Raw genomic sequence first — 53,861 nt, 5'->3', positions numbered from 1 at the left:
CCCGCGTCAAGGAGGAGCGCACCCGGGGCGTGCACGTCCAGCGCAAGGTGGTCAACATCTCCTCCATCGCCGGGCTCAGCGGGAACGCCGGGCAGGCCAACTACGGCGCGGCCAAGGCCGGCGTCGTCGGGCTGACCAGGACCCTGGCCAAGGAATGGGGGCGGTACGGGGTGAACGTCAACGCTGTCGCCTTCGGTCTCATCCGCACCCGGCTCACCGAGGCGACGGCCGGCGGCGACGCCACCATCGACGTCCAGGGCCGGGAGATCAAGGTGGGCGTGAACCCCGACCTGTTGTCCGCCATGGAACGCATGATCCCGCTCGGACGGGCCGGCACCCCGCAGGAGGCCGCCGGCGCGGTCTACCTGCTGTGCACGCCCGAGTCCGACTACATCAGCGGCGAAGTGATCGTCTGCGGGGGCGGGTACCGCTGACGTACCGGCCTACGATGCGCAGGTGGCTTCGACCGAGGGGAAGACGATGAAGGCGCGGACCGCGGCGGCGCCGGCCCGGGGCAGCCGTCCCCGCAACCGCAAGGCGCAGATCGTCTCCATCGCCGCCGAGCTCTTCCATCGCCAGGGCTACCACGCCGTGACGATGGAAGAGATCGCGAGCGCGGTCGGCATCACGGCGGGTGCCCTCTATCGGCACTTCCGCAACAAGCAGGAACTGCTGGCGCGCACCGTCCTCGACGGGCTCCTGGCGTTCGAGACCCTCGTCGACAACCACACCGCCGGTGACGTCGACGGCCTCCTGCGCGCCATGGCCGCCCTGACGCTGGACCGGCGCGACCTCGGCGTGCTGTGGCAGCGGGAGTCCCGCAATCTCCCGGTGCCCGAGCGCGACCAGCTCCGCCGCCGCTTTCGCTCCATCGCGGCCCGTACGGCGACGACCCTCGTCGCTGCCCGTCCCGGCCTCTCCCCCGCCGACGCCGACCTGCTGGTGTGGGCGATCTTCGCCACGTTCGCCAGCCCGTCCCACCACTCGGTGACCCTGCCGCGCGCCCGTTTCGAAGACCTGCTGCACGCGATGGGCAGCACCCTCACCGAAGTCGCCCTGCCTCAGGCGCCGGGCCCGTCAGCCGGCGCGACCCCGTCCGATCAACCGCGCCCGGGGCTGGCTCGCGCCTCCCGCCGGGAAGTCCTCATGGACGCGGCCGCCCGGCTGTTCAACGAGCGCGGCTACCAGGCCGTGAGCATGGAGGACATCGGCGCTGCCGCGGGCATCAGCGGCGCGGGCATCTACAACCACGTCACCGCCAAGTCCGACCTCCTGGTGGCCGCGCTCACCCGCGCCGCCGACGCCCTGCAGCTCGACGCCTCCCGCGCCTTCGCCACCGCCACCAGCCCTCGGGACGCTCTCGACCTGCTGCTGCGCTCCTACATCGACCTGACGGTCAGCCACAGCCACCTCACCGGCACGTTGATCACCGAGGTGATCCACCTTCCCGCCGAGCAACGCCACACGATCCGGCGCCTCCAGTACGACTACGTCAGCGAGTGGGTGCACCTGCTCACCGCCGAGCGACCCGAGCTGATCGAAGCTGAGGCCCGGGTCGTCGTGCACGCGGTCTTCACCACCATCAACGACATCGCCCGGATCGACCATCTGCGCGAACGGGGTGATCTGTCTGGCGATCTTCTTGCCGCCTGCCAGGCTCTCCTGCTCGCACGCCCCGGGTGAGATCAGCGGCCGGGTTCTGCGTCGAGCCGGCTCAGTGGCGCTCCGCGAGCTTGGCGAGAACGTCCAGTTCGAAGAGCCACGGCGGTGCCTCCGGCGTTGACGTACTCAAGCCACACGGGGACGCTCATGACGCAAGGGTCGCGCCTTGTTCGTGGGTGATGCAGGCGATGCGTCACGTGCCTTGTCCTCGCCGCCGGCATGGCGCGGCCGGCGCACGTTCGACAAACGTGCTTCTCAGGGCTTTCGCTGTTCCCTTTGATCTATTATCGTCGATTAACGATGAGCGAGGAAACGGGGCCGCTGCCGCGCGCGGAGGCCGAAGAGTACGCGAGCTGGTTCAAGGCACTGGCAGACGCGTCGCGGATCCAGATCGTGTCGCTCCTGGCCCGGCGGCGCGCGCCGATGAGCGTGGGCGAGATCGTGGCCGCCTCAGGGGTGGGCCAGTCCACCGTCTCGCACCATCTGAAGATTCTGGCCGAGGTGCGGTTCGTGCTGGTGGAGCGGCGGGGCACCGCCGGCCTGTACCGGATCAACGAGGTCTGCGTGAGCTGTTTCCCGACCGCCGCCGACGTGGTCATGGGCAACTCCGCCCCGACCCCGCCCACCTGCGAGTAGAGGAGCGATGCCATGGCGCAAGAGGAGATCATCAGGCGCTATTCCGCGCTGGCCCGCGACGCCGCGGCCGGCCGGACGGTCGCCGACTGCGGCCCGGAAGCCTTCGACCAGGGCCGATTCGGCGCCGCCGGCTACGACGACCTCGGTCTGCTGCCCGAAGCGGCGGTACGGGCGAGTCTGGGCTGCGGCAACCCGGTGGCCGTCGCCGAGTTGCGGCCCGGTGAGACCGTGCTCGACCTGGGCTCGGGCGGCGGCATCGACGTGCTGCTGTCCGCCCGTCGCGTCGGCGAGCACGGCAAGGCCTACGGGCTGGACGCCAGCGCCGACATGCTGGCCCTGGCCCGCCGCAACGCCGAGCAGGCGGGCGCGCGCAACGTGGAGTTCCTGCACGGCACGATCGAGCGGGTGCCGCTGCCGGACCGGTCGGTGGACGTGGTCATCTCCAACTGCGTCATCAACCTGTCCAGCGACAAGGCCGCGGTGCTGGCCGAGGCGTTCCGGGTGCTGCGGCCGGGTGGCCGGTTCGGTGTCAGCGACGTCGTGACGGACGGCGAACCGGACCCCGATCGGCGGGCGGCCGTCGAAGAGCGGATCGGCTGTGCGGCCGGGGCGCTGCCGGTGGCGGAGTACCGGCGGCTGCTGGCCGCATCGGGGTTCATGGACCTGCACATCACGTTGACCGCCGGCCACGGCGACGGCGTGCACTCGGCGATCGTCCAGGCCGCCAAGCCCGCCGCCCCGCCGGGGACGGAGATCAGGCCCATGCGCGACGACGACGCCGACCAGGTGCTGGCCATCTACCAGGCAGGGCTGGACACCGGCCAGGCCAGTTTCGAGACCACCGCCCCGAGCTGGGAGGGCTTCACCGCGGCCAGGCTCCCCCACCTGCGCTACGTGGCCTTCGACACCGGCACCGGCCAGGTGCTCGGCTGGGTGGCCGCCTCCGCGGTCTCGGCCCGGCCCGTGTACGCCGGGGTGATCGAGCACAGCGTCTACGTCCACCCGGGATGCCAGGCCCAGGGCATCGGCCGGGCGCTGCTGTCGGCGTTCATCGCCGCCGGCGAGGACGCCGGAATCTGGACGATCCAGTCCGGCATCTTCGCCGAGAACGCCGCCAGCCTGGCCCTGCACCAGGCGCTCGGCTTCCGGGTGGTCGGCACCCGGGAACGCATCGGCCGCCACCACGGCGTCTGGCGGAACGTCCTGCTGATTGAGCGCCGCAGCCCCGCAACCAAGAACAGACGGCCGTAGAACCGTTTCGCGGTCTCCAGGTGCGGACTGTCGAGTTCGATCCAGCACGGCGAGCCTGGCACGAACCGGGTGGTGAGCATGCGTACTCCCTCACGACAAGCGAGGGCGATCCACCCTGGTGCAGCCGATGTCGTGGACGACGGGTTGTCCCCGTCACACGCGCCCCTGACTCTTGTCTTGACATGGCGACAATCCCCGAGGTGTGCTGGATGTAAGGCCTATATCGCCGCATGTCAGTGAGGCGATGAGGATCTCGACGGGGGCGTCATGGCGACTTATGCGTATCGCTGTCTGGAGTGCGGGCCGTTCGAGGTGCGCCTGCCGATAGGGACCGCTGAGGCGGTTGCCGACTGCCCGGCGTGCCGGTCTCCGGCTCGTCGCGTCTTCACCGCGCCGAGCCTCGCCCGGCAGTCCCCGGCGATGTCCGCCGCGCTGGCCCGGGACGAACAGAGTCAGGAAGCACCCGAGGTGGTCACGCACGTGACTCCCGAGCGGCGGCGGACACCGCAGCACCCGGCGCTGTCGCGCCTGCCTCGGCCTTGAGCAGGCATGACGATCGATCCGAACGTTGCGTACGCCTGGACTCGTGGCGTTCCTGAACACACCGCCCGTCCGGGGCGTGAGGAGGTGTGTGGGGATGGGAGCCGTCGGACTCCTGTACGTGGGCGCAGTGCTCTTCCTCAATGGTCTGATGCTCCTGGGAAAGGTCGAGCCGCGCGCAGCCGGGATCTTCAATCTCTTCGTCGGAGCCTTGCAGGTGGTCACACCGACCCTGCTGATCGTCTTCAGCCCCGGCGATCCGGCCGTGCTCCTGAACGCGTCGGGACTCTACCTCTTCGGGTTCACCTATCTCTATGTGGGGATCAATCTGCTGGGCGGATTCGACACCACAGGTGTCGGCTATTTCTCGCTCTTCGTGGCCATCATGGCGCTCGGATACTCCTACGCCAACTTCCGGCTCCTCGGTGATCCGGGCTTCGGAGTCATCTGGCTCTACTGGTCCTTCCTGTGGACGCTCTTCTTCGTCCTGCTCGGCTTGAAACGCACGCAGATCACCAGGTACACGGGCTGGGTCGCGGCTATCCAGGGATGGGTCACGGCGGCGATCCCGGCATTCATGATCCTCACCGGATCCTGGCGCACCACAGCCCTCTTCGCGATCGTTCTCGCCGTGTTCGGCCTGGTGGTGTTCGCCGTGCTGTGGCCGCTGACGAGACACGGGGAACCGGCCGGCGAAACTTCGGAGGCGCAGGGGACCACCGGCACGCATCGCTTCCACCGGACCTGACCGAGCTCGAAGAGAGGTGAGGCGACACGCTGACCGCGAAGGAGTCATCGACAAAGGAGGGGAAGCTGTCATGCCGAAAGTCGTATTCAGCGTCGACCAGTCGAAGCCGATGAAGGACCAGGCGACCCCAGGCCACAACCGCTGGCACCCGGATATTCCCGTGGTGGAAATGGTACGTCCCGGTGAGGAGTTCCGGGTCGAGTGCCGCGAATGGACGGACGCCCAGATCGGCAACAACGATTCGGCGAACGACGTGCGCGATGTCGACCTGAGCTTCGCGCACATGCTGAGCGGGCCCATCGGGGTCGAAGGAGCCGAGCCCGGAGACCTCCTCATCGTCGACATCCTCGACCTCGGCCCGGTGCCGCAGCAGGTCGGGGACGCACCAGGACAGGGCTGGGGCTACACCGGCATCTTCGCCAAGCGGAACGGCGGCGGATTCCTGACCGACTACTTCCCCGACTCGTACAAGGCGATCTGGGACTTCCACGGTCAGGTCGCGACATCCCGCCACCTGCCGGGAGTCCGGTTCACCGGGATCACCCACCCTGGACTCTTCGGCACCGCGCCGTCGGCCGAGTTGCTCAGCTCCTGGAACCGCCGGGAGCAGGCGCTCATCGACACCGACGCGGGACGCGTTCCGCCGCTCGGCCTGCCGCCGTTGCCCGAGCACACGCTCGCCGGCACCGCCAACGGCGACCTGGCACAGCGGATCGCCGCCGAGGGAGCACGCACCGTGCCGGCGCGGGAGAACGGCGGTAACCACGACATCAAGAACTTCACCCGCGGCGCCCGGGTCTTCTACCCGGTCCACGTCCGTGACGCCAAACTCTCCGGAGGCGACCTGCACTTCAGCCAGGGCGACGGGGAAATCACCTTCTGCGGCGCCATCGAGATGGGCGGCTACATCGATTTCCACGTCGACCTCATCAAGGGAGGCATGGAGAAGTACGGTGTCACCACCAATCCGCTGTTCATGCCGGGAAACGTGGAGCCGAGATACTCCGAGTTTCTCTCGTTCATCGGGATCTCGGTGGACCACGACACCGACACCAACTACTACCTTGACGCGACGGTGGCCTACCGCAGGGCCTGCCTCAACGCCGTCGAGTATCTCAAGAGGTGGGGTTACAGCGGCGAACAGGCCTATCTGCTCCTCGGCTCGGCGCCGATCGAAGGGCGTGTCAGCGGGATCGTCGACATTCCCAACGCCTGCTGCTCGCTCTACCTGCCCACCGAGATCTTCGACTTCGACGTACGTCCGAACATGGAAGGGCCCGTCAAGCAGGACCGGGGCAAGTGCGCCGTGACGAGTTGAGCGGGGGACATCACCGAGACCACGACGGCGGGGCCGACCGGGCCTCGCCGCTCGTCGCTTGGACCCCGAGAGGTCGGCGATCAGGTCGGTGCTGTGGCTGAATGCCAGGATGCGAGGCGAGCTTCACCTCACGGCGTGCCGCCGATAGCGCATGCACGGCACGGAGGACGACCGCAGGTGCACTGCGTGATGGCATCGAGGACACCGTGGTCGTGGTAGAGGCACTGGTCGTAGCAGGTGTGACGGGGAATGAACCCCGCCTGGATCTCGTCCGGCCACGGGTCTTCGCCTTCACGGCAGCGTACGAACTGCTCCGGGTGCGTCGCGTGCAGTCCCTCCAGGCGGGTCCGAGCCTGGGTCTCCAGCGTGCGGGCCTCCGCCACCAGGGTCTTCAGCTGGGAGGCGAGGTCAGAGTACCGGTCGTCGCCGGTTCGTACGTGGGCCGCCCGCAGCGCCATCATGGCGTTGCCCAGGAAGCGGCCGGCGTCCTGGAGGTCCGTGGAGTGGTGCAGCTGCATACCTGTCACGCCCCGAACCCACACGGCGTCGTTGTTCATTGATCAACCTTTCGAAGGTGCGAGCGCTCCTGTTCCGGAGTTGTACGAGGCTGCCAACGAGGGTAACTGGAATTGCGGGCGAATTGCCGCATTTGTGAGGTTAGCCGTGGGTGGTGGAAGTGACTTTGAAATAGCTTTGCCAGAATTTGGCCCCAGTGGCCATCCCATCCAAGGTGGCTTGCACGCCGGTGTGCGGGTGTTCAGGAGTCGCCGACCACCACGACCACAGCCCTTGCTGTGTCCCCGGCCGCGCAGCCGTAGACCAGGCTCGATCCGTACGGGTTCATCCGGTCCAGCGGGAATCCGGTCGTTCACGGCGAACGGGTTGTGCGTGATCACCACGCCGATGCCAGAGATGTCCAGAAAGGCGTCGCGCAGGGCGGCGCGGGCGGCCGAAACCGGCGCCTTGGGCATCCGCACGCTGATGTGTCGCCTCTGGTGACGGACGTGATCGATCGCTCCGCTTGCCAGCCGGTGGTTTCGGGATGTCTCAGTCAAGGGCGGGAAGCGAGGGAACAGGGGCGAGGCCGAGATAACGGCCTGCCGCGCTCAGAGCCGTGCGAACATCATCGGCGACCTGCTGAATGGCGGAGTCCCTGGAGACTTCAGGGGAGTGACCGAAGCCGATCCAGACCTCGGCTGTGGTGCGGCCACGAGAGATCCGCTCGCTGTAGACGCCCGGCACGAGTTCCCCGAAGACGAGCAGTTCCTGCAGGCCGGCCTGACGCCACCAGGCGAGCCAGTCCGGGGCCTCGTTGACAGCTTGGACAAGGTGTCCGGCGACATCGGCGTAGGCGCTGTCGTGCGGCAGACTCTGGTCGGTGGTGCTCCAGAACACCTGGAGCCAGTGCTTGCCGGGGCGGGAGAAGTCCACAACGAACGGGGCCGCCGGCTCCTGAGGTTCACCGAACAGGGCCTTGCGGTAGGGCTCCAGATGCTCCAGGAACACCGGCCAGTCCGCGGCCCGGACCTCGCGGAGATAGTTGTCGTCGGCACGGGTGGCCACATTGAACGCCACGGCGGCCAGGCGACGCAGGTCGTCGGAGACGGTGAAGGGGTTGCGGTCCAGCCAGTGATGAGCGGCCTCATCGGGAGCGATTCCCGAGATGCGGGCCGCGATCAGACAGGCGATCGCCAGGGCGGCCTCCACTTGGCCCTCCTCGGCATAGTCCTCGCTGTCGCGGACGAACGCGTCGAGCACCTCGATCATCGCCGCCGCGATGTCATCGCCTTCTTCCAATTCCGCGATGGCGTCGGCGGCCTCGTCGCTGTCGAAGGGGCCTTCGAAGAAGGGCGTCGGGTCATCCATGCTGCGGCTCCTTAGCGAAGAGGCGATCAGGGTATGGGCAGGGGTCACGGTCATGTCGGGCGAAGTGGTGTACGTAAGCCGATCCTCAACCGTGGAGATAGGGCTCCCAGGTCATGGTTTTGTCGGCCCCGCGCGAACGGGGATGGTCCCAGGTGGGCGACGACCAGGCGGGCGTGCTCGCCTGGTCGTCGCCGCACGCGTGACAGGTCCCGCCCGAGGGCGGGGATCCCGCACGTGATCTGCGCCTTCGCGTGCTTGTCGATCAGTGAGCCGTTTTCATCCCTGTGCGGCGGGCGGGACCCAGCACACAGCAGGGCCGTCGTCCCCTGCCCCCGTTCCGAGGGCGACATAGGAAATCGATGATGCCATGCGACCTTGAATGTCCTCTTGGCGAACCTCTGACAGACGATCAACAAAGTCGCGACTCAGATCCTGCTTACTCGGGGCACCCAGGGCAGGTCACGGCCTACGGCGAGTGCCCGTCTTCTGTCGGCCGCACCTCGCTCAGGACAGAAGAGGGACAGGGATGGGTTGATGAAGCCCGGAGAGAAGGCCGCCATATCCGGCTCCTTTACGAGTTCGGTCCGGATTTCCAGGCCTTCACGCCGGGGGCCGGCTGGGAAGACCTCAAGATCGGCCTTGGCTCCATCCGGCTGTTCGAGGGCTGCGCGATGGTGAGCGACATCGGCTGGATCCGCGAATCGAGTCGGCTCATGGGCTTTCTGATGCCGTGTCCGGTGTGTGTCTTCGGTAACCAGGAGCGCGACGAGGCACTGCGCTGGCTGAGTTCGCTGCCTGAAGGTCCCGGTGTCTCCCACCGTCTCGTACCCGAGTCCGGGGTCATCGTGGTCGAGGTCAAGGAGCCCTTGCGAACCCAGGACTTCGATGCGCTGGCGTTGACAGCCGACGGCTGGCTCGAAACACACGCTGGATTGGCGGGCGTCGTCGTCCACGCTCGCAAGTTCCCCGGTTGGGAGAACATCGCGAGCCTGCTTCGACATGTGCGCTTTGTTCGCGACCATCATCGGAAGATCAGAAAGGTTGCCCTGGCATCCGACAGCGAGCTCGCCGGCTTGGCGCCTCACCTTGCGAACCACTTCGTCCAAGCCGAAGTGCGGCCCTTCCGATACGACGAACTCGATGACGCCATCGCGTGGGCGGCGAGCCCTCCCGAGCAGCGCGCGACCCGGCCGGACTGATGCGGTGGCCGTGGCCTTCCAGGATTCTGTTGTGCATACCCATCCGAGGCGGTGACACCATCGATCCGGAGCGGGCCACCGCGGTGGCCGGCATACAGAGAGCCGGGCATCGCGCCGAGCAGGAACGAGGACACCGCGCTCAGGTCGTGAGCGGTGGCGGGGGCCGGCACGTTGATGAGTCCCCCACCGATCCGGTCTGGCCGCGATTGCCCCGCAGATTGTTCAGGCAGCGGCATCACCCGGTTCCCGGGCGAGTGGCCTGAGGTGACGGTCAGTCACGGGGCAGAGCGAACGGGCCGGGAAGCCGAAAGAAGCACCCGTGGTGATGGACCATGGTCTCGCCAAAGAATAAAGATCACAGCCATATGGGTGCATGGAGCATGCATACGGGTTCGGCCCTGCTCGGGCTGAATAGGTGTGCGGTGGCACTGCAGGTCATGCTGGAGTGCAGCGACCGTGACGCCCGTGACGACATTCCGTTCGGAAACATCCGAACAAACCGATATGCTTGGCTCGTGAGTGTCGATGAGTTCGTGGAGGATGCCGGGCTCTTCTACGAGCGGCTCGGGCTGAGCCGCACGTCAGGCCGGGCGATGGGCTGGCTGCTGACCGCCGGCACCTCCGGCGCCGACGCGCCGGAGCTGGCCGAGGCGCTGGCCGTGGCCAAGAGCAGCATGAGCGTCGCGCTGCGGCAACTGGAGCAGGCAGGGCTGGTCGAGCGGTTCCGGGTACGCGGCGAGCGGCGCGATCGCTATCGGCTGGCCGAGGACGTCTTCGCCCGAGCTTTCCGCGCGAAGATGGCCGAGTTCGAGAGCTTCCGCGCCCTGGCCGAGCAGGGACTGCGGGCGGTTGGCGACGATCCGGCGCGCAGGCGGCGGCTGGAACTCATGCGCGACATGTACGCGTTCATGATGGACCGCTTCCCCCGCCTGCTGGAGGAGTGGGACGAGCTGAAGGACCAGCGATGAGACCCTTACTGATCACCATGGGCAGCCGCGGGGACGTCCAGCCGTACCTCGCCCTGGCCCGCGGGCTGATGGCCGCCGGTCACCGGCCGCTCCTGGCCGCGCCCCGGCGGTTCGGGCCGCTCGCCGCCGCCCACGAGGTGGAGTTCGCACCGTTGACCGACGAGATGCTCACGCTGCAGGACACCGTACGAGGACAGGGCGTGCGCGCCGCGATCACCGCCGCCGGCGCGGTCAAGCCGATGCTCCGCCGCCTGCTCGACGACCAGGCCGCGCTCACCGCAGGCCCGGCCGACGTGGTCGTCTACCACCCCAAATCCCTTGGCGGACCGTACGTCGCGGAGAAGCTCGGCGTCCCCGCCCTCGCCGGACTGCTGCTCCCGCTCTACCTTCCCACCGCCGCCTTCCCCTCTCCCATCCTTCCCGTACGCGTGCCGCGCGCACTCAACCGGGCGAGCTGGCGCATCTCCTCCGCCGTCGAGGCGCCCTATCGGGGCACGGTACGGGAATGGCGGGCCGGGCCGCTCGGTCTGCGCGGCCGGTGCCGGCCGGTGGCCGACCTGGTCAGGGCCGGCGGCGTGCTGCACGCCTGGAGCCCTTATCTGCTCCCTGCCCCCGCCGACTGGCCCGCCGACGCCCAGCCCACCGGGTTCTGGACGCTGCCCACTCCCGGCGGCTGGACGCCGCCCGAACGGCTGGCCCGGTTCCTGGAAGACGGCGACCCGCCCGTGTACGTCGGCTTCGGCAGCTCATACAGCGGCGACGCGGAGAGGCTGACCGCGACGGTGCTGGAGGCCGTCCGGCTGACCGGGCGCCGCGCGGTCCTGGCCACCGGTTGGGGCGCCCTGCGACAGGGCTCGGAGCCGGACGGCGTTCTGATGATCGACGAAGCTCCGCACGATTGGCTGCTGCCCCGTGTGGCCGCCGCGGTGCACCATGGCGGGATCGGCACGGTGGCCGCCGCGCTGCGCGCGGGCGTCCCTCAGGTGATCCGGCCCTTCCTCGGGGACCAGCCGTTCTGGGCCGATCGGCTGCACCGCATCGGCGTCGCGCCGGCTCCCGTCACCGGCCGCCTCACGCCCGGCAAGCTTGCCGCCGCCGTCGAGGCCTCGGCCGTGCTGGCCTCGGCCGCCCGCGCGCTCGCCGCACAGGTCGGGGCCGAGGACGGCGTGACCACCGCTGTCGCCCGCATCGCTCGCGCGAAAGGAGCGCGAGGCCCGGCTCCGCGAACCGACGGTGACACATCACCTTTGCCCTGAGGCGAGGCCGCCGGCCACGAAGTCGATCAGCAGGTCGAGGATCTTCGGGTATGCCGGCCTCCGTCGTACCCGTCGGAGCCGGTACGCGGCCGGGCACCCTGAGGATCCTCGGCCAGGAGCAGCGGAGCATGTTCGAGGAGAGGGTAGAAGGCTCCGACGCGGTCCCAGGCCTCGACGACGCCGTCGGTGAAGACAGGATGCGCTCCCCGTCCCCGAAGGGAACGCGGTACAGCTTGGGCCGCCGAGATGCCTGGCCAGGCTCGCCTCCAGCCGGTCTCCCACCTCGGCCAGGTCGGGCTCGTCGTGAGCGGCTCAGCGGAAGGCGCCCAGAACCCAGGCCACCGCCTCCAGGCCTTGCCCTGGACGTCTCCGACGAGCAGGCGCACCCCGTGCGGGGCGGTGACGACCTCGTACAGGTCTCCCCCGATCCAGGCTTCGGCCGCTGCGGAGGTCGGCCGCCCTGCGGGGCACCGGCCGCCGCAGCACGCGCTGGGCGGCCTCAGTGACCAGCCTGACGTTGGCCGGCTCGCGCTCCCGCCGCAGCCGCAGCGGGCATGGCCTGCGGCACGAAGCGTACGAAGGGAATCTGCCGCCCGACCTCGAGGTAATCCTCCACGCTGCCGTCCACTGCGAAGCCCATGATGGCGCAGAGCCGGCGGGCGGCGGCCTGATGGCGTGGCGCGTACCGAGCCATGATCTCACCACCCTCCTCAGCAGGCAGCAGCCGGGCGACGGCGGGGAAGGTTCTGCCGCCCACCTGGAGGACGACCTCCGGTGTCTTCGTGATGTTCCTGTACCAGTCGGCGCGCGGGCCGAAGCCTGAGGCCGCCACGTAGCCGCGCCCGTCGCGCTCCACGACCTCGATGACGGCCTGGCGGGGCTTTCCCGAGACGCGACCGACATGGATGAGCAGCATCACCCTGCTCCCCAGCAGCCGGCCCAGCCCCAGCCGGTACAGGTGAATGGGCAGCCGCCACAACGTGCGCCGCAGCCCCGACGGCGGATCAGGCCTCTTCACGATGTCCATGCTGTTCCTTCCTGACTGTTTCCGATTGAGGGCTCAGCAGGTCCTCGACGGCCGCCATCGCCTCGCCGGTGTCCAGGCCGGGGTCGAGCATGCGGTGGAGCATGAGTCCGTCGATCAACGCGGCGACCAGGGTGGCCGCGCCGGAGCGACGCCCCGTCGACCAGTCCGGATGCAGCTCACCCAGCCGCCGCCCGAGCCGCTCACGCGCCCGCCGCAGCTCGTCCCGCAGCACCTCGCCGAGCGCGGGGTCGCGCATCGCCCCCGCGATGAGCTCGACGCCCATCCGGATCATCCGTTCGTCACCGGCGGTCTCGGAGGTGAGCCGTTGGACGACCGTGAGCGCCTGCCGGTCGTCCTCGGCGGCGAGCAACTCGTCCAGGAGCGGGCCGATGATCAGTTCACCGGCCCTGCGGGCGATCGCCGTCCGCAATCCCGGCAGGCCCCCGAAGTGGTAATGAATCAGGCCCGGTTTGGTCATGGCCCGCTCGGCCACGGCGCGCGTGGTGACGGCCGGCCAGCCTCCTTCGCACAGGAGCGCGACACCAGCGTCGACAAGCTGCTCCCGGCGGCGGTCCCCGCGGGCGGAACTTGGTCGGTCGACCAACTTGGCCATGTGGCCAAGATACCACTCACCTCTCGGCCATTCACCCCCCGTCCCCCTTTGGTGGACAGGCGTCCGACCTCCATCAGCGCCCCGACCTCCCGGTCAGCGTCCCCAGGACAGAGCGAGCGATGATGGAGTGAGAGCAGTGAGGAGGTCTCTCCATGGCGAACCTTCCTGCGCCCTTCGTCCTGGTGGGAGTGGACGGCTCGGACACCAGCAAGGATGCTCTGCGCTGGGCGGCACGCCAGGCCGAACTGACCAGAGCCGAACTCCACGTCATCCACGCCTGGCGCCTTCCGACCAGCTATGGCTACTCCATGGACTTCTCCGATGCGGACTTCGCCGGTGCGGCGCGCAAACTCCTGGAGCAGGTGGCGGACGAGGTCCTGGGCGATTCCATGTCCGTACCGGTCACCCTCCAGGTGTTCGAAGGCCATCCCGCCACGGTGCTGATCGACGCCGCGCGTGACGCCTCTCTGCTCGTCGTGGGCAACCGGGGGCACGGGCCGGTCATCGGCACGCTGCTGGGATCGGTGGCCCTGCACTGCGTACACCACGCACCGTGTCCGGTCGTCGTGTTCCGGCACCCGCCCGACGCGGTCAGCCCCACTGGAAGCGAACGGTAGGAACGGCGCACGCAGGGTATTCAAGGCATGCCGCGGCGTCAGACAGGAAACGGGGATCGGGGTGCTTCTCGAGTCAGGGAGTGAATTCCTCCGTCTCGCCGGCCGCGACATCGCTACCGTTCAACCGCCAAAACGGTCATGTGTGGCGTGGCGAACACCGGCCAGGTGATCAAAGCGGAGTCTGCGGACGATCGTCCAAGGAACGGGATAGACGATGGGGCCATCCGATCTTCGGGGCAGGCTGGCTGTCCTGGGAGACATGCTGCGCACCCAGCTCTGGCTGCTGCCCTCCCTCGGCGTGGGTCTTGCTCTGGGTCTTGGAGTGGGACTACCCCGACTGGATGCGAGGCTGGGACCCGACGTCCCCTCGTGGGCGGCGCCCTACCTGTTCGGCGGGGGTGCCAGCGCGGCCCGGGCAGTGCTGGGCGCCATCGCCGGCTCTCTCATCACGGTGACGTCGCTGACCTTCTCCATGACGGTGGTGGCCCTGCAACTCGCGAGCAGTCAGTTTTCGCCGCGCCTCCTACGCACGTTCACCCGGGACCGGGTCGTCCAGTCCACCCTGGCGCTGTTCCTGGCCACCTTCACCTATGCCCTCACCGTTTTGCGCACGATCCGATCCCCCGGCGAGTCAAGAGACATCTTCGTGCCCCAGATAGCGGTGACCACGGGATTCGTCCTGGCTCTGGTCAGCGTTCTCGCCCTCGTGCTGTTTCTCGCGCACCTGGCCCGGGAGTTGCGGGCGGAAACGACGTTGCTCAGGGTGCACGCCGAGGCGAACGAGACCATCCGCCGGGTCCTTCCGCCGCAGAGTTCCGCGTCGCTGGATGTGACACCCGTGTCGCCGCCTCCTGACACGTTGCCCCTGCGCGCTGGGGCCTCGGGTTTCGTGCTGAGGATGGATGCGAGCTCACTGCTGTCCGCGGCGGTGGAGGCCGACGCCGTCCTGCTCATCGACTGCTGTCCGGGCAGCCTGCTGGTCGCAGGGACCCCGCTGGGAGCCGGCTGGCCGCGTGCCGCGGGATCGTTCGACACCGATGTCGAGCTCCGGCTCACCCGGCAGGTCTCCAGGGCGATAAGCACGGGGCCCGAACGCACCGCGGCTCAAGACGTGACGTACGGGCTGCGGCAGCTCATCGACGTGGCCGTCAAGGCGCTGTCGCCGGGGATCAACGATCCCACCACGGCCGTCCACGCACTGGGCCATGTGTCGATCGTCCTGTGCGAGCTGGCAGGCCGTCAGCTCGGGCCACGGCCGCTGCGTGACGAGCGGGGCGACGTACGGGTCATGCTGTATCAGCCGAACATCGCCGACTTGCTCACGATGACGCTGGTGCAACCCCTCCACTACGGCGCTCACGACTCCACCGTCCTGGCCCAGATGTTCTCCCTGCTGCGTGACCTCGCCTGGCACGTTTCCGCCGACCAGCGCCCGGCAATCACCCATCAGCTGGAGGTCCTGCGTGCCCAAGCCGCCGGGCAACGATTCGGATCGAGGGAGATGGCGCGTTTCGACATGCTGTCCAATCAGGTCGAACAGGCACTGACCGGCCGCTGGGCACCCGCGTGGATTCCGTCGTGAACATGCTCCTCCCTGAAGCGCCGCGACGGTGGCGGGGCGGCGATCGATCGATCTCGCCTACCGGCTCCGTGACTCTCCGGCCAGGCTGAGGATGTCCTCCGGGAGGCCTCGTGCGGCGGATCCGGCGCGCGGGCCGTCGGCGGCGGCCGCCATCCTGGTGTGGGTGGCGGCCAGGCGTATGGCGTCGGCGAGCGCGTCCGAGGTCAGACGGCGCTGCGGCCGGGACGGCATGGCGGCGCCGGCCAGGAACACTGCGGCGATGCCGCAGCACTCCTCCTGCCGCAGCCCTCGACACCACGAGCATGCAGGCCAAGGCATCGGCGCCGATGCCCATCCCGGCAGCTCAGGCCGCAGTTCGGTGGTCACGTCCGCCGCCTGGCGCGCGACTGCGAGACCCTGCCGGCAGAACCCAGGATCAAACACCCACTTACAGCACGCCTCCTGCCAGACACCCCGCTCCTCCGACAAGCGGCCCCGGCGGTCCGCCCAAGGCAAGCGATGGCCGCCCTGGGACAAGCAGGCCGCCGGGTATTGCTTCAAGAGCCCCCGCAAGGCGCTCGGTCCGAGGAGCGCCGGGCGTCCCCGATGGCGCGGGCTGCGTTGATCAGGCCGATGTGGCTGAGGGCCTGAGGGTAGTTGCCGATCGCCTCTCCTGTGGTGGGGTCCGCCTCTTCGCTGAGCAGGCCGACATCATTGGCGCAGGAGGCGGCGGTCTCGAACGCCCGCCTGGCCGCGGCGTCCTGACCGATGAGGGCCAGCGCGTGGGCGAGCCAGAAGGTGCACAGCAGGAACGGGCCCTCCTGGCCCGCCAGCCCGTCGGCGGAACGGTAGCGGTACACCAGCCCTCTCGCGTCGGTCAGCCGGGTGGCGACAGCCTGCACGGTGGAGCGGATTCTCGGGTCGTCCGGCGGCAGGAATCCGACCAGAGGCATCATCAGGGTGGCGGCGTCGACATGGGTGCCACCGAACGTCTGGGTGAAGGCACCCGCCTGCTCGTTCCATCCGTGGGTCAGGATCGCGGTGTGGATCTCGTCCCGGACGCGCGTCCAGTCGGCGACCCGGGAGGCGGCCCCCAGCACGGGGGCCAAGGTGATCGCTCTGTTGAGTCCCACCCAGCACATCAGCTTGGAGTGCGTGAAGTGCCGGCTGGGGCCACGGACCTCCCACAGACTCTGATCCGGCTCCTGCCAGCGGCGCGCGGCGGTCTCGGCCACTCCGATCAGCAGCGAGCGCGTGAGGGGGTCGAACGGGCCGATGTCCCGGTAGGTCTGGTGGGCGGCATCGAGCAGTTCGCCGTACACATCGAGTTGGCGCTGGCGCCAGGCGTCGTTGCCGACCCGTACGGGGGCGCTGTCCCGCCATCCCCGCAGATGCGACAGCTGCCGTTCGCTCAGGTCGCGCTCGCCGCCGATGCCGTACATGATCTGCAGGTCCGGGTCCGCGTCGACCTGGGTCGCGCAGGCGCGGGACAGGAAGGTGAAGAAGGCGGTTTCTTCCTCCTCGCAGGTGGCCGTGTTCAGGGCGTGCAGGGTGAAGCTGGCATCGCGGACCCAGGTGTAGCGGTAGTCCCAGTTGCGCTCCCCGCCGATGCTCTCCGGCAGGGAGGTCGTGGCCGCGGCCACGATGGCCCCCGTCGGGGCGTAGGTCATCGCGCGCAGAACCCGGCCGCTGTGGTTGACCTGCCGGCGCCAGGGGCCCTCGTAGTCGCCGTGCCCGCGTGACCAGGAGCGCCATCCCGCGACGGTGTCGCGGATCCGGCGCGCGACGGCCCGGGAGGTACGGCGCGGCGGGTCGGGCGCCCAGGCCCGGTCGGTCTGCAGGGCCAGGCCCACGTTCTGTCCCGCGCGCAGGGTGAGAGCGGCGTCCGCGACCGAGCCGCTGGTACGGAACTCCACCGGACTGGACAGGGTAAGCACGTCGGAGCCCCCACGGGCGATCAGGCCGCCGCGGACCGGTTGCATCAGCGGGCGGACGAGCCCGAACTCGGGCCGGGGCGCGTACACGATCTCCACCGGCACTCGCCCTTCGGTGCAGGCGAGCCGACGGAGGAGCAGGCCAGGGGAAGACGTGCCCAGCGCGTGGGCGCGTTCGCCACGACCCAGCGCGAGCGCGTCCAAGAGCACCAAGGTGCCGTCGCGCGTCCTGAACGTGGTCTCCAGCACAAGGGTGTCCTCGACGTACCGACGGGTCACCTCGGCCGGACATGTCGGCCGGATCGTCCAGAATCCGGCCTCTTCGTCCAGCAGCCGGGCGAAGAGCGCCGGACTGTCGAAACGCGGCAGGCACAGCCAGTCGACAGAACCGTCGGACGTGACCAGCGCGGCGGACCGGCAGTCCGACAGCATCGCGTAGTCGCCGATCGGCCGGGCACTCAATGTCCGGCCCGCCCCACGTCCAGGCGTCGCAGCACGTGGAGCAGTGCCGAGACGGCGAAGAGCACCAGGGTGACCAGGATCCATCGGTGGAGGTAAGGGAGGGTACTCAAACCGACCGCCGCCCTGTAGTTGGGCTCGGCGCCGCGCAGGATGAGTGGGGACCACACCACCAGCAGCAGGAGGGAGAACGCGGCCGGCACGCGCAGGTAGTTGACCGGAGCCGGCCGCCGCCCCGCCGGCCGGGGCCTGCGCCGAGCAGTCGTACGACGGCGGCGGGTACGGGCAGCGGCAGACCGTGCGGCGAGGTCAGCGGCGGAGTAGAGAGGGAACAGCACCAGATCGTGGAGGATGACGGCCCCCACGAGCCACACCAGAAAGCCCCGCCAGATCCCCACCTCGACCACCCGGGTGGCGGCGTAGCCGGCGACCAGGAAACAGAGGGCGAGGACGAGCAGGTGCCACGGCGGAGCGCCGTAGGTCCTGGCCCACCGGCTGTGGCCGTTCACGATCGCTCCTGGATGAAGTCGAGCTCGCGCACCCACTTCGTGTTGTGCACGCCGGGGGCGTTGGGGACGATGACCCGCGCCGGATAGCCGTGGTCGAGAGACAGGTCGGCGCCGTTGACCCGCAGCGCCAGCAGCGAGCGCGGGTCGGCGACCTGCGCGCCGCTGAGCGAGGCCCGACCGAAATAGCCCCCGCGTTGCAGAGAACTGGTGGTGACACCTGTCGAGCCGGCCCGGATCCCGGCGAGGCGGGCGAGGTCGGCCAGCCGTACACCGGTCCAGGTCTGGACGGTCGACCAGCCTTCCACACAGGCGATCGGCAAGGCGTAGGTGTACAGCGGCATCGCCAGCAGGTCTTCACGGAAGAGGTGCACCCGCTGTGGTCCGACGAGTGCCAGCCGCCAGGACGCGCCGGTCTGAGCTGCTGTCACGCCGAGGCTCGCCGCCGTCTTGTTGACCTGGAAATCGTTGGGGCCAGGACCGTAGAGGCGCCCATGAGGAGCGAGCAGCGCGGTACGGCGCAGCGGCCCGTCGATGCACTGGCCGACGGACAGGCCGAACATGATCAGCGAACCGCCGCCGGCGAAGGCCAGCAGGCCGCGTCTGGACATCGTGGGGGGCGCCGGGTCGACGGCGACCAGGCCATCGGGGTCCGGCGGCTCCGGGCGGGTGTCCGCCACGGAGCTGCGCAGGTGGTCGCGCAGGCCGTACGTCCGCAGGGTGTGGATGACTCGGGGCAGCTTGATGACGACGTGGACGACGAAGGCGGCCAGGAAGATCCATGCGCCGTAGAAGTGGGCCGGGTAGAAGGAGAACGGGAAGACGTAGAAGAGCTGGATGTTGAGGATTCCGGTCACGAACTGGAAGACCGCGCCGCCGACCAGCAGCAGCAGGCTGGCCCGTTCGACGGCCTCCGCGACGGAGCGGGCGGGCGGCCAGGAGAACAGCTTGGGGATCACCGACCACAGCTTGGCCAGCAGGATCGGCACCAGGGTCAACCCGCCGACGACGTGCACGCCCTGGGTGACCCGGTACAACCAGACGGGGTCCGTGGGCCAGTCGAACAGATAGAAGCCCAGCAGTCCCCTGCCGGGGGTCGTGTCGTTGCCCGGCAGCCGGGGCTCGTACGCGGCGTACGACACCAGCCCGGTGATCGCGACGAGGGTGATCCCGGCCAGCAGGACCAGTCCGAGCACCGAGGTCAGCCAGGGGCCGCGGAGCGGACTGCGCCAGAACTCCGGCCGGAACGGCCCGGGCGGCCCGCTCCACCCCTTGAGGCGCGCGGCCAGGCGGCCCTTCTTGCCGGCTTTCGCGCCGCGCCACACATCCGGCACCGATCCCCCCGAAATCCCACGTCGACTGTCCGGTCTCCTTACCGGAAGCGGTCTTTCCAATGCCACGCCCTCGCACCCATTCGGCAATATCAGGCCGTCCGCCGTGCTGCCGGTGAGGGACGGACCACGCGTACGACCACCCCTGCGGCCACCGCCAGCGCGGCAAGGGCGTAGGCGACGGTCCCCGAGCCGGTGCCCAGGTACGCCGCGCCGCTCGCCAGCGGGACGCCGAGCCACTCCCACCGGCCGTCGAGGGCGACCAGCGCGACGACCAGCACCGCGTACCAGGAATAGCCGGGTGTGAACACGAGGAACCCCACCCCGGTCACCACCAGCGCGCCCTGCCACGGCCGGTCCGCGTCACCGTGGCGGAGGACGTGGAAGATCGCGATCCCGACGATGACCAGGGCCGCGGGCAACGCCCACGAGTCGGGAAGGACCAGTCGCAGCAACGCATACCGGTCCCTGCTGCCGGCATCGTCGTAACCCTCCTCGGTCAGGTACCCGAAGAGGTATCCGAGTACCGAGCCGCGCGAGGCGAGTGCGTACGGCAGATAGGCGAGCGCCACGACGAGGGCGGCGGGGCCGAGGACGGCCAGAGTGTCGAGCATCCGGCGCGCCGGCGTCCTTCCGTCTGCCGCGAGGACCCCGGAGAGCGCTCCGGGGGCGGTGACGGCGGGCAGCAGCTTGGCCGCGGCCGCCGCGCCGAGCAGCGTGCCGCCGAGGACCCTGTGCCTGTTCACCGTGGTCAGCGCGATGACGGTGAGCAGGACGCCGAGCCCGTCGACGTGGGCGTTGTTCACCAGTTCGAGCGGGACGGCGGGACACCACGCGTAGCAGGCGGTGTACGCCGGAGCGTTACCCCGGGTGCCGGCCCGCCGGCCGAGCGCGATCAGCAACACGGCTGAGGTCGCGAGCGCCAGGAGCGCGCCGCCGACCTGCAACGGCTTGTGCCGTGCCCCTTCGGGAGAGAGCCCGTGCACCAGCAGGAAGTACGCCTCCGCCAGCGGCGGATAGATCGTGTGCACGCCGGGACGGTTGATCCGCGTGCACGACGCGACCGTGTCTCCGGAGGGGATCGGGTAACGATCGGGCCCCTCGCAGCCATCGCCGCTGGGGAAGAGCCAGCGGTCGCGCAGCCGCGCCAGCGCCGCCTCGGCCGGTGTGTGATCGTAGGGCGAGACGCCCGCGGCCTGCACCCGTCCGTCCCAGGCGTAGCGGTAGGAGTCGGTGCTGGTGGCGGGCGGCGAGAGGAGGCCGGTGGCGGTCACGGCGATCCCACCGGCGATCAGCAGGCACGTCGCCTGGCGTGTCGGCAGCCCGCGCACAGCCCATATGGCCGCGTAGAAGAACGCCCACGCCAGCGCGTACGGCCAGAACAGGCCGCGGCGGTCCGCCGGAACGGCGTCCTGGCCGATCGCCCACGCGAGCGTCCCGGCCAGGGCGACCAGCAGGACGGCCGTTCCCGCCGTGCGGCGGATCACGCCGGGCAGGCCAGGGGTGCGGTGGCGAACTCCTTCATTCCCTCGTCGAACCCGATCCGGGCGTGGAAGCCGAGCTCCGCGCCCGCCTTGTGCGGAGCTGCCACGATGTGCCGGACGTCACCCAACCGGTACTCCCCCGTCGTCACCGGCTCCGGCCCGCCACGCTGACCGGCCAGTGCCGCCGCCAGGTCGCCGATACTGCGCGGCTCCCCGCTGGCGATGTTGAACGCGTCCAGCAGGCCGGGCCGGCCGCCGGAGAGCGCGGCGACGTTCGCGCGGGCGACATCGCGGACGTGGACGAAATCCCGCAGTTGCCCGCCGTCCTCGAACACCCTGGGTGCTCGACCGGCCTCCAACGCGGATCTGAAGATCGCCGCCACCCCGGAGTACGGCGTGTCCCGTGGCATCCGCGGCCCGTACACGTTGTGGTAGCGCAACGCGACGGCCGTGCCGCCGGTCTCGCGCGCCCAGTTGCTGGCCAGATGCTCCTGCGCCAGTTTGCTGGTGGCGTACGCGTTGCGGGGATCCGTCGGCGCGTTCTCATCGATGGTGGCGTGGACCACCTCCGAGTCGCACCGGGGGCAACGAGGTTCGAAGTGCCCGCGTGCCAGAGCGGCGGCGGAACGCGGCGCGGGCCGTACCCTGCCATGACCCGGGCAGTCGTAGGCACCCTCGCCGTAGACCACCATCGAGGAGGCCAGTACCAGCCGCCCGATCTCGTGCCGGGCCATCGCGGCGAGCAGCACGGCCGTGCCGTACACGTTGACCGAGGCGTAGTCCGGCAGGTCGGCCACGTTCACGCCGAGCCCGACCTTGGCCGCCTGGTGCACGACGACGTCGGCCCCTGTCATCGACCGGTCGAGCGCGGCGCCGTCGCGCACGTCGTCGCCGGTCCTGAGGTCGAGACGGATCACCTCGTGCCCGGCCGCTTCCAGCGCCTCCGCCACATGGCTTCCGATGAACCCGGCCGCGCCGGTGACCAGCACCTTCGCCTCGCGAGAAGGGGTCATCACGACACCGCCGTCCCGGCGAGCGCGGCGGCGAAGCGGGAGTGGGGAGCCAGCGCCGCCACCTCGATCGCGTCCGCCATGGTGTCCACGTCGGTCAGGCAGGGCAGGCAGGCGACGCTCATCCCTGCCTCGGTCAGTCTGTTCAACTGGATCTCTCCCGTGATCGGCTCGGACATCGGCACACCGAGCAGCAGATCCGGGTCGGGGGCGCGCAGCCCGAGCAGCCAGAACCCGCCGTCCGTCGCGGGGCCGAACACCGCGTCGTGGGCGCCGAGCAACGACACGGCGTCGGCCAGCAGGCCGGCGGTCACCTGCGGGGTATCCATGCCGATGAGCACGATCGGGGTGGGCGAGAGCCGGTGGGCGTCGTCGAACGCGGCGGCGAGCCGTTCGTCCAGGCCGTCGCCGCGCTGCGGGACGACCGTGAAACCGGTGGGCAGCCACGCCCCGGGAGACCCGTCGAGAGCGATCACGCGGCGGGCCACCGGAACCCGGGCGACCGTCCGCAGCGTATCCTCCAGGGCGGCGCCGGCCAGTGCCGCGGCCTCGCGCGGCGTGCAGGGCGGGGTCAGGCGGGTCTTCACTCTCCCTGGTACGGGCTCCTTGGCGATCACCAGGAGTTGCGCGCCGTCGGCATGGTGCGAACTCACGTCATACCGCCCTGTCTGCCATGACCCGGCGCATGTCACCGATCGTCCGTAGCGTGCCGCGCACCGTACCGGTCACCTTCGACCTCCCCGTACGGGCCAGATAGTCCACCTCGACCTCGGCGATCCGCCAGCCGGCCGCACCGGCGCGCAGCACCATCTCCAGGGGGTAGCCGAACCGCCGGTCCACCAGTTCCAGGGCCGACAGGGCGGCACGTCCGCACGCCCGCATCGGCCCCAGGTCGTGCAGGTCTGCGCCGGTACGGCGGCGCAGCTCGCGAGCCAGCACGGCGTTGCCGAGCCGGGCGTGCACCGGCCAGGAGGCGCCCGGTCCAAGGACGCGGCGACCGAGGACAAGATCGGCCTCACCCGCCCGGACCGGGCCGGCGACGCGCGGCAACTGTCCAGGATCGAGGGACGCATCGGCGTCCATGAAGCACACCACGTCCGCCGTCGCGGCCGTCAGCCCCGCGTGGCACGCGGCGCCGAATCCGGGCCGGGGCTCGGCCACCACCATCGCGCCGAACTCCGTCGCGACTCTCGCGGATCCGTCGGTCGAACCGTTGTCGACCACGATCGGGCGGAAGCCGGACGGCATCCGCCCGAGCACCCAGGGCAGGGCCGCCTCCTCATTCAGACAGGGCAGAACCACGTCGATCTCCATGGGCCGACGCTAACGCGGCGACAGCGCCGTTCTTCTTACGAAAGGATGACGTCGTTCCGAGAAATGACCGGCTCGGGTCCGCGGAAACACAGTTTCATGGTCGGCCTCGCGGTTTGGGCCGCTGGGCCCCGTGCCCTGGCAGGACATGCGACGTGTCGTAATCTGTCATATTTTGGCTTTCCATCGAGGGCATGTTGGACGCACTTTTGCCCGACGGTCGTGGCCTCGTGCCCGTAACAGCCTCGTAAGGATCGGCTCCGACCCGTCGGGGTAGTGTCTGCAGCGTGATCATCGGTAGCCGTGCGAACGTCGTCCTCCACTGGGGAAAAGCCGCGTGATCGGCGCTTTCTATGAAGACTGTCTCAAAGGCAGAGACGTAGAAATCGAATATTCCGACGGCCTGATACGACCGCTCTCCGCCGAGCGCTGGCTCCGGTACAACGAGGGCGACGAGCACATTCTGGCCCGATGCGGCGGCCCCACGCTCGATGTCGGTTCGGGACCCGGAAGACTGACCGTTGCGCTCACCCGGATGGGGATTCCCGCCATGGGCATCGACATTGCGCCGTTGGCCGTGGAGCTGACCCGCCGCGCCGGCGGTCTGGCGCTGCGCACGTGCGTCTTCGAGCCCCTTCCAGGAACCGGGCGGTGGGCCGAGGCGCTCCTGGCCGACGGCAACATCGGCATCGGCGGCGACCCGGCAGCCCTCCTCCGGCGCATGCGCGAGCTGGTCAGGCCAGGAGGCACAGTGATCGCCGAGCTCTCACCACCGAGGTCACAGAGCAAGGTCCAGACCGTACGGCTGCGCCAGGCCGGGCGTACGGGCGACTGGTTCACCTGGGCGACCGTCTCGATCGACGATATCGCCGCCCTTGCCAGGCGATCCGGGTTCCCCACCGTCGAACGCTGGAACGCGGCGGGGCGATGGTTCGCATCCCTCTCATGACCCGTCCGGCCGCGCGGCCCCGCGCCCAGCCGACGACGGGGTGCCCAAGGTGACCGCCAGCCTGCTGCGCGCGGAGAAGGCGGCCCAGCGCACGAGAGAGAGCCAGGCCCGCATCGGCGACGCTCATCGAGGGGCGGCCGGCCGGGACTGAACCGGTCCGGGGGCGGTCTTACGAACGCTGATCCAGCTCGCGCCGTCCCTGGGGTTGCGCCTGCTGCTGCGTGACCTGGGCGGCGGCTACGGCTTCACGGCCTCGACGAAGCGCTCGAGATCCGACACCGTCAGCTCCCGCGCGGCCAGCTCCCCGGCCGGCGCCAGGTAGCGGTGCCGGTATTCGGCGCTGCCGACCTGCTCCCGCTCGATCCAGCCATAGCGTCCCAGCAGAGCGCCCACCTCGTCCGGAGCCAGGCCGAACCGCCACACCCGCCGCTTTGTCACGAACTCCTCATGCAGCGCCGCCGCCCCGTGGCCGCCGCTGTGCAGGAAGTCGGCCAGCACGTAGGTGAACAGCAGACGGCTTCCCGGGGCCGCCCGGGACAGAAACGCCAAGGCGGCGTGCACGGCCTCCTCGCTCAGGTACTGCGTGACCGCCTCCCACACGAACACCGCCGGCCGGTCGGCCTCAAAGCCGTGCACGGCCAGCGCCGTGGCCAGTACGTCGGCCAGTTCGGCGGTCTCGAAGTCGACCTCGATGAGCCGCACCCGTTCCGGCACGCCGCCGGGCAGCGCCCGCAGCCCCTGCCGCTTGCCGGCCACGTTCACCGGCAGGTCCAGCTCATAGGCCCGCCCGCCCGGCGGCGTCAGCCGGCAGGCCCGGGTGTCCAACCCGGCCCCGAGCACCACCAACTGCTCGATCCCGGCGCCGAAGGCTTCGGCGACCTTGTCATCGGCGTACCGCTTGCGGCACAGCACGCCGCCCCACACCCCCGGCGCGCGCCGGTCGGACGCGCCGGCCATCCACGCGCGCACGGCCTTCCACCGGCACGCCCGCACGGCAGCGCGCGCGGCCACCGGCAGGAGCCCGGCCGCCAGCCCGTCCTCGATCAGCCGCCGGCCGGGCGGCTCGTACTGCTCGACGGCGGCGATCACCATGGGGCCGAGCGCCGTCTGCGCCGCTGCGGGCCGTCGTGTCATGCGTCATCCCTCCGCAATCCCTCTGAACGGTCCGGTTGCGAGGGTGGCGGCGGGGCGTCGTCGAACACCTTGGCCATCCACTCGAACATGGCGTGCGCCTGCCGCACCCGGGCGGACCGCTCCTCCGGGCCCTCCTCCTGGCCGGCCAGCGCCAGTCCGTCCCGGGTGATGTCCAGGAACGCGGCGATCGAGGCGATCTGCCGTTGCACCACGATCGACCAGGCGTCCTCGGCCATCCGGTAGTAGACGGTCCGCTCACCCGGACGGGTTCGCCAGGCGAGGAATCCCATGCTGGTCAGCAGCCGCAGGTTGGAGGTCAGGGAGGCGCGGCTGGCGCCGATGGCCTCGCTGATCTGCCCCGCTGACTGCTCGGCCGGATCGCAGATCATCAGCCAGCCCAGCACTCGGCCGGCGATCGGAGGCACGCCGTCACGCGCGAGATACATGGCGATCCGTTCCGCCCACTCCACCTGCTGATCCCGTCGGCTGGTCATCCAGCCTCCCCTCTTGCAGCTATTTCAGTATGAGCTAAAATACCTGCATTGATCAAGGATGCGCCCAGCTGGGGTGCTGTGGTGAGCCGGGAAGTCTGGTCGGCCCGCGACGCCGTCGCGGAGAAACAGGAGGACTTCCCGCATGACCACCCGCACCCTCAACGCGCTGCTCGGCAGCGGGGTCGTCGCCGGTGTGCTGATGCCGGCGCTGCTGTGGGCCGACGGCGCCACCCGCCCGGGCTACAGCCTGTGGCACCACGGCGCCAGCCAGCTCGGCACCGGCGAGCGCGCCTGGCTGCAGACGATCAACTTCACCCTCGGCGGGCTGCTTCTGGCGGCCTTCGCACTCGGGCTGCGCCAGGTGCTGCGCGCCGGTCGCGGCGCCACCTGGGGGCCGACCTTGCTCGCCACCGCCGCGGTCGGCCTGGTGGTGGCCGGGCTGGTGCCGACCGACCCCGCGCTCGGTTATCCGCCCGGGCAGCCCACCGGCGTCACCACGAGCGGCCTCATCCACCAGGCGGCCGGCTTCGCGCTGTTCGCCGGGCTCAGCGTCGCCGCCGTTGTCCTGGCCCGACGGCTGCGCGAGCACAGCCGCGGCTGGGCGCGCTACTCGCGCCTGTCCGGTCTCCTGATCATCGCCTTCGCGTTCGCCGCCGGCATCGCCTACCGGCTCGACACCCTCGGCCGATGGCAGCCCGCCCCCGCCGGCCTGCTCGAACACCTGTCCCTGCTGACCGGCTTCTGCTGGATCATCGCCGTCGCCACCCACCTGCTGCGCATGCCCATCCCTGACGCCACTTCCAGATGATCAGCTTCCCGAAGGTGCCCGTTCCAAGATCACTATCTAGGTGTCGATGCTCGACCTTCAACCGGCCAGGATCTCGGTGACGACGACGTACAGCGCCCACAGCGACAACCCGGCCATGATGACGATCTCGCGCCAGCCGAGGGCGGGCCTGGCCTGGATGGCGTACGACATGGTGATGTTGGGCGCCGCCGGCGCGGGCGGGCGCCGGTTCCCGGCCAGGGGCTCGTTGAAGCGGTGGATGAAGATCTGGATGAGGTTCATGCCGGCGACCAGCCCCGCCGCGAAGCTCAGCGCGCTCAACCCGGCGGCGAACTGCAGGGCGATGATGGCCACGACGCACAGCAGCGTGAGGGTGTCGTAGATGCCGATGAGGCGCTGCGAGCGCGCGTAGTAGGCGGCGATCCGCTTGATCCGGACGTCATAGGGGACCAACAGCCACAGGCCGAACTTGGCCAATGCCTGCAGATAGAACAGCGCGATCACGATACCCAGCGCGATGGTCATGGTCGGTGTCCTTTCATGAGGTCGGGATGTCGTCGCCGCCGGTGGGGGCGGCGGTGAACCACGGGCTCAGCACGGCGGGCTCGACCAGCACGACGGAGTCCTCGGCCAGGCCGAGGATCCGCTCCAGGGCCTGGGTGTGGGCAGCGACCGTATCCTGGGCGCCGGACAGGTCCGGCCGGCCGGTGGCGTCGAAGGAAAGGACCAACTCGGCCAGCCGGTCGTTGAGGTCCTGGATCAGCGCGACGAGGACGCGGCCGGTGGCCTCCGGATGCGTGACCGCGAGCGTGTTCTCTCGCGCGCCTTGCTCAAGGATGCCGGCCAGCAGCGGCGCGATGCGGTCGGCGATGCCCGGGCGCAGCTTTTGCCGGACGACGGCGTTGTCGTCGGACTGCCAGACGCGTAGCAGCGCGACGAGCAGGTCGCGCCGCTGGTCCTTCCAGCGGCCCAGCCCGGTGAGGAAGCTCTGCAGCTTCTGCAGCGCCGGTGCGTCCGGGTCGGTGGCCAGTGGCGCCAAGGCGGCGGCGATCTGGTCGGCCATGCGTTCCATCACCGCTTCGACGAGCGCCTGCTTGGAGTCGAAGTAGTGGTAGAAGGCGCCCTTGGAGGCGCCCACCTGGGACCACACGTCCTGCACGCTCATCCGTTCGTAGCCCTTGGTGCGCAGCAGGATCTCTGCCGCGTCCAAGAACTGCGTCCGCCGTCCGGCATGCGCGGCCTGATCAACTGTTCGCGCCACTCGGTCCTCCCACTCCATTAACAAACCGGCTGCCGGTTTATTAATAGCATGAAGGACCCGGCCGCGTCTTGGCCCACCGGACAACAGTCACGGGTGCACATGCCGTTTCTCTTCGGGAGCCCCCTCTTCCGTGAAGTAACCCGGTCTGGTGCCTTCACAGAAGCCCAGCTCGGCCGTTCCGGCCCAAGGGCAGGATCGCCGCAAAATCACTTCACGAAAGGTCGTCGGCCTGCCCGACGCCCTCGCCGGGGCCGACGACAGCCTCGGTGAGTGGATCGAGCGCTACCTCGAGCTGGCCGTGCGTGGGGTCCGTTCGGCGGAGGTCACCGCCAAGATCGCCCGGCACCTGGATCACTAGCCTGCTACTGGCTGGCACAGCCTCTTCTCCTGCGCGACGTGCGGGCGTGTGCCCGGTGCAGGCCGACGAGTAGCGGCCTGGATCCCTTCATGTACTGCCTGGACCTGCTGGTGCCGTTGATCAGCCTGGGCCACGACACCACCTGGGACCCTGCCGAGCGCACGCCAGGCCCCGGAGCCTGTACACCACTCCACCCGACGACATCGCCGCCGGCTGTGTCGAAGAGCCGTGATCACGAGGCCCGGGCATCTGGCAGGAGCAGCGACGCTAACCGTGGCGCGTCACCGCCAGGGTGCGCAGGACGCAGAACTCGTTGCCCTCGGGGTCGGCCATGACCACCCAGCTTCGGTCTGGGCCTTGGCCCACGTCTCTCTTGGTGGCGCCGAGGCCCAGCAGTCTGGTCACCTCGTCGTCGGTGCTGCCGTCAATGGGGCTGATGTCGAGGTGGAGCCGGTTCTTCACGGTCTTGCCCTCGGGCACCTGAATGAACACCAGGGTGGGCGGCATCTGACGGGCCCGGACTTCCTCGATGGTCGGCTCCCAGGAGCCTATCTCGACCTTGCCCTCGTTCCGGTCGATCACCTTGAAGTCCAGGACCGCGCACCAAAAGGCCGCGAGTCTCTCCGGATCGTGGCAGTCGACGGCCAACTCGGTGAATCTACTGGTCATGTCTCCATTCCCTCTGTTTCACGGCGTTCCGAACCATGCGGAGAGTGCCTCGCGCAGCGGGGGCATGGCGCTGTCCGTGGATTCGTCGAGGCCGGCGGCCCAGGCGACGTGGCCGTCCGGGCGGATCAGCAGCGCGTCAGCCGGCCGATCGTCGGTCTTGGCGGTGTGGACGTCGAGGAGATGCCGCCAGTCCCGGGCGATCTGGCGGAGCTCTGGGCGGTCGGCCAGGTCGAGGAGGACGGGCCGGGCGGTGTGCAGGAGGTCGGCGACGCTGGTGACGCCCTGGTCGGTGTGCAGGGTGAGGTCGGGGGCGAAGGTGCCGGCCAGCGGGTGGTGGTGGGAGCCGGGCATCGGGTAGCGGATGTCGGTTCCGGCGACGAGGGCTCCCATCCGGCGTAGCGGCTGCTCGTCGGTGAGCAGTTCGGTGAAGACGTCGCGGAGTGCTTCGGCGGCCGCGTCGTGCCCGCGCCGCAGCGCTACCTGCGCTCGGGTATGCAGCAGGGTGCGGGCGCCGGCCAGGTGACGTTCGGTGTGGTAGGTGTCCAGCAGGCCGGCCGGGGCCGTGCCGTGGAGGTCGGCGGCCAGCTTCCAGGCCAGGTTGACCGCGTCCAGCATGCCGGCGTTGAGCGCCACTCCGGTGGCGGGGAACAGGTGTGCCGCGTCGCCGGCGAGCAGGATGCGACCGGCACGGTATCGCTCGGCCTGGTGGGCTTTGAAGGTGAACCGGGACAGCCGGGTCGATCCGGCCAGGGGCAGGTGTGCGCCGAGCACGCGGTGGACGCTGTCCTGCAATTCGGCCAGGGTCATGGGGACGTCGTCGTCGTATTCGGTGGTCTCGTCCTCGACGGTGTAGAGGGAGACAGACTGGGTGCCGGGTGAGGAGCCGACGCCGAGCAGGCCATGGTTCGTGCGGGTGAAACCGGCGCGGATCGTGCCGAAGCCGGGGATGTCGAGATCGCCGTTGCCCAGAACGGTGACCGTGTGGGGCAGGGTGACCTGGGCCAGGCGGTTGACCTCGGGATAGGTGGTGCCGGGGAACGGAATGCCGGCCCAGCCACGGATGCGGCTGCGCGCGCCGTCGCACCCCACGAGGTACCGCGTGCTCGTCCGGTAAGGGCCGTCCGGGCCGCGCACGTCCACGGTGACGGCGTCGTCGTCCTGGCTTACCCCGGTCACCTCGTGTCCTCGGCGGAGGTCGACGCCGAGTTCGCCTGCTCGTTCGCCGAGCAGCCGCTCGAGCAGTTGCTGCGGCAGCGGCAGGGCGTGCATCGGGGGATCCGGCAGCTGGGTGAAATCCAGGTGCACGCCGCCGAACGGGAACCGGGGAGCCGGCGCAGGGCCGGTGCAGGCCGCTTCGAAGCGTTCCAGCAACCCCCGGTAGCGCAGCAGCTCCAGGATCTGCCCGCCCAGGCCCCCGGCCTTGGGGGTGTCGCGGGGACGCGGCTGTCGTTCCAGCACCAGCGGCCGCACTCCGGCCAGGCACAGCTCGGCGGCCAGCATGAAACCCGTCGGACCGGCCCCCACGACGATCACGTCGGCGTCCCCCGCCGGCCGCTCCTCTCGCAGGTCTTCTTCCGCGGGCCGGGCGGCATCGTGGTGCTTCATCATCTATGACCTTTCGATCGTGTCGTTCGTCGCGTCGGAACGCGCGAATCGGGACGGAGCTGTCAGCCGGGTGCCAGGCGGCTGAGGTGTTCCCAGGCGCGGCTCGCCGGCCAGGATGTAGGCGCCGATCAACGCCTGGGAGGCGCCGCGACCCGACGCCGGCGCCGCACAGTACCCGGCGTCCCGGAGCAGCACCACCCGGCCCGAGAACCAGCGGTGCATCTCCACCTGGGCGTTCGCCTCGAAGAAGAGGTCCTTCGCCCCCCGCATCTCCTCCAGCAGGCGCCGGACCAGCGCCCGGCCACGATGCGCTTGTGCTGCCCGGCGTCATCGCGGTCGTAGGCCAGCGGCCCGGAGGCGACGTGCAGCGCCGCCCGGGCTCGGGCGCCGTCGCGGGTGCCGAGCACCGCGGTCGCCTTGCCCGGTACGCGGTGGACCCGGCCGCCGTCTTCGGCGCCGCAATGGCCGGGCAGGCCGAAGACCGCCGTGCAGAGGCCCAGGTGCCGGACAAAGCGCTCGGGCGGCCCGAAGACCAGCGAGCGGGTCCCCCGAATACAGCCCGTCAGCGCCGGCCACCAGGTCGTCCCTGAGGATCCCCAGGTCGCCCGCACGGACCGCCACGGGCAGCGCGGCGTACTCGTCCGCCATCGCCGCATCACCCAGCCGCAGGTCCAGCGCTTCGGCCCGCTCCAGCAGAGCCATCCGGTCCAGCACGTCCAGCGCCTCGCCGCGCAGGCCCGCCGCACACCCGCCCGCGCGCACCCGCGGGGCGCGCTCCACCACGGTCGGGGTGAACCCGTGGTGGCGCACCCAGTACGCCGGTGCGGCCCCGGCGACGCCGGCACCGCAAACCAGGACGTCCATCCACGTGCTCCCTCGACCAGGCGAATCGTACGCATCGAGGATCAAGTACGGTGAACACCCGAAACAACGACGAACCCCGAAAGATCACCTTCAGCGGGAGTGAACGGAGCAGGTCAGGCGTGGAACTGCGGGACATCGAGATCTTCCTGACCCTGGCCGAGGAACTGCACTTCGGCCGCACCGCCACCCGGCTGTGCCTGTCACCCGCTCGCGTCACCCAGACGATCCAGAAGCAGGAACGGCAGGTCGGCGCTCCGCTGTTCGAGCGCAACAACCGCACGGTCCGGCTGACACAGGTCGGGCGGCAGCTCCGGGACGACCTCCGGCCGCTGTATGCCGGGCTGAGGGACAGCATGGAACGCGCCCAGCTCGCCGGCCAGGGCATCACCGGCATCCTGCGGGTCGGCATGCTCCCGCTCAACGCCCACGACCTTCGCCCCTACTGGGACGTCTTCCGCCTGCGCCACCCGCTGTGGAAGCTGCGCGTCCACAAAGCACAGGTGGGCGAAGCCTTTCCCGCGCTGCGGCGCGGAGACATCGACGTCCTGGTGAGCTGGCTCCCCGTCGACGAACCCGACCTCACCGTGGGGCCGGTCGTGTTCGCCGAGCAGCGCGTGCTGGCCGTCGCCACCGACCACCAGCTCGCCCCGCGCGCGTCGGTCTCGCTGGAGATGGTCTCCGACTTCCAGCACCCGCACGCCGACACCGGGCCCGGCTACTGGTACGACGCCTACGCCCCGCGCCTTACCCGGCGAGGCCGTCAGATCGAGCGCGGTCCCGTGGTGCGGGACGCGGAAGAGGCCATGACCCTCGCCAGCATGGACGGGCTTGTCGTGCTCTTCCCCGCCCACGTCACCCGCTACTGGGTACGGCCGGACATCGCCTACCTGTCGGTCACCGATATGGAGCCGCTGTCGTACGCGCTGGTGTGGCGGAGCGAGGCTGAGAGCGAGCCCGTCCGGGCCCTGGCCGGGGTCATCCGCGATCTGGGCCCTCTTCCGTCGGCCCCTGCCCCTTGAGGCGGCCTCGGCGCCACAGCGACCGCGATCGCCGGCAGCGGAATAATACGAACGCAAGCCCCAGCACAGCGAGGCACACCTGAACTGGGCCACCGTGACCCTGATGACCAGACGGCTGACCAGGAAAAACACGCGACGGTGGGACAGCCACCCGAAGTCGCACCGCCTCCGCCGCACAAACCCTGGACCAGGCGTACGTCGTCACGGCCTGCTGGCGGCGGCATGACCCGGCAGCCCGGTTCTGGTCGAACGTGATGCGTTTGCGGGTGCGCCATCCGGAGGCGATCTGCCGGTCGGTGCTCGCCTCCAGCCGGTCCAGCGCCGCCCGGCTCCGGTCCCGGGCCGCTGGCCAGCCGATCGCCGGCGGCGCTGGCCTGCTGGTCCCCGGCGACGTCGTCCTGCTCCTGGCCCAGATCGCGATCGGCGGTCAGCCGCTGCTCGCGCATGGCCTGCACCGCATGCGGCATCGCGGGGAACGTGCCGTCCCTGGCCCAGCGCCGGAACCGCGTGTACAGGCTCTGCCAGGACCCGTACCGGGGCGGAACGTCCCGCCATGCCACACCGGTACGGATCTTCCACACGATGCCGTTCCGTACCCGCCGGTCATCCTCACGCGGACGACCTGACCGCGAGACAGGCAGAAACGGCCGCAGCTTCTCCCACTCCTCATCAGTGAGCTCATGACGCCGGGTCACCACACCGTGATCCCCTACCTGGATCACTTCGAAGACACGACCTAGTTAGCGGGCGTCGCCTGGTCACGAAGGCGTCACCTGGCGCTGAGCGGCAGGACGGTCGGTGGTCGCGGCGCTTGAAACGCTCCGGCGTAGTCGAGCTCTGCGAACGGAGAGACAGCCTGATCTCTCGGCTCAGCGAACCTGGCGCCACCGCCTGGATGCGGGGAGGCACAGTAAGCGTGGGGGAAAATCACCTTATTCTGTCGTTCGTGGGGAATCGAGGGCGTTCGGCATCGGGGAGCGTGCGCATCACGCGTGCGAACGCGCGGTTCCCGCAGTGGCGGGCGCTGCTGAGCTATCGGGCCATGCGGCAGCGGGCCTGGCAGTTCGTGGTCCAGGCAGTGCGCCCGATCAGCCTGGTGGTGGAGTTCGGCTGGCCGGTGCGAGCGCTGGTCGGCCACGCCGAGCGGCCGCTGTCGAACTGGGCCGAGCAGATGCCGCAGACGGCCGGCGGCGAGCGGGTGGCCGTGGCCCCCGGCCTGCTGGGTGAGCTGGGCGGCAAAGACGAGGACACACCCGAACTGGTGGTGGCCAGTCCGGGGGACGCTGAGCTGTCCCGCATCCAGGTGGGCCCGTCCTTCCTGTGCGCGGTGTTCGACCAGCCGAGCAACCCCGCAAACATCTGGACGATGGCGCGTTCACTGGACGCTTTCGGCGGCGGAGGTCTGATCGTCACCGGGCACACCGCCGACCCCTACGATCCCCGCTCGGTGCGAGCCTTGCCCGGGTCGCTGCTGACGCTGACGCTGGTGCGGTCCCCCTCCCGGCAAGTACTGGCATGGGCGGAGCGGCTGCGCGCCCAGAGGCAGCCGCCGACGGTGATAGGCACTGACGAGAACGGCACCTGCGACGTCGCCGAGCCGGGCCTGACCAACCTCACCCTGCTGGTCATCGGCGACGAGACCACCGGACTGAGCGCGGGATGGCGACAAGCGTGCGGCACGATAACGCGCATCCCGATGGCCTGTTCAGCCAGCTCCCTGAACGTCGCCAGCGCGGCGACCGTGGTGTCGTACGAGGCCGCCCGTGAGCATCGCGGCCCCACAGCATGACCTACCGTCACGCGATTGCCCGGACCAGCCATGAGGACCTGGCCAGCGGCGCGGTGCTGCATTCAGCCCCGGGCTATCCCGCGTTCCCCGTCCGGCTGGCCAGCGAGATCTTCCAGCGGGCGCTGGCTCTGCGCGGCGGCGACCAGCCCGCCGTGCTCTGGGACCCGTGCTGCGGCAGCGGTTACCTGCTGACCGTGCTGGCGTTGCTGCACCGGCGCCAGATCGCTGCGGTGCTGGCCTGCGACCTCGATCCTGAAGCGCGGAACCTGGCCGAACGCAATCTCGCCCTGCTGAGCCAGACCGGTCTGGCGGCTCGCGCCGCCGATCTCAAGGCCCGCGCTGCCCGCTTCGGCAAACCGGCCTACGACTCGGCCGCGCGTGCCGCCTGCCGTCTCGCCGCCGAACTCGACGCCGCCGGAGGGGACGTGCCGCACGCGGTGCGCCAAGCCGACGTGTTCGACCCTGCCCAGCTCCAGCGGACACTCGGCCGGCACGCACCCGACATCGTGATGACCGACGTCCCCTACGGCGAACAGACCCATTGGCGCGGTCCCAGCGCGGCGGCAGGGGTCAGCGGCATGGTCGAGGCTCTATCGGCCGTGCTCCCGCACGACAGCGTGATCGCGGTGACGGTGCGGGGCCGCAAGGTTCCCATGGACCGCGGGCCGCGGCCCCATGCGTCCTTCAAAATCGGTACCCGAGCCGTCGCGCTGTTTCGAACCTCCTGAAGTTCTCGTGCTTCCGCACGTGTGTGACAGCCGGAGGACGGCACACATGCGTGGTGAGGTCCTTGCCCGCGGGCGTCGGCGATGCGAACGGTTCACGCTTGAGACGCCGTCCTCATCCATGACAGCAGCACGCCCTCGGCGCGTAACTGGTCGTCGATCGCCGACAGATAGCGTGAGTTCCACAAACGACGGCGCTGGCTATGACGACAAGTCCCCGGCGGCGACGACCGGGCGAGATCGTCCTCGCGCAGGCACCCGACCGAGCTGTCCTATCGATGTCGAGCGCGTCGACCGTGCCCAGCAGGACAGGTGCACGCTCGGCGGGTGGTGGCGTGCGGACACACCACCGCACGGGCGGCCTCCTCGGCACAGGCTGCTCTGACCTTGGACGCGAGAGCGTGCCGAAAGTCGGAGCAGGCGAACAGCCCGGCGACTTCGTCGGCTCCTTCCATCTGGTCGCGCGCGGCTTCGGCATGGGCCAGAGCGCCGCAGGCGTCATCGATGGCGCCGAGCGCGGCCCACGCGTCGACGACGCCATCGCCGCCAGCATCGCCGCAGGAACCGCCCATCTACCAAACAGCCTGATCAACGTCGGAACCGGCGGCACCACTTCCCTCAACGACATCGTCGACCAAGCCCGCCAGATCACCGGGTGGCGATGTGCCCGGCACCCGTGCCGACTCATCTCACGCGCGTCGGCTGCTCGGATGGACGCCAACGACCAATCTCTTCACCGGCATGACCGAGCAATAAAGGTGGATGAACACCAACCGGAGCCATACACCTGTTGGGCGAAGACCGTTCAGTAGCGATGCCGTCCACAGGACAGGACCGTCACCCTGCAATCCACGACGGCGGACCCGAATCCGTCCTCCTTGACGCATGACGATCACTTGCTCCGTCGGTTGACGGATCATGTCGCAGTCATGCGAGTAGAGGCACCCGTTGAGTGGTGCCGACAGCTTTTACGTTGTAGATCGCCAGTTCGCGCGTCCCTCACTGAGGACGCACCTCACGGAACCGTGACCCGAGAGAAAGCCTGCCAGTTGAACATCGCGGACCGGCCGGACCGCGGCGAGGATGTCGGGACCTGCCGCTCCGTAACGGTCCGACCTGGCGACTGACCGTTCGGACCACGGTCCAACGACGGTCCAGACAGCGAAAAGGCCGGTCACTCCATTGGAGAACCGGCCTCTGACCTGCTGCGATGTGGTGGGCGATACTGGGATCGAACCAGTGACCTCTTCGGTGTGAAGCAGGGGCATCGACTATGTAATCAGGCGTTTGTACAGGTAGACCCTATGACCAGAGTGCGTTGACGTGCATGATCAGACCTCGTTGAGCGCTCTTGATGTCACGCAGTTCGTCACTCGCTCTCGCGATGGGGATTCGAAAACCGTGAGTGAGCAGGGTGTAACAGTTTGGCGCTTAGACCCGATCCATCTAGTAGGAGAGATGGCGATGCGTGCTGTTGAGGGCAACGCAGGGGGTAGACATGCCCGAGGACAAGATTACTACGCGTTCCAGGTCCAAGAATACGGCAGAGGTCGATCCCATAGTTTTGCGTGGCGGAGATCTGACTCGCTTGGTATTCAAAGCCACGCTGGTAGATAAAGAAGATTCTACTCCCCCCATCATTAGAGGGCAATTTGTCTACCAGAAGAAGCGTAAAGCCAAATTCTGGCAAGATGTAAACGCCATCAATCTCGCGTCCCTAAAAGATGGGGAGGGTGTGCGTCTCGATCTTAGAAGTGATGAGGTTCTGCATCTTTTTGAGTTTCTTCAAAACCTGTATGGGATAGCTGAGCAATTTGGCATTTTACGAGGTAAGGCAGAGTTCATAAAAGCACCTCAAAGCGAACAGCTTCGTGAACTACTTCAAGACGGTAATCTTGAGGATATTTTTGGTACCAGCACCCACGGGGGCATAGTTCTACGAAGGTTTCTCGACTGGGTAGCTCAGCGTCAGTCGACACAACTAGCGAGCATTCTAGGACAGCTCGATTCTGCTCAATTGCTCAACTTCGATGCCGCCATAGGTGCTGCACGCCTGAGTGCTTTTGCGAAGGAGTACACGGAAAACCTGAACCGAGATGAGGAAAATTATTGGCAGAAGCTATTGACCGCAAATGCCTGGGCGTTGTCTCAGCTATTTGCACAGCCCGTCTTACTGATAAACGGTCAGGCTTACGTGGGAGGAAAGAGCAGCGATAACCGTGATGGAAATGTCGCGGATTTTCTGTTCCATAATCCACTAACCGAAGATGCAGCACTCGTGGAAATCAAGACGCCTCAGACCAACCTACTTACAGGAAAAACTCAGTATAGGAACAATACGTGGCAACCTTCGGGAGAGTTTACTGCTGCCGTTCAACAGGCATTGGTAAACAAGCATTCCCTCATGAATAATTTCAAGGACCTCCAAAAAGAGGATGAACCATCATCTGCCTTCAAGGCATTCAACCCCAAAGTTCTGCTAATTATTGGAAGCATTGAACGAGAGCTTACAGACCCCAGTAGGCGTAGGTGTTTTGAACTGTACCGACGCAACTTGCGCGATGTGGAAGTGATCACTTTCGATGAGGTGCATAGAAAGGTTCAGCACCTTATAACGCTGCTAGAAGAGCGCTAGACAGTTAGCACCCCTGAGGGCCAAGACCAATCAGGCGTTAGAGGACTTGGGTACAACAAAATGCCACGAACCGTCCATCCCATCCGCCGTCGACCCACCGCGGAGCACCATGGGGCCGGCACGTGCATGCGCTGCCACCCCGGAGCCGAAGTGCCCCCGCCGGAGGCACGTAGTAAGGCCAGCCCGGCAATCGCCCCCGCTGAGCAGCTCGGCCCGGTGAGCAGAGCAGTGCGCCCTTCAAGCGGCCTTGGAGGGGTTGCACTCCATTCCGCTCCCAGTGTTACCCGTTTCGTCACTCGTGGCGATAGGATCTCCCCAACCGTACGTTGAAGGGTGGAATCGAGTGTCTAGCAACAGCTTTAGCACTGATGACGAGCATCAGACAGCCGTTCCCACGACCCAGCAGTGGGCATTGTATGAAGAAGAGGTGAGTGACATGCTCGCAAAGCTGGACAAGGGTGCGACTGTTCAAAGAAATGTTCTAGTTCCTGGCACTCTTAGCGGCGAGCCGCGACAAGTCGATGTATTGATCAGAGGTTTCATTTCAAGACAAGAGATAACCATAGCGGTCGAGTGTAAGCATTATAAGCGCAAACTAGGCATTGGGATGATCGATGAATTTGCAGGAAAGCTACAAGACTTGGATGTTGAACGTGGCCTGCTGTTTGCCCTTAACGGCTTCACCGCACCGGCACAGAAGCGTGCCGAAGGTGCGAGAGTGCCCAAGATTGCTTTGAGCAGCCTAGTTCTGCACGATCACACTTCCCCAGATTTCGACTCCTTTCTTTTCACTGGTTTTGGAGATTGCCCTAACTCCAGCTGCTATACAGGAGATATTGCTTGGTATGTCTGGACAGCAAGCTCCGAAGAGAATGGATCTGAAAATCTTGAATATGGTAAGTGCGATATTTGCGGAACACAGGCGCTCCGCTGCACTGAGTGTGAGGAGATAGTCGATTTCGTCTGGAAGGAAAGCTCCTGCGAGTCCTGTGGAGCCACTTATAGTCTTATCGAAGACCGAAAAGGAATTGATGTAGAGGAAATCGAAAGGTCCGTAGACGGGCTGACTGTTGAGTTTGTATGCGACTTCTCCCAAGGTCCTATCTATCACTCAAAATAGATCGGTCTTGTTCGATGATCAGTCTTCTTCCGGCCAACGCACAGGCGGTGCAAGTTTTCTGATTGGCTCAAAGATCCATGAACTCTTCGGAACCCCTCCACTGGTCAGAGTTCCATAGTATTCATTGGCCTCACTAGTCAAGCCTATTTCAATTTTCTTCGACAATCGCTTCAATCGTAGGCGAAGCTCGAGTCGAATGCGTAGCGGGGACCACATTGCCTCAGCGAGAAGCTCTGCCGCCTCTTCGGTACATGTAGCAAGCCAAGGAGCAATGCTGCCTTTCAAGTCAGGATCGTCAGCCATTTCCCATGCTCGGCCTGCACCTTCTTGGCAGTCGTCGGAAGAGTAACGCCAGCACGTGTCCGCTAGTGCTGAGTAGTACTTGACGACTTGTCTCGGAATTCGTGCGATTAGTGCTGCCGCTTCAAGCTCGCGCACAACCTTAAGGAATTCCAGCCTAGTATCCTCTGGGCTGGCCCAACGCTGCTGTTCGACCGCCGCAAGTGGCTTATGCACTTCGGCGCGAACCTTGCGACGTTCTGGATTTCTGAGAATCCAAGGGGCCAATATGGCACTAACAAAGATTGCAGTTAGAGCATGGCCCGCTATATCAGCGAATGGCATTTGTACGAGACGTCTCTAATTTCGTTGAGGAAACGTATTGTGGCGGAGACTCGATTGTAGTGGTTCTGCTCGCCACCAGAGGTGCCGTTTCGTCACCAGAAGATCACATCTCGGGACATGCACACGCCATCCATCCCGTCTGCCGTCGACCCACCGCGGAGCGGCAGCGGGCCGGCGACGGAGGTGCAAGCCCGGCTTGACGTGTCCCTGCGCCTGGGCGCCTTCCACGGTCATGTGACGCCAACGGTCACGGCCGGGCTTGCGGCGGAGGAGGCGGTCTGCTGGGCTTGCCTGGGTCGACGTCAGACGGGATGAACTTCCACCCTCGCCACCCCACCACCGGCACGTCCGCGCCACGCCATCCCGGAGCCGGAGCGCCCCCGCCGGAGGCACGCAGTAAGGCAGCCCCGTGACTGCCTCTGCGTGCGCTGACCAGCTCGACACCGTGAGCAGAACCGTGCGCCCCCCAAAAAAGCGGCCCTGTCCTCGTCCGCGCCAGCCGACCGGCGTTCTGCGGGTCGGGCGTGGAGCCCCAGTGGAGTGACCGGCCCGCGTCGCGTCGGCGGCGCGTGCGGCCCGGTCAGGGCCGCTTTAAGTTTGTAGAGAAAGTTCTCACAGACCCCAGTCGTCGTTATCGGCCTTCGGGCATGCCTACTCTGCTGGCTAGGGCTGCAAGGTCGGGTAGCTCAACGACTTCGACCCCGTGTCCCTGGAGGAGTTCGACTCCTTGGCAGTCGGCCACGAACAGACTGGGCTCTCGCCACGCGATTACTACGCGGGGGATGCCTGCGGCCAGAATATGTTCCGTACATGTTGTTGGGCGCGACTTCCGCAACGAGCATGGTTCAAGGCTGCTGTATAGCGTTGCACCATCCAAGGACGTTTGGTCGACTTTGGAGAGCGCTGATTCCTCAGCGTGAACGTGAGGGTCAGTATCTCGTGAATATCCGCTGGCAATCTCCTGGCCGTCCTTGTCCACGATGATCGCACCAACGGAGAAGGCCGTAGACGACGGTGGGCAGTTCTTCGCGAGGTCGATCGCTTGAATCAGCCACTGACGATCGACATCAGTAGCCTGGGCCGGGTTCATGAGGTGGAGTCTCCGGAGGATTGTTTGGGCAAGTAGCGAATCAAGACGACGTCGCCAATAGTCTGGACGTCTGCGACCTTCATTCTGTGTGCGGTCCCGCCTGGGAATATGCCGTCGTTCACGAATCGGGGAGCTTTCGAGTCGCCAACAAAGATCGGCGCAAGTGCAAGGTGTATCTCATCGGCAAGATCCTGAGTGAGGAATTGTGTATGGACGGTACTGCCTCCCTCAACCATGAGGCGGCGCACTCCACGTGAGCCTAGGTCGTCCAGCATGGCTGCCAGACTGAGAGTAGATCCGGTGCCTACGACGCTGGCGAGGTCACCCAAGTTCGCTTCGACTTTCGGCACCGTCGAGTCCGGACAATAGACCGCCTTTTCGCCACCGTGGTGCCAAAATTTCAGATTACGATCCAGATCGCCAGTGGCGGTGACGGTCACTTTGAGCGGATATGGCGATAGCCCTTGTTCAACACGTCGTGCGCGTCGCGCTTCGGAGTTGACGAGTAAACGCGGATTATCCTTGCGCATAGTGGTGGCACCGATAAGGATGGCGTCGCTCTGGGCGCGTACCTCGTCCACTCGGTCGAAGTCAGTAGCATTGGAAAGCAGCAGCCGGTCAGGGCTGGCGTCGTCGATGTAACCGTCTACGGAGACAGCGCAGCTCAGCAGTACGTACGGGCGCGGAGACAAGAGTGATCGTCCTTCGTGTGCGAATACGGTGGGCTTATGCCTGGTGGGCTACAAGCTCATCGAACGTATGACGGAACTCCGAGACGGCGGGAACGCTTCCCCAGCGCTCCAACTGGCCGTCCAACTTGGTGAGTTCGGTGATGATTCGAGCGGAGCCTGTGGCCTGCGCGATGCCAAGGGCCTGTAGGCCGACAGTCGCAGCCTGCTCGGCCTCCTTCGCTCCCGCGTGGGCGAGCGACTCTCTCGCGAGGTAAACCCCTTGATCACGGTGGTAGCCAGCGGGCAACTCCCTGATCGCCTTCTGGAAGCCTTCGGCTGCACGCCTGTGATCGCCGAGAACGTAGTCACTCCGTGCTCGATGAACGTCTACATAGGACGAATCCATCCAGGTGCCCCAGACTCCTGCGAAAGCTGGATCGAGGCCGGACAGTATCGCTTGGGCATCGTCAAGGGCGCGAGCTGCTGCTGTCGGGTCCTTCTGCAATGCGTGACCGTAGGCAGCGTAGGTGGCGGCAATCGCTCCAAGTTTGGTGTCAGGACGCGCCTGGGTCCTGGCCGCTGTCGAGACTCCGACCGCGGTCATGGCGTCGCCCATGTCCCCTGCGAGCTGCCCCTTACGCGCCAGGATGTAAGTGGTGATATCGGTATCGCCGGTTCCGTACGACCACTCAAGGGCTCTGTCGAGCCAGTATCTCGAAGCTTGGAAGTTGCCTGCATCGTGGTGCAGCCATCCGCAGAACTCGGCGTACTGCGTCTGGATGTAGAGCAGATCCCGCCCGTCAGAGCCGCTGTGAACTTGGCGAAGCTGTTGGATGGCGCCGATCTGGGCTTCGACGGTTGGAATCGTGCGCAGTGGTCCCAACAGGTTGTCGTTGTCGATGAGGACCTGGCGCAGTTGTCGGAAGTGTTCCGCAGGGTGGATGTCTGGAGCTACACCTGCCAGAGGTACTGATCCGGCTTGCGCGAGAGCCGGCGGTCCGGCGATGGATGCCGTAACAGCGCTAAGACCCAGGCCGCTGAGGAACGTACGGCGGGGCAGAGTCACGAAGATGATCCCTCCGTCTGAAGTGCGGCAGGGGACAGTGACCCCCACCTCCTCCGACTCTGCTTGGAGATGGGCCATTGAGGCCACAACTTGACCCGTGTTGGCCACATGGTCAAGCGGATTGGCCACATGGTCCGGGTGACGAACGTCATTCGGGTTGGGGTCGACAAGATTCCAGAGGCGAAGAAGTGCGCCGCTTGCATTGAGTTCGCGATCTACTGTTTCGGCTAGTTCGCGTGGTGGCTTCCGTTCGCCGCGTTCAATTCGAGCCAAGTAGCTGGGGTTATAACGAATAAGTTCACCCATTTTGGCCAGCGAGAGACGTCTGCGATCACGCCACGCCCGTAGCTCGGAACCCCAGAGGTGCAAGGGAGAGCGGTCGGGCGTCAGCTCTTTCCTCGGCTGTCCCATGCTGCCTCCGCGAGGTCAATGTGGTCATCCTCCCTGGCCACTTCGAAAGTATCCCCGAATTCGCTCAGAAGCGCCAACCTCGAAACACGGGAATTCGCGCCACAAGGGTGCGGCCCTCGATTCGGAGGTGAGCTTCGTGAAGCTCTTGATCGATGTCACCGGCAAGTCGTTCATGGTGACGAAGGAAGCGGTCGAGAAGACCGACCAGAACGGGCGTCAGAAGTCCGAGCGGGAGACCGGCCGACCGATGTGGGTCACGCAGGTCATGGCGCTGGACGAGACGGGCGGCGAGATGATCAACGTCACCACGGCCGGTGAAAGGCCCACGGTGAACGTCGGTTCTCAGGTCGCTCTGTTCAAGCTGGAGGCACTGCCTTGGGCGACCAACGGTCGCAACGGCGTGGCCTTCCGCGCGGCTGACATCAAGCCCGCTGGTGCTCCGGCCAGCAAGTAGACCGCACTCCATCTGCGCCACGGAACCACGTTCCGAGCAGAAATCGAATCCACCCAACTCGTCTCACAGACAAGGACATCACCATGTTCGGAAACAAGCAGAAGCGCATGGAGCGCATCGCCGAATGTACGGCCCGCGCCGACGAGGCAACCAAGAAAGCCCAGAAGCAAGCCCGCGAGGCCGAGAAGTATCGGCGGATGCTGCGGTCCGGCAAGAGCCAGGACCCCGCCGGAGACCGGTACATGATCCGCGAGCACGAGCAGATGCAGCGGATCGCGGAAGCCGACGCCCGGGACTTCCGCGAAGTCGCAGAGTCCGCGCGCAAGCGCTGGTTCTGATTCACCCCTACCGGCGCATGCAAGCCCGGTCATAAGCGTGCGGGGCCGCCAATCTGCCCAGATCCGGCCCCGCCGCACTCTCAACCCTCGACATGAGGAGAAGAGTCATGTCACAGCGTACCTTCGGCACGCACAACAAGAACAGAGGCGGTTCCGGCCGTCGTGGTAGCTCTGTCACTGTCATTCAGACCAATGTGCAGTACAGCTACCTGCGTACCGCGAAGATCACCTTCTATGTGGTCTTGGCGGTCGTCGGCATTTTCGCCGCCGTCATCTCCACCTACTACCTGCCCCCGCTCGCCGCCGTCCCGATCGGCCTCGCGGCCGGGACCCTCGTCGGCGGGCTCATCGCTGCCATCGTCGCCATCTGGCCCGTGCTTCGGGCTATCTGGTGGTGGCTGCCGGAAATCACCCTCGTTCTGGTCGTGGTCGGCGGCTGGGTGTACCTGCAAGAGCAGACCAACCCGCTCATCACCGGTGCCGCCTACGCCAGCGTCATCGCCGGTTGCGGTCTCGTGCCTGTCTCACGCCGTTACACGCTGGCGCTGCTGTGGTGCCTCATCGTCCGGCACCGTCTGCGCACCTGCTTCACCACTTTCCTGCCCACCGACCGCCACGGCCACCTGCCGTTCATCGGGTGGGCCAAGCCCATCCCGGTCGGGGAACGCGTCTGGGTCTGGCTCCGTCCCGGCCTGTCGCTCGATCAGATCGAATCCCAGCTCGGCAGAATCGCCGTTGCCTGCTGGGCCGCCTCGGTCACCGTGACCAAGGCCCGCTCCTCCAACGCCGCCGCCATCTACCTGGACATCAAACGTCGCGATGTTCTCGGCGGCCTGGTCGGCTCCCCTCTCACCGAGGACCTGCCGACCGATGTCCCGGCCATCACCCGGCCGGTTGCCACCGTTCCGGCTCAGCTCGATCTGGCTGACGTGCCGGACACCGACGACACCGACGCCAGCGAGCGTCCAGCCCGTAAGAACGGCCGGCCCTCGGCCGCCAGCGGCATTCCTGCCAAGACGGCCTCGGACAACCCTGACCTCGACTGGATCTGACGCGTCGCTCTGCTACCGGGAGAACTCTTGCTTTGTCCCTCTCCCGGTAGCGCCTCTCATTCGCCTGACCTGTATGAGGTGACGCTGCCATGCACGCGGCTCTTTCCGAACTCCAGGCCACGATCCCGGTAGCGCCGTCGATGTCCATGTTCGACCCGGTGTTCATCGGGATCGACGAATTCGGCAACCCGGTCTATCTCGACCTGGTGTATCACAACCTGCTGGACGCCGGAGAACCCGGCGGCGGCAAGTCCGTACTGATCCAAAACCTCGTCGGGCACGCCTTCCTGTGCCACGACTTCACCCCCGTCCTGCTCGACCCCAAATGGGTGGAGCTGGGGATGTGGATGGAAGCCGCCGAAGCAACCGGCGGCGTCTTCGTCGGCCCCGACATTGACAAGGGCCTACGCGTTCTGCGGCGCCTGCAGAAGGTGATGGACCGCCGCTATGCCTGGCTGGTCGCTCAGCACCGCCGCAAGTTCCTGCCCAGTGACGCCATCAAAGTCATCGGCGTCTTCATCGATGAACTGGCCTACTACACCGCCACCACCGGCACTCCCGAGCAGCAGAAAGAGTTCATCGCTCTCGTTCGTGACCTGGTCGCACGGGGCCGTGCCTGCGCCATGCCGGTGATCGCCGCCACTCAGCGTCCGAGTGTGGACATCATCCCCACCTCGCTGCGCGATCTGTTCGGCTACCGGGCGGCCTTCCGTTGCACCACCCCGAACAGCTCCGACATCATCCTCGGGCACGGCTGGGCCTCGGCCGGGTTCAACGCCCAAGCCATCAGTCCCCAATCTCCCGGCGTCTTCTACCTCATCGCCGAAGGCGGCATCCCGCATCTGGTCAAGGCCGCCTATCTCACCGACGAGCAAATCCACCAGCTTGTCGACTACGTCACCTGGAGCCGCCGCAACGGCGACCAGGCCCCGATACCTCTCGCCGCCTGAACGGAGAACCCGTCATGCCCCACGACCACGACACGGTCCCGGCCCTGGATGAGGTGCCCTGGCCCGACGAATCAACCAGTGAACTCAACGGGGAAACGCTGCCTCTGTGCTGCGTCGAGTGCAGCAACAGCAGCTTCACCGAGATCACCATCACCACCGACCAGGGCCGTCAGAGCGCCCTGGAATGCACCTGGTGCGGGGAGGTGTACCTCGATGCCCGCTGAGATCAACTCCGGCATCGCCTGGCTGGAAAGCCCGCCGATCATCCAGCACAACCGCTGGTACGACACGCTCAGCCGCCCCTACAGCTGGCAGCTGCCGATGTTCTGGCTCAAGAACGACATCGACACCAGCGAGACCACGACGAAGGCCATGACCGTCCCGGCCTCCGCTTACGACGACCCCCACTGGAGGCCGCTGTGATCTACAAGGCCTACCGCCCTGACGGCAGCCCCGACCTGCGTAACTGGATCGTCCAGTGCGACAACCAGTGCCGCAACATCGTCGCCCTGCTGGAGGCGACCCCCGCCGGCTGGTTCGTCGGCCACCGTGACAACGGCCGTATCTACTGCCCGGCCTGCATCGAGGTTCTCGCCATGGGCCTCATCTCCTGGGTACTGGCCTGCCCGTTCTGCCAATCTTCCAGGCTCATCATCGGCACCAACAGCGACGGAATCGCCGAGTTCGTCTTGTGCGACGGACAGTGCCGCTCCACCTACCTGACCGCCGACGGCTGGCACTGCGCCTGTTGCGGCGACCCCATCACCTAGATCCGGCGTGGGGCCGGACCTCTCGCCAAAGATCCCCGGCCCCCGCCTCAGCTCACTCCCAGCGATCAAGCAAAGGAGCAGAACCGTCATGCACTCTATCCCCGCTTCGGCTGCCCGGGTACCGCAGCTCGAACGGCTTAATGCCATCCCTGGCACCCGGGTCGTCTTCTACGACCCCACCGGCAGTCAGTACCGGCTGCCCACCTACCCGTGGAAATGGGCGCCCAAGCACCTGAAGACCCGGCGTCAACTCGCCGCCCTCGGCCTGCGCCCCGGCGGACAAGCCCCCGTCGCTCAGATCCTGTGGCGTAACGGCGGACGCGTCGCCTACCTCTACGACGTCACTCGCGCGCTGCCCAAGCGCAAGGCCACCGGCAAGCAGCTGGTCGCCCTGGATAAGGCCCAGCGCGTACGTCGCATGAAGCGGAGCGCCTCATGAGCCGCTCCATCGAAACGCCCGACTACGCGGCGTTTCTCAAGAGGATCATTCGCGCCTACAGCAAGCGCATCGCCGAAGGCGACATCGAAGCCCTCGCCGACCTCGCGGGCGTCGTCGCCGAACTCGACCACGCCATCGCCCAGGCCGTCACGCAGCTGCGCGCTGACTATGGCTACTCCTGGGCCGACATCGCCCGGCCCCTCGGCATCACCCGCCAGGCTGCCCAACAGCGTTGGGGCGGTGAACGCTGATGACTGCTGGGATCGTCTACCTGCTGCACTTCGAGCGGCCCTATAAGCACGCTCGCCATTACATCGGCTGGACCCCCGGCGACCTCAACCGCCGCCTGCGCCAGCACCGTAACGGCACCGGTGCCCGTCTCATGGCCGTCATCACCGCCGAAGGCATCGACTTCGTCGTGGCCCGTACCTGGACCGGCGGACGTAACCTCGAACGCTCCTTGAAACGGCGTGGCGGAGCCTCACGCTGCTGCCCCCTGTGCGGCATCACACCTCGGGTCACCGGCTGGGACCAGCCTGACACCGAACCCGCCACGGCAGAGACAACGTTGCCTTACTCGATCAACGTCGTGCCCGCCATCTGTGCGTGCAACCGGATCACCCTTATCGCGGCCTCGCTGATCGCCACAGTCTCGATCACCTGTAGCGACTGCCACGAACCCGTCGTCCCCCAACGCGACGTTCAGGAGGAACACCATGTCCTCACCCGCTAACCGAACCGAACGCGTCGAATCCGGCGTCCAGCTCGTCATCCTGCTCCTGGTCGGTTTCATGGCCGGAGCCGCCTCCTTCACCCACGTCCACGACTGGACCATGGCCAACAGCCCCGAAGGAACCGGCGAATGGTTCGGCTGGGCCAACGCCGTCATCTCCGAACTCACCCCCACCGCCTCCGGCCTGGAAGTCCGGCGACGCAAGCGCAACGGCCAATCCATCACCTACCCGATGATCGTCCTTATCGCCTCCGCCGGTCTGTCCATCTCGGCCCAAATCGCCGTCGCCAAACCCCATCCGACCGGCTGGCTGATCGCCGCCATCCCCGCTCTGGCCTTCCTGGCCCTTACCAAGCTGGTGCTCTCCCGCACTCCCACCACGCAACCGGTGGCAACCCTCACCACGGCACAACCGGCGGCACTCGACACAGCGACCGTGCCGGAACCTGATCCCGAAACAGCGCCTCAACCTGCGGACGCGCCCCATGGCCCTGAGCGCCAGGACCACGCGCACACCGACCGCACCCTCCAGGAACGGACCCCGGCCCTGCCGGTCCTGCACCTGCCAACCCCCGCCCTGGAAGGACAGCACTAACTCATGACCCTCCAGCTCGACACCGCTTCGGCGCTGGCTCTCACCCCCGGGACCACTTCCCTGGCCCCGGGCGTGGGGGCGAACACCGAAACCCCTTGCTCCGGCCTCTTCGACCATGAAGGCCGCCAGCACATCCGCACCGCCCTGGAACGCGCCGCACGCCCCGACTACCCGGCCTGGCTCGGCCACGTCGAATCAGCCGCGGCTTGTACCCAGCCCATCCGGCTCCACGGCAACCTGGCCACCATTGACACCCGTACCGGTGAGATCCTCACCGTCCGGCACACCTCCACCCTGCCGGACGGCGTCATCTACAAAGCCTGCGGCAACCGCCGCCACACCGTCTGCCCCGCCTGCGCCACCACCTACCAGCACGACGCCTACCACCTCGTCCGGGCCGGACTCGTCGGCGGCAAAACCATCCCCGACACCGTCCGCACCCACCCGGCCGTCTTCGCCACCCTCACCGCCCCCTCCTTCGGCCCCGTCCACACCCGCGACGTACGCCGCTGCGCCTGCCGCGACAAAACCCGCTGCACCTGCCGCCCCGCCCCCTGCCACGCCCGCCGCGACGCGCCCACCTGCCCGCACGGACGAACACTGGCCTGCTGGCAACGCCACGCTGTCGGCGACGAGCAGCTCGGCCGGCCCCTGTGCCCCGACTGCTACGACCACAACCACCACGTCGTATGGAACCACCACGCCGGAGAACTCTGGCGCCGCACCAAGCAACACGCCGAACGACACCTCAACCAGCTCGCTCGGCAACGCGGCCTGCCACGAGTCCGGCTCTCCCACGGCAAAGCCGCCGAATACCAAGCACGCGGAGCCGTCCATTTCCACATCCTGCTGCGCCTGGACGGCATCGACCCCGGCCAGCCCGAGATCATCACTCCACCCCCGTCCGGGATCACCGCTGACGACATCATCGCCGCCGTCACCCTGGCCGCCACTGCCATCACTTACACCACCCCCGCCCACCCGGACATGCCCGAGGGCTGGCCCATCGCCTGGGGCGGCCAGCATGAGATCCGGCCCATCACCCTGTCGGCCTCCGGCGACGCTCTCGACGATCAAGCCGTCGCCGCCTATCTGGCTAAGTACTCCACCAAGGGCACCGAGGCCACCGGCCACACTTCCCGGCGGCTGACCGCTGAGACCATCGACCTGTACGCCAACCCGGACGGCACCCATCCCGAACGGCTCATCGCCGCCGCCTGGAATCTCGGCCATACTCCGGAATGGAGAGGACTCCGCAGGTGGGCGCACATGCTCGGCTTCGGCGGACACTTCCTCACCAAAGCCCGCCGCTATTCGATCACCTTCGGCTCCATCCGCGAACAACGAGCCGCCTACAAACGCGCACACGCCCTCAACCGAGGCCAGCCAGGGCCAGAGGGACACCTCGAAACAGCGCGATTCCAGCGTCAAGCCGTCCTTGACACCGAAACCGAGGAAACCACCCTCGTCATCGGATTCCTCACCTACGCAGGCACCGGCTGGCACACGGCCGGTGACCAACTCCTCGCCAACACGGCAGCGGCCCAAGCCCGCGAACGCACCCGAGCAGGACGCGAAGAACTCGCCCACCAACAGGCATGCAGTTCGTCCACACCGCTCGCCGCCTGACCAACCTCAGACCGCGAACGGAGTACCCCCATGCCCACTCACGGCAGGACCGTCATGTATCCGGGCCAAGCCCTGTACGACGTCAACGAGGCTGGCGTCGTACTCCGCCTGTCCCGGCGGTACCTGTACGAACAGATCCGGTCCGGACGCCTGCGCACCGTCAAGGCCGGACGTGCGCGCCGCGTGCCCGCATCCGCCATCGCCGAGTACGTAGCGCTCTTGGAGCGGGAAGGACAGTCCGCCTGATGAGCGCACGACGTAGCAGAGGAGACGGCGGGCTTTACTGGAGTGAGAGCCGCCAACGCTGGATCGCCGAAGTCACCGTCGGCTACACCCCCGCAGGAAAGCGCATCACCAGGAAAGCTGCCGGACGCACCAAGACCGAAGCCAAGGTCAAGCTCAAGGAAGCCCTGCGCGACCTCGACGACGGTCTCACCCTTACCGCCGGTCATGACACCATCGCAAGCGCAGTACACGACTGGCTGGCCTTCGGGCTCGCGGGCCGTGATCCCAAGACGATCGAGACCAAGCGCGTCCTTGCTGAGAAGCACATCGTCTCGCTGCTCGGAGCCCGCAAGCTTCGGGAGCTGTCGGCCGATGATGTCGATCGGTGGCTCGCCGACCGAGCCAAGCACGTCTCCACGCGGACACTCCAAGAACTGCGCTCGATCCTCAAGCGGGCGATCACCCGGGCACAGGCCCGCGACAAGGTCAGACGCAACGTCGTGCTGCTCTGCGAACTGCCGAAGGGCAAGCCAGGACGCCCGTCCAAGTCCCTGACACTCACGCAAGCTGAGGCGGTGCTCACCGCTGCCGAGCAAGCCAAGCCCTGGCTAGCGGCGTACGTCGCGCTGTCACTCCTCACCGGCGCTCGTACCGAGGAACTGCGTGAGCTCGCCTGGTCGCACGTGGTCGCCTACGACAAGGACCGCCAGGAGTGGCGGCCCGTCATCGAGGCCAGTTGGGAGCATGAGGAGTTCGCGGTGTACGTCTGGCGGTCGGTGCGTGCCAGCGGGGACACCAAGACCCCCAAGTCGCGCCGCACGCTCCAACTCCCCCATCGGTGCGTCCGCGCTCTGGTCGTGCTCTGGGATCACCTGGACGCCCGCGAGGCGACACCAGGCAAGGACGATCAGGCGCGCTTAGTGTTCGCTACCCGGACCGGCACCGCGATGAGTGCCGGCAACGTCCGCCGCGAATTCCGGCGCGTCATCACCCGGGCCGGTCTCGTCGCCACCGACTGGACGCCCCGGGAGATGCGGCACAGCTTCGTGTCACTGCTGTCGGCAGACGGCGTCCCCGTCGAGCACATAGCCCGGTTGATCGGGCACGCTGGCGGATCGGCGGTCACCGAGAAGGTCTATCGCCATCAGATCAAGCCCGTCATCCAGGATGGCGCGATCGTCATGGACCGGATCTTTCCCGGTGATGACGGTGAAGAGAGACAGTCACTCAGTTAGTCACTGGAGAGATCACAAAGGGCCACTCCCTGACCGGGAAGTGGCCCTTGACCATGGTGGGCGATACTGGGATCGAACCAGTGACCTCTTCGGTGTGAACGAAGCGCTCTCCCGCTGAGCTAATCGCCCGCCCCGCCTGGCCCCCGCGGGGCCCGACGGGGAAAACCATACCGCACTCCGGCACCCGCTGGCGAAACGATAGACGGCAGGGTGAGGATTCGGGGTGAAACGCGGCGGTTGCCCACCGCCGTGGCAGGCTCGTGGCATACCATCGTCGTGTCCCGGGTAGACGCCCGACGTGCTCACTATCGAGAACGGTCGTCGGCGGCTCCCTGAACGAGATCCACTGCACGCAAAACCCTTGCAAATACGGCCCAACTGATCCCGTTTAGCCAGGTAGATGCCTAAATGTCCAGCTGTGAGTTGCGTTACAGAAGGCCCTCGGAGCGGAATCTTTCCAACGGGTTTCTTCGTTCCGCCGTCATAGCTCGGACGAGGACGAAGTACGCCCGAGCAGTGAAAGCCCCGTAGAGGGGACCTACGACGAAAAGGTTTGGCTGACGATGAACAGCACCACCGTCTCCGCCGAGCTTGGCCTTCGGCTTGTGGTCCCCGACCGTACTACCGTCCCCCTTCTCGCCGGGCTCAGCTACACAGCCGACGACCCGTACGCCATCCGCATGGCCTTCCACGTGGGGAACGACGAGCCGGTCGAGTGGATCTTCGCCCGTGAGCTGCTGACCGTCGGCATCGTCCGGCGGGTCGGCGACGGCGACGTGCAGGTGTGGCCGGCGCGCGCCGACGGCGAGCGCACGCTGCACATCAGTCTGACCTCCCCCTTCGGGCAGGCGCTGTTCGAGGTGCCGCTGGCCCCGCTGACGGAGTTCCTGCACCGCACCTACGAGAAGGTGCCGGCCGGGCGGGAGACCGACTACATGGATCTGGACTCCGAGCTGTCCAACATGCTCTGGTCCAGCTGAGCGGGTCAACGGGCGGGCAGCTTGTCCAGGATCTTGCGCATCCTGGCGATCTCGATGCCCTGGCCCGCGTACATGTCCCTGGCCATGAGACGCATCCGCTGATCCCTGCCTCCGGCCAGCTCCTCCTCCGCCATCTTGAGCGCGCCCTCGTGGTGCCTGATCATGAGCTGCAGGAACATGCGGTCGAAGACGCCGCCCTCGGCCGCGCGTAGCGCCTTCAACTGCTCCTCCGTCGCCATGCCGTAGCCCTCCATGCCCCGATGGTCGTGACCGGACGGGACGCGGCGGCCCAGGGCGGCCAGCCAGTCCGACATGATGGTGATCTCGGGCTGCTGGCTGAGCGCGATCTGCTCGGCGAAGCCGAGCACCGAGGCCGTGGTGGTGCGGTTCGCCGCCAGGGCGGTCATCTCCAGCGCCTGCCGGTGGTGGGGGATCATGCCTTCGGCGAAGCGCACGTCCGCCGCCGTGGGGGTGGCCGGCACCTGCCCGATCTGTTCGCCGGGGGTCGCGGTGCGGGCCGTCGCGCCGGGGCTCTGCGGCACGATCACCGGCGCCTCGGTGCCGACCGGTGACGGCTGCGGCGCCTCCGCACCGCAGGCCGCGAGGGCCGACGATGTCAGCAGAACTGTGACCAATAGCGCGCGCATTCCGGACCTCTCTGGCATAGCTTCCATACTGAGCTATGAGACGAGGGGGACAGGCGTGATCTTCGCCAAGGTTCGATGGGTCGCGCTGGGGGCGGCCTTTCTGCTGGTCACCGCATGCGCGGGAAGCCCAGAGCCGGAGGCGGAGGCGCCGCCCGCCAGCCAGCGGCCTCAGTCGTCGCAGAGCGAGGCCTCGCCCGGTGAGGTCATGACGAGCGAGAACGTCACGCACGTGGCGAACGTGCCGCGCACCGCCCCGCTCAACGGCCCGATGGACTGGAACACCGACCTCGCCTTCCAGGGCGACTACCTCTACATGGGGAACTTCGGCGGGTTCTCGATCTTCGACATCAGCGACCCCACCGCCCCGAAGATCGTCAGTCAGGTCACCTGCCCGGCGCAGCAGAACGACGTGTCGGTGCACGAGAACCTGGTGATCCTGTCGATCGACGCGCCGCGCAGCGGCGAGGGCTGCGACTCGACGGAGGACCGGGGCGCGTGGGAGGGCCTGCGCATCTTCGACGTCAGCGACAAGAAGAACCCGAAGTACGTGGGAGCCGTCGCCACCGAGTGCGGCTCGCACACGCACACGATGGTGCCCACGGACGACAAGCTGCTCGTCTACGTCTCCTCCCCCGGGCCCGAGCCCTCCTCCGACACCTGCCCGCCGCCTCACCAGCTGCTGCAGATCGTGGAGATCCCGATGGACGACCCCGCCTCCGCCAAGGTGCTGGCGACCCCGGAGATCCCGATCGAGAACCAGGGTGAGGGCACCGGCTGCCACGACATCACCGCCTACCCGGAGAAGAACCTGGCCGCGGCCGCCTGCTTCGGCGACGGCTTCCTGCTCGACATCACCGACCCGGTGAGCCCCAAGCTGATCCAGCAGGTCACCGACCAGGAGAACTTCCAGATCTGGCACTCGGCCACCTTCAACAACGACGCGACCAAGGTGCTGTTCACCGACGAGCTGGGCGGCGGCTCGTCCCCGACCTGCACCTCGGAGATCCCCGCCACCAAGGGCGCGAACGCGGTGTACGACATCGTCGGCGGCAAGCTGGAGAAGCGCGGCTACTTCAAGATCCCGCGTGAGCAGCAGGAGACCGAGAACTGCGTCGCCCACAACGGCTCGCTGCTGCCGATCCCGGGCAAGGACATCATGGTCCAGGCCTGGTATCAGGGTGGCGTGTCCTTCCTCGACTTCACCGACTCCAACGCCATCAAGGAGATCGGCTTCTTCGAGCGCGGC

The 53,861-nt window shown here is 67.4% G+C and carries 60 protein-coding genes, 1 tRNA gene and 1 pseudogene (2 of these 62 running past the window's edge); 37 read left to right on the top strand and 25 right to left on the bottom strand.

What is annotated here, in order from left to right; all coding sequences use genetic code 11:
• From ACZ6YG_RS20290 to fmdA, 7 genes are all read left to right on the top strand, one after another.
• A protein-coding gene (locus tag ACZ6YG_RS20290) for an SDR family NAD(P)-dependent oxidoreductase (protein ID WP_148030843.1) crosses the window boundary here: on the top strand, nt 1-434 show its 3' portion. The gene continues 391 nt to the left of window position 1, outside the view; 434 of the gene's 825 nt are visible here — the last part of the coding sequence; its start codon lies off the left edge, out of view; its stop codon occupies nt 432-434.
• A gap of 22 nt (nt 435-456) precedes the next feature.
• On the top strand, nt 457-1,683 hold the full coding sequence (locus ACZ6YG_RS20285; RefSeq protein ID WP_148030842.1) for a TetR/AcrR family transcriptional regulator: 1,227 nt from the start codon (nt 457-459) through the stop codon (nt 1,681-1,683).
• A 279-nt stretch (nt 1,684-1,962) separates the two neighbouring features.
• A complete protein-coding gene (locus ACZ6YG_RS20280) occupies nt 1,963-2,298 on the top strand; it encodes an ArsR/SmtB family transcription factor (protein WP_148030841.1) in 336 nt (111 codons plus the stop codon).
• 12 nt (nt 2,299-2,310) lie between these two features.
• Nucleotides 2,311-3,549 (top strand): GNAT family N-acetyltransferase, encoded by a 1,239-nt coding sequence (locus tag ACZ6YG_RS20275; protein WP_148030840.1) that lies wholly within the window; start codon nt 2,311-2,313, stop codon nt 3,547-3,549.
• Nucleotides 3,550-3,816: 267 nt separating this feature from the next.
• Nucleotides 3,817-4,092, top strand: a complete 276-nt coding sequence (locus tag ACZ6YG_RS20270; RefSeq protein ID WP_148030839.1) for an FmdB family zinc ribbon protein — start codon at nt 3,817-3,819, stop codon at nt 4,090-4,092.
• 94 nt (nt 4,093-4,186) lie between these two features.
• Nucleotides 4,187-4,837, top strand: coding sequence for an AmiS/UreI family transporter (locus tag ACZ6YG_RS20265; protein WP_466018866.1), 651 nt, complete (start codon nt 4,187-4,189; stop codon nt 4,835-4,837).
• Nucleotides 4,838-4,907: 70 nt separating this feature from the next.
• Complete coding sequence (gene fmdA / locus ACZ6YG_RS20260; RefSeq protein ID WP_148030837.1) at nt 4,908-6,155, top strand: formamidase; 1,248 nt, start codon at nt 4,908-4,910, stop codon at nt 6,153-6,155.
• A 128-nt stretch (nt 6,156-6,283) separates the two neighbouring features.
• Here the strand turns inward: fmdA and ACZ6YG_RS20255 are convergent, their stop codons facing one another.
• Together ACZ6YG_RS20255 and ACZ6YG_RS20250 are read right to left on the bottom strand one after the other, a co-directional pair.
• The gene (locus ACZ6YG_RS20255) at nt 6,284-6,712 is read right to left on the bottom strand and encodes a hypothetical protein (RefSeq protein WP_148030836.1); all 429 of its coding nucleotides are present in this window, start codon (nt 6,710-6,712) and stop codon (nt 6,284-6,286) included.
• A 490-nt stretch (nt 6,713-7,202) separates the two neighbouring features.
• On the bottom strand, nt 7,203-8,021 hold the full coding sequence (locus tag ACZ6YG_RS20250) for a DUF4259 domain-containing protein (protein ID WP_466018865.1): 819 nt from the start codon (nt 8,019-8,021) through the stop codon (nt 7,203-7,205).
• A 359-nt stretch (nt 8,022-8,380) separates the two neighbouring features.
• On the opposite strand from ACZ6YG_RS20250, the gene ACZ6YG_RS20245 reads away from it, so the two are divergent.
• The 3 genes from ACZ6YG_RS20245 to ACZ6YG_RS20235 all read left to right on the top strand — a co-directional run bounded on the left by ACZ6YG_RS20245 (nt 8,381) and on the right by ACZ6YG_RS20235 (nt 11,444).
• Complete coding sequence (locus ACZ6YG_RS20245) at nt 8,381-9,220, top strand: SpoIIAA family protein (RefSeq protein ID WP_466018864.1); 840 nt, start codon at nt 8,381-8,383, stop codon at nt 9,218-9,220.
• A gap of 515 nt (nt 9,221-9,735) precedes the next feature.
• A complete protein-coding gene (locus tag ACZ6YG_RS20240) occupies nt 9,736-10,188 on the top strand; it encodes a GbsR/MarR family transcriptional regulator (RefSeq protein ID WP_187281085.1) in 453 nt (150 codons plus the stop codon).
• Nucleotides 10,185-11,444 (top strand): glycosyltransferase, encoded by a 1,260-nt coding sequence (locus ACZ6YG_RS20235; RefSeq protein ID WP_466018863.1) that lies wholly within the window; start codon nt 10,185-10,187, stop codon nt 11,442-11,444. Before ACZ6YG_RS20240 ends, ACZ6YG_RS20235 begins: the two co-directional genes overlap by 4 nt.
• 499 nt (nt 11,445-11,943) lie before the next feature.
• Here ACZ6YG_RS20235 and ACZ6YG_RS20230 read toward each other — a convergent pair whose 3' ends face one another.
• Together ACZ6YG_RS20230 and ACZ6YG_RS20225 are read right to left on the bottom strand one after the other, a co-directional pair.
• Nucleotides 11,944-12,471 (bottom strand): nitroreductase family deazaflavin-dependent oxidoreductase, encoded by a 528-nt coding sequence (locus tag ACZ6YG_RS20230; RefSeq protein WP_148030831.1) that lies wholly within the window; start codon nt 12,469-12,471, stop codon nt 11,944-11,946.
• Nucleotides 12,449-13,084: a TetR/AcrR family transcriptional regulator gene (locus ACZ6YG_RS20225; RefSeq protein ID WP_466018862.1), complete on the bottom strand. Its 636-nt coding sequence runs from the start codon at nt 13,082-13,084 to the stop codon at nt 12,449-12,451. Before ACZ6YG_RS20225 ends, ACZ6YG_RS20230 begins: the two co-directional genes overlap by 23 nt.
• A 152-nt stretch (nt 13,085-13,236) precedes the next feature.
• On the opposite strand from ACZ6YG_RS20225, the gene ACZ6YG_RS20220 reads away from it, so the two are divergent.
• The gene (locus tag ACZ6YG_RS20220) at nt 13,237-13,701 is read left to right on the top strand and encodes a universal stress protein (RefSeq protein WP_466018861.1); all 465 of its coding nucleotides are present in this window, start codon (nt 13,237-13,239) and stop codon (nt 13,699-13,701) included.
• A 259-nt stretch (nt 13,702-13,960) separates the two neighbouring features.
• Nucleotides 13,961-15,283 (top strand): DUF2254 domain-containing protein, encoded by a 1,323-nt coding sequence (locus tag ACZ6YG_RS20215; protein ID WP_466018860.1) that lies wholly within the window; start codon nt 13,961-13,963, stop codon nt 15,281-15,283.
• A gap of 57 nt (nt 15,284-15,340) precedes the next feature.
• On the opposite strand, the gene ACZ6YG_RS20210 is transcribed toward ACZ6YG_RS20215, so the two are convergent.
• From ACZ6YG_RS20210 to ACZ6YG_RS20175, 8 genes are all read right to left on the bottom strand, one after another.
• Nucleotides 15,341-15,601: a hypothetical protein gene (locus ACZ6YG_RS20210; RefSeq protein ID WP_222708888.1), complete on the bottom strand. Its 261-nt coding sequence runs from the start codon at nt 15,599-15,601 to the stop codon at nt 15,341-15,343.
• 218 nt (nt 15,602-15,819) lie between these two features.
• Complete coding sequence (locus tag ACZ6YG_RS20205; protein WP_148030827.1) at nt 15,820-17,658, bottom strand: glycoside hydrolase family 15 protein; 1,839 nt, start codon at nt 17,656-17,658, stop codon at nt 15,820-15,822.
• Entirely contained in the window at nt 17,655-18,164 is a 510-nt protein-coding gene (locus ACZ6YG_RS20200; protein WP_148030826.1) for a hypothetical protein, read from the bottom strand. The genes ACZ6YG_RS20205 and ACZ6YG_RS20200 overlap by 4 nt, the downstream gene beginning before the upstream one ends.
• Nucleotides 18,161-19,495: a molybdopterin-dependent oxidoreductase gene (locus tag ACZ6YG_RS20195; protein WP_261808471.1), complete on the bottom strand. Its 1,335-nt coding sequence runs from the start codon at nt 19,493-19,495 to the stop codon at nt 18,161-18,163. Before ACZ6YG_RS20195 ends, ACZ6YG_RS20200 begins: the two co-directional genes overlap by 4 nt.
• A gap of 89 nt (nt 19,496-19,584) precedes the next feature.
• Nucleotides 19,585-20,979 (bottom strand): glycosyltransferase 87 family protein, encoded by a 1,395-nt coding sequence (locus tag ACZ6YG_RS20190; protein WP_466018859.1) that lies wholly within the window; start codon nt 20,977-20,979, stop codon nt 19,585-19,587.
• Nucleotides 20,976-21,989 carry an NAD-dependent epimerase/dehydratase family protein gene (locus ACZ6YG_RS20185; protein WP_466018858.1) on the bottom strand — a complete coding sequence of 338 codons (1,014 nt, stop codon included), beginning with the start codon at nt 21,987-21,989 and terminating at the stop codon, nt 20,976-20,978. The genes ACZ6YG_RS20190 and ACZ6YG_RS20185 overlap by 4 nt, the downstream gene beginning before the upstream one ends.
• Nucleotides 21,989-22,639 carry a TIGR04282 family arsenosugar biosynthesis glycosyltransferase gene (locus ACZ6YG_RS20180; RefSeq protein ID WP_148030823.1) on the bottom strand — a complete coding sequence of 217 codons (651 nt, stop codon included), beginning with the start codon at nt 22,637-22,639 and terminating at the stop codon, nt 21,989-21,991. The genes ACZ6YG_RS20185 and ACZ6YG_RS20180 overlap by 1 nt, the downstream gene beginning before the upstream one ends.
• A gap of 1 nt (nt 22,640) precedes the next feature.
• Nucleotides 22,641-23,300: a glycosyltransferase family 2 protein gene (locus tag ACZ6YG_RS20175; RefSeq protein ID WP_364235718.1), complete on the bottom strand. Its 660-nt coding sequence runs from the start codon at nt 23,298-23,300 to the stop codon at nt 22,641-22,643.
• 334 nt (nt 23,301-23,634) lie between these two features.
• On the opposite strand from ACZ6YG_RS20175, the gene ACZ6YG_RS20170 reads away from it, so the two are divergent.
• Nucleotides 23,635-24,246: a class I SAM-dependent methyltransferase gene (locus tag ACZ6YG_RS20170; RefSeq protein ID WP_466018857.1), complete on the top strand. Its 612-nt coding sequence runs from the start codon at nt 23,635-23,637 to the stop codon at nt 24,244-24,246.
• A gap of 237 nt (nt 24,247-24,483) precedes the next feature.
• On the opposite strand, the gene ACZ6YG_RS20165 is transcribed toward ACZ6YG_RS20170, so the two are convergent.
• A complete protein-coding gene (locus ACZ6YG_RS20165; protein WP_466018856.1) occupies nt 24,484-25,380 on the bottom strand; it encodes an SAM-dependent methyltransferase in 897 nt (298 codons plus the stop codon).
• Nucleotides 25,377-25,874, bottom strand: coding sequence for a GbsR/MarR family transcriptional regulator (locus ACZ6YG_RS20160; protein ID WP_219551633.1), 498 nt, complete (start codon nt 25,872-25,874; stop codon nt 25,377-25,379). Before ACZ6YG_RS20160 ends, ACZ6YG_RS20165 begins: the two co-directional genes overlap by 4 nt.
• A gap of 142 nt (nt 25,875-26,016) precedes the next feature.
• Between ACZ6YG_RS20160 and ACZ6YG_RS20155 the strand changes: the two genes are divergently transcribed.
• On the top strand, nt 26,017-26,682 hold the full coding sequence (locus ACZ6YG_RS20155) for a DUF998 domain-containing protein (protein ID WP_466018855.1): 666 nt from the start codon (nt 26,017-26,019) through the stop codon (nt 26,680-26,682).
• 57 nt (nt 26,683-26,739) lie between these two features.
• Here the strand turns inward: ACZ6YG_RS20155 and ACZ6YG_RS20150 are convergent, their stop codons facing one another.
• Nucleotides 26,740-27,186, bottom strand: a complete 447-nt coding sequence (locus tag ACZ6YG_RS20150; protein WP_397197360.1) for a hypothetical protein — start codon at nt 27,184-27,186, stop codon at nt 26,740-26,742.
• 13 nt (nt 27,187-27,199) lie between these two features.
• Nucleotides 27,200-27,871 carry a TetR/AcrR family transcriptional regulator gene (locus ACZ6YG_RS20145; RefSeq protein WP_466018854.1) on the bottom strand — a complete coding sequence of 224 codons (672 nt, stop codon included), beginning with the start codon at nt 27,869-27,871 and terminating at the stop codon, nt 27,200-27,202.
• 199 nt (nt 27,872-28,070) lie between these two features.
• Between ACZ6YG_RS20145 and ACZ6YG_RS20140 the strand changes: the two genes are divergently transcribed.
• Entirely contained in the window at nt 28,071-28,280 is a 210-nt protein-coding gene (locus ACZ6YG_RS20140) for a hypothetical protein (protein ID WP_148030815.1), read from the top strand.
• A 267-nt stretch (nt 28,281-28,547) separates the two neighbouring features.
• Here ACZ6YG_RS20140 and ACZ6YG_RS20135 read toward each other — a convergent pair whose 3' ends face one another.
• The 3 genes from ACZ6YG_RS20135 to ACZ6YG_RS20125 are packed head-to-tail and all read right to left on the bottom strand — an operon-like array spanning nt 28,548 to nt 30,824.
• The gene (locus tag ACZ6YG_RS20135; RefSeq protein ID WP_148030814.1) at nt 28,548-28,949 is read right to left on the bottom strand and encodes a VOC family protein; all 402 of its coding nucleotides are present in this window, start codon (nt 28,947-28,949) and stop codon (nt 28,548-28,550) included.
• 18 nt (nt 28,950-28,967) lie between these two features.
• On the bottom strand, nt 28,968-30,557 hold the full coding sequence (locus ACZ6YG_RS20130) for an FAD-dependent monooxygenase (RefSeq protein ID WP_466018853.1): 1,590 nt from the start codon (nt 30,555-30,557) through the stop codon (nt 28,968-28,970).
• Complete coding sequence (locus tag ACZ6YG_RS20125) at nt 30,558-30,824, bottom strand: hypothetical protein (RefSeq protein WP_466018852.1); 267 nt, start codon at nt 30,822-30,824, stop codon at nt 30,558-30,560. It abuts the gene before it with no gap.
• Between the two features lie 713 nt (nt 30,825-31,537).
• Here ACZ6YG_RS20125 and ACZ6YG_RS20120 point away from each other — a divergent pair.
• Entirely contained in the window at nt 31,538-32,437 is a 900-nt protein-coding gene (locus ACZ6YG_RS20120) for a LysR family transcriptional regulator (protein WP_466018851.1), read from the top strand.
• Between the two features lie 482 nt (nt 32,438-32,919).
• Here the strand turns inward: ACZ6YG_RS20120 and ACZ6YG_RS20115 are convergent.
• A pseudogene (locus ACZ6YG_RS20115) lies at nt 32,920-33,132 on the bottom strand (transposase); the annotation flags it as partial.
• Between the two features lie 284 nt (nt 33,133-33,416).
• Between ACZ6YG_RS20115 and ACZ6YG_RS20110 the strand changes: the two are divergent.
• The 5 genes from ACZ6YG_RS20110 to ACZ6YG_RS20090 all read left to right on the top strand — a co-directional run bounded on the left by ACZ6YG_RS20110 (nt 33,417) and on the right by ACZ6YG_RS20090 (nt 38,706).
• Nucleotides 33,417-34,226 carry a TrmH family RNA methyltransferase gene (locus ACZ6YG_RS20110; RefSeq protein ID WP_466018850.1) on the top strand — a complete coding sequence of 270 codons (810 nt, stop codon included), beginning with the start codon at nt 33,417-33,419 and terminating at the stop codon, nt 34,224-34,226.
• On the top strand, nt 34,223-34,954 hold the full coding sequence (locus ACZ6YG_RS20105; RefSeq protein ID WP_466018849.1) for an rRNA methyltransferase: 732 nt from the start codon (nt 34,223-34,225) through the stop codon (nt 34,952-34,954). Before ACZ6YG_RS20110 ends, ACZ6YG_RS20105 begins: the two co-directional genes overlap by 4 nt.
• Before the next feature lie 398 nt (nt 34,955-35,352).
• On the top strand, nt 35,353-35,763 hold the full coding sequence (locus ACZ6YG_RS20100) for a hypothetical protein (RefSeq protein WP_466018848.1): 411 nt from the start codon (nt 35,353-35,355) through the stop codon (nt 35,761-35,763).
• 686 nt (nt 35,764-36,449) lie between these two features.
• A complete protein-coding gene (locus tag ACZ6YG_RS20095; protein ID WP_466018847.1) occupies nt 36,450-37,586 on the top strand; it encodes a Shedu immune nuclease family protein in 1,137 nt (378 codons plus the stop codon).
• A gap of 343 nt (nt 37,587-37,929) precedes the next feature.
• A complete protein-coding gene (locus tag ACZ6YG_RS20090; RefSeq protein WP_466018846.1) occupies nt 37,930-38,706 on the top strand; it encodes a restriction endonuclease in 777 nt (258 codons plus the stop codon).
• A gap of 1,255 nt (nt 38,707-39,961) precedes the next feature.
• Here ACZ6YG_RS20090 and ACZ6YG_RS20085 read toward each other — a convergent pair.
• Genes ACZ6YG_RS20085 through ACZ6YG_RS20075 form a run of 3 tightly spaced genes read right to left on the bottom strand, consistent with a single transcriptional unit; the run spans nt 39,962 to nt 42,568 of the window.
• On the bottom strand, nt 39,962-40,420 hold the full coding sequence (locus tag ACZ6YG_RS20085; RefSeq protein ID WP_466018845.1) for a cytidine/deoxycytidylate deaminase family protein: 459 nt from the start codon (nt 40,418-40,420) through the stop codon (nt 39,962-39,964).
• On the bottom strand, nt 40,417-41,112 hold the full coding sequence (locus ACZ6YG_RS20080; protein ID WP_466018844.1) for a RibD family protein: 696 nt from the start codon (nt 41,110-41,112) through the stop codon (nt 40,417-40,419). Before ACZ6YG_RS20080 ends, ACZ6YG_RS20085 begins: the two co-directional genes overlap by 4 nt.
• Nucleotides 41,113-41,146: 34 nt before the next feature.
• Nucleotides 41,147-42,568 carry a helix-turn-helix domain-containing protein gene (locus ACZ6YG_RS20075; protein WP_466018843.1) on the bottom strand — a complete coding sequence of 474 codons (1,422 nt, stop codon included), beginning with the start codon at nt 42,566-42,568 and terminating at the stop codon, nt 41,147-41,149.
• A gap of 136 nt (nt 42,569-42,704) precedes the next feature.
• On the opposite strand from ACZ6YG_RS20075, the gene ACZ6YG_RS20070 reads away from it, so the two are divergent.
• The 14 genes from ACZ6YG_RS20070 (at nt 42,705) to ACZ6YG_RS20005 (ending at nt 50,988) form a co-directional block, all read left to right on the top strand.
• Nucleotides 42,705-43,022 (top strand): hypothetical protein, encoded by a 318-nt coding sequence (locus ACZ6YG_RS20070; RefSeq protein ID WP_466018842.1) that lies wholly within the window; start codon nt 42,705-42,707, stop codon nt 43,020-43,022.
• Between the two features lie 83 nt (nt 43,023-43,105).
• Nucleotides 43,106-43,360 (top strand): hypothetical protein, encoded by a 255-nt coding sequence (locus ACZ6YG_RS20065; RefSeq protein ID WP_466018841.1) that lies wholly within the window; start codon nt 43,106-43,108, stop codon nt 43,358-43,360.
• Between the two features lie 107 nt (nt 43,361-43,467).
• A complete protein-coding gene (locus ACZ6YG_RS20060; RefSeq protein ID WP_466018840.1) occupies nt 43,468-44,412 on the top strand; it encodes a hypothetical protein in 945 nt (314 codons plus the stop codon).
• Between the two features lie 89 nt (nt 44,413-44,501).
• Nucleotides 44,502-45,362 (top strand): FtsK/SpoIIIE domain-containing protein, encoded by an 861-nt coding sequence (locus tag ACZ6YG_RS20055; protein ID WP_466018839.1) that lies wholly within the window; start codon nt 44,502-44,504, stop codon nt 45,360-45,362.
• 14 nt (nt 45,363-45,376) lie between these two features.
• On the top strand, nt 45,377-45,586 hold the full coding sequence (locus tag ACZ6YG_RS20050; RefSeq protein WP_466018838.1) for a hypothetical protein: 210 nt from the start codon (nt 45,377-45,379) through the stop codon (nt 45,584-45,586).
• Complete coding sequence (locus ACZ6YG_RS20045; protein ID WP_466018837.1) at nt 45,576-45,785, top strand: hypothetical protein; 210 nt, start codon at nt 45,576-45,578, stop codon at nt 45,783-45,785. The genes ACZ6YG_RS20050 and ACZ6YG_RS20045 overlap by 11 nt, the downstream gene beginning before the upstream one ends.
• Entirely contained in the window at nt 45,782-46,132 is a 351-nt protein-coding gene (locus ACZ6YG_RS20040; protein ID WP_466018836.1) for a hypothetical protein, read from the top strand. The genes ACZ6YG_RS20045 and ACZ6YG_RS20040 overlap by 4 nt, the downstream gene beginning before the upstream one ends.
• An 88-nt stretch (nt 46,133-46,220) precedes the next feature.
• On the top strand, nt 46,221-46,571 hold the full coding sequence (locus tag ACZ6YG_RS20035; RefSeq protein WP_466018835.1) for an RRQRL motif-containing zinc-binding protein: 351 nt from the start codon (nt 46,221-46,223) through the stop codon (nt 46,569-46,571).
• Nucleotides 46,568-46,822, top strand: coding sequence for a hypothetical protein (locus tag ACZ6YG_RS20030; protein ID WP_148030783.1), 255 nt, complete (start codon nt 46,568-46,570; stop codon nt 46,820-46,822). The genes ACZ6YG_RS20035 and ACZ6YG_RS20030 overlap by 4 nt, the downstream gene beginning before the upstream one ends.
• Nucleotides 46,822-47,304 carry a GIY-YIG nuclease family protein gene (locus ACZ6YG_RS20025; protein WP_466018834.1) on the top strand — a complete coding sequence of 161 codons (483 nt, stop codon included), beginning with the start codon at nt 46,822-46,824 and terminating at the stop codon, nt 47,302-47,304. Before ACZ6YG_RS20030 ends, ACZ6YG_RS20025 begins: the two co-directional genes overlap by 1 nt.
• Entirely contained in the window at nt 47,288-47,899 is a 612-nt protein-coding gene (locus tag ACZ6YG_RS20020; protein WP_466018833.1) for a hypothetical protein, read from the top strand. Before ACZ6YG_RS20025 ends, ACZ6YG_RS20020 begins: the two co-directional genes overlap by 17 nt.
• Before the next feature lie 3 nt (nt 47,900-47,902).
• Nucleotides 47,903-49,528, top strand: a complete 1,626-nt coding sequence (locus ACZ6YG_RS20015; RefSeq protein WP_466018832.1) for a replication initiator — start codon at nt 47,903-47,905, stop codon at nt 49,526-49,528.
• 30 nt (nt 49,529-49,558) lie between these two features.
• Nucleotides 49,559-49,774, top strand: coding sequence for a helix-turn-helix domain-containing protein (locus tag ACZ6YG_RS20010; RefSeq protein WP_466018831.1), 216 nt, complete (start codon nt 49,559-49,561; stop codon nt 49,772-49,774).
• Nucleotides 49,774-50,988 (top strand): tyrosine-type recombinase/integrase, encoded by a 1,215-nt coding sequence (locus tag ACZ6YG_RS20005; protein ID WP_466018830.1) that lies wholly within the window; start codon nt 49,774-49,776, stop codon nt 50,986-50,988. The genes ACZ6YG_RS20010 and ACZ6YG_RS20005 overlap by 1 nt, the downstream gene beginning before the upstream one ends.
• A 54-nt stretch (nt 50,989-51,042) precedes the next feature.
• Here the strand turns inward: ACZ6YG_RS20005 and ACZ6YG_RS20000 are convergent.
• Nucleotides 51,043-51,117, bottom strand: a tRNA-Val gene (locus ACZ6YG_RS20000).
• A gap of 434 nt (nt 51,118-51,551) precedes the next feature.
• Here ACZ6YG_RS20000 and ACZ6YG_RS19995 point away from each other — a divergent pair.
• Nucleotides 51,552-51,968: an SsgA family sporulation/cell division regulator gene (locus tag ACZ6YG_RS19995; protein WP_148030778.1), complete on the top strand. Its 417-nt coding sequence runs from the start codon at nt 51,552-51,554 to the stop codon at nt 51,966-51,968.
• A 5-nt stretch (nt 51,969-51,973) separates the two neighbouring features.
• Here the strand turns inward: ACZ6YG_RS19995 and ACZ6YG_RS19990 are convergent, their stop codons facing one another.
• Complete coding sequence (locus ACZ6YG_RS19990) at nt 51,974-52,615, bottom strand: DUF305 domain-containing protein (RefSeq protein WP_466018829.1); 642 nt, start codon at nt 52,613-52,615, stop codon at nt 51,974-51,976.
• A gap of 55 nt (nt 52,616-52,670) precedes the next feature.
• Between ACZ6YG_RS19990 and ACZ6YG_RS19985 the strand changes: the two genes are divergently transcribed.
• Nucleotides 52,671-53,861, top strand: the 5' portion of a protein-coding gene (locus ACZ6YG_RS19985; protein ID WP_466018828.1) for an LVIVD repeat-containing protein. It continues 177 nt past the right edge of the window; the window shows 1,191 of its 1,368 coding nt (coding positions 1-1,191); the start codon lies at nt 52,671-52,673; its stop codon lies off the right edge, out of view.

The organism is Nonomuraea sp. NPDC054003, assembly GCF_055585125.1.
Note: the sequence above shows the minus strand (reverse complement) of the source record. Positions and strands in the feature narration are given on the sequence as shown.

What these genes read in the sequence shown, in the direction of transcription:
- ACZ6YG_RS20175 (WP_364235718.1), bottom strand. Translation starts at nt 23,300, where the DNA reads ATGGAGATCGACGTGGTTCTGCCCTGTCTGAATGAGGAGGCGGCCCTG.
- ACZ6YG_RS20085 (WP_466018845.1), bottom strand. Translation starts at nt 40,420, where the DNA reads ATGAACCCGGCCCAGGCTACTGATGTCGATCGTCAGTGGCTGATTCAA.
- fmdA (WP_148030837.1), top strand. Translation starts at nt 4,908, where the DNA reads ATGCCGAAAGTCGTATTCAGCGTCGACCAGTCGAAGCCGATGAAGGAC.
- ACZ6YG_RS20010 (WP_466018831.1), top strand. Translation starts at nt 49,559, where the DNA reads ATGCCCACTCACGGCAGGACCGTCATGTATCCGGGCCAAGCCCTGTAC.
- ACZ6YG_RS19990 (WP_466018829.1), bottom strand. Translation starts at nt 52,615, where the DNA reads ATGCGCGCGCTATTGGTCACAGTTCTGCTGACATCGTCGGCCCTCGCG.
- ACZ6YG_RS20230 (WP_148030831.1), bottom strand. Translation starts at nt 12,471, where the DNA reads ATGGACATCGTGAAGAGGCCTGATCCGCCGTCGGGGCTGCGGCGCACG.
- ACZ6YG_RS20185 (WP_466018858.1), bottom strand. Translation starts at nt 21,989, where the DNA reads ATGACCCCTTCTCGCGAGGCGAAGGTGCTGGTCACCGGCGCGGCCGGG.
- ACZ6YG_RS20250 (WP_466018865.1), bottom strand. Translation starts at nt 8,021, where the DNA reads ATGGATGACCCGACGCCCTTCTTCGAAGGCCCCTTCGACAGCGACGAG.
- ACZ6YG_RS20215 (WP_466018860.1), top strand. Translation starts at nt 13,961, where the DNA reads ATGCTGCGCACCCAGCTCTGGCTGCTGCCCTCCCTCGGCGTGGGTCTT.
- ACZ6YG_RS20135 (WP_148030814.1), bottom strand. Translation starts at nt 28,949, where the DNA reads ATGACCAGTAGATTCACCGAGTTGGCCGTCGACTGCCACGATCCGGAG.
- ACZ6YG_RS20270 (WP_148030839.1), top strand. Translation starts at nt 3,817, where the DNA reads ATGGCGACTTATGCGTATCGCTGTCTGGAGTGCGGGCCGTTCGAGGTG.
- ACZ6YG_RS20050 (WP_466018838.1), top strand. Translation starts at nt 45,377, where the DNA reads ATGCCCCACGACCACGACACGGTCCCGGCCCTGGATGAGGTGCCCTGG.
- ACZ6YG_RS20160 (WP_219551633.1), bottom strand. Translation starts at nt 25,874, where the DNA reads ATGACCAGCCGACGGGATCAGCAGGTGGAGTGGGCGGAACGGATCGCC.
- ACZ6YG_RS20130 (WP_466018853.1), bottom strand. Translation starts at nt 30,557, where the DNA reads ATGATGAAGCACCACGATGCCGCCCGGCCCGCGGAAGAAGACCTGCGA.
- ACZ6YG_RS20025 (WP_466018834.1), top strand. Translation starts at nt 46,822, where the DNA reads ATGACTGCTGGGATCGTCTACCTGCTGCACTTCGAGCGGCCCTATAAG.
- ACZ6YG_RS20055 (WP_466018839.1), top strand. Translation starts at nt 44,502, where the DNA reads ATGCACGCGGCTCTTTCCGAACTCCAGGCCACGATCCCGGTAGCGCCG.
- ACZ6YG_RS20125 (WP_466018852.1), bottom strand. Translation starts at nt 30,824, where the DNA reads ATGCGGGGGGCGAAGGACCTCTTCTTCGAGGCGAACGCCCAGGTGGAG.
- ACZ6YG_RS20065 (WP_466018841.1), top strand. Translation starts at nt 43,106, where the DNA reads ATGTTCGGAAACAAGCAGAAGCGCATGGAGCGCATCGCCGAATGTACG.
- ACZ6YG_RS20150 (WP_397197360.1), bottom strand. Translation starts at nt 27,186, where the DNA reads ATGACCATCGCGCTGGGTATCGTGATCGCGCTGTTCTATCTGCAGGCA.
- ACZ6YG_RS20095 (WP_466018847.1), top strand. Translation starts at nt 36,450, where the DNA reads ATGCCCGAGGACAAGATTACTACGCGTTCCAGGTCCAAGAATACGGCA.
- ACZ6YG_RS20210 (WP_222708888.1), bottom strand. Translation starts at nt 15,601, where the DNA reads ATGCCTTGGCCTGCATGCTCGTGGTGTCGAGGGCTGCGGCAGGAGGAG.
- ACZ6YG_RS20265 (WP_466018866.1), top strand. Translation starts at nt 4,187, where the DNA reads ATGGGAGCCGTCGGACTCCTGTACGTGGGCGCAGTGCTCTTCCTCAAT.
- ACZ6YG_RS20045 (WP_466018837.1), top strand. Translation starts at nt 45,576, where the DNA reads ATGCCCGCTGAGATCAACTCCGGCATCGCCTGGCTGGAAAGCCCGCCG.
- ACZ6YG_RS20015 (WP_466018832.1), top strand. Translation starts at nt 47,903, where the DNA reads ATGACCCTCCAGCTCGACACCGCTTCGGCGCTGGCTCTCACCCCCGGG.
- ACZ6YG_RS20280 (WP_148030841.1), top strand. Translation starts at nt 1,963, where the DNA reads ATGAGCGAGGAAACGGGGCCGCTGCCGCGCGCGGAGGCCGAAGAGTAC.
- ACZ6YG_RS20075 (WP_466018843.1), bottom strand. Translation starts at nt 42,568, where the DNA reads ATGGGACAGCCGAGGAAAGAGCTGACGCCCGACCGCTCTCCCTTGCAC.
- ACZ6YG_RS20245 (WP_466018864.1), top strand. Translation starts at nt 8,381, where the DNA reads ATGATGCCATGCGACCTTGAATGTCCTCTTGGCGAACCTCTGACAGAC.
- ACZ6YG_RS20005 (WP_466018830.1), top strand. Translation starts at nt 49,774, where the DNA reads ATGAGCGCACGACGTAGCAGAGGAGACGGCGGGCTTTACTGGAGTGAG.
- ACZ6YG_RS20020 (WP_466018833.1), top strand. Translation starts at nt 47,288, where the DNA reads ATGTCCTCACCCGCTAACCGAACCGAACGCGTCGAATCCGGCGTCCAG.
- ACZ6YG_RS19995 (WP_148030778.1), top strand. Translation starts at nt 51,552, where the DNA reads ATGAACAGCACCACCGTCTCCGCCGAGCTTGGCCTTCGGCTTGTGGTC.
- ACZ6YG_RS20060 (WP_466018840.1), top strand. Translation starts at nt 43,468, where the DNA reads ATGTCACAGCGTACCTTCGGCACGCACAACAAGAACAGAGGCGGTTCC.
- ACZ6YG_RS20165 (WP_466018856.1), bottom strand. Translation starts at nt 25,380, where the DNA reads ATGACACGACGGCCCGCAGCGGCGCAGACGGCGCTCGGCCCCATGGTG.
- ACZ6YG_RS20030 (WP_148030783.1), top strand. Translation starts at nt 46,568, where the DNA reads ATGAGCCGCTCCATCGAAACGCCCGACTACGCGGCGTTTCTCAAGAGG.
- ACZ6YG_RS20235 (WP_466018863.1), top strand. Translation starts at nt 10,185, where the DNA reads ATGAGACCCTTACTGATCACCATGGGCAGCCGCGGGGACGTCCAGCCG.
- ACZ6YG_RS20035 (WP_466018835.1), top strand. Translation starts at nt 46,221, where the DNA reads ATGCACTCTATCCCCGCTTCGGCTGCCCGGGTACCGCAGCTCGAACGG.
- ACZ6YG_RS20220 (WP_466018861.1), top strand. Translation starts at nt 13,237, where the DNA reads ATGGCGAACCTTCCTGCGCCCTTCGTCCTGGTGGGAGTGGACGGCTCG.
- ACZ6YG_RS20105 (WP_466018849.1), top strand. Translation starts at nt 34,223, where the DNA reads ATGACCTACCGTCACGCGATTGCCCGGACCAGCCATGAGGACCTGGCC.
- ACZ6YG_RS20225 (WP_466018862.1), bottom strand. Translation starts at nt 13,084, where the DNA reads ATGGCCAAGTTGGTCGACCGACCAAGTTCCGCCCGCGGGGACCGCCGC.
- ACZ6YG_RS20255 (WP_148030836.1), bottom strand. Translation starts at nt 6,712, where the DNA reads ATGAACAACGACGCCGTGTGGGTTCGGGGCGTGACAGGTATGCAGCTG.
- ACZ6YG_RS20275 (WP_148030840.1), top strand. Translation starts at nt 2,311, where the DNA reads ATGGCGCAAGAGGAGATCATCAGGCGCTATTCCGCGCTGGCCCGCGAC.
- ACZ6YG_RS20155 (WP_466018855.1), top strand. Translation starts at nt 26,017, where the DNA reads ATGACCACCCGCACCCTCAACGCGCTGCTCGGCAGCGGGGTCGTCGCC.